We start from the raw sequence: 53,920 nt of genomic DNA, 5'->3' as shown, positions 1-53,920 counted from the left end.
CGAACGTATCGGGCCAAACCGCCTCCATCAGCGCATCCTTGGACGCGATCTCGCCCGGTCGCGCCGCGAGCACGGAGAGCACCTCGGCGGACTGGCTGCGGAGATCGACAGCCTTGCCTTCAACCGTTCGGAGTTCGTTGATTCTGGTCAGGAAAACAAAACCGCCGAACGTGATCGTTTCGGCAGATTTCGGGTCAATTTCAGGAGCCTTTCGGGACATTTCACCCTCATGGCGCGCTCCCTAGCCTAGCCCATTCGGTCGCAGCATCCAAGCGATCCCCGCGGCTCTGGATTGGACAGGAGGCTGACATGAAACGGACCAGGTTCATCATCGCTGTCGCCCTGCTTTTGACAGCGCAAACGGCTGCAAAAGCGGACTCCCAAATTATGAATGCAACCGCGCATGTTGTTTCTCTTGCATTTGCAAATGGCGGTATCGACGAACGGCGAGAACAGAAACCCTTCGATACATACGCGCTCTGTCTGGCATGGAAACATCAGAAGGATTTCCTTCCTCCCGATCCGCCCGCTTTTGTCTCTTTCGTATATTGTGCGCAAACAGAGGCGACGCCCGCATCATCCTGAGCGCGAATGACAGAGCCGGCGTCTCGCGGCGTGTCGCGAATGTTTGGTATGAGCTGAGGCGGCGCCCCGGCGAAGAACCAGACGAGAATAGACGGACTGGGCAACTGCGAACTGATGTGGGCTCGAAGGCTTCCCAGGGCAAATCAGTGAATTGCGAATGGCGCGCCCGAAGAGATTCGAACTCCTGACCCCCAGATTCGTAGTCTGGTGCTCTATCCAGCTGAGCTACGGGCGCGCAACAGGCCATGCTTGGCATAGCCCCGCAAACCGATCCTGACGACCGGCCGCGACAAGACGTGTTCCCTAGCGACTGAATTTCCGAAAAGCAAGCCGATCCGACAAAAGTTTTGTCGCAGGCAGATCGAGGTGTGTTGAGATTCAGCTCAAGCCGCGTCGAAAATGGCTGATACCGAGAACCGGAGCGGAGCGTACTTTTGGTACGTGAGCACCGGAAGCGCAGGTATCAGCCATTTGCAGGCCAGGCTCAGCTGAATATCAACACACCTTAGGCCGGGCGGCGCAGGCCGTTGCGGGCCTGGTCGAGGCGGACCGGCTGGTCGGGAATGGTGACGGCGAAGGTGGTGCTGCCGCCGATCGATTCGACAAGCTCGACCGTGCCGCCATGCGCGCGGATCAATTCATGGGCGATCGCCAGGCCAAGGCCGGTGCCGCCGCTGCGGGCCGAACCGCGAAACGCGGCGAACAGGTTTTCGCGCGCTTTCGGCGGCAGGCCGGGGCCGGTGTCGCTGACGGCGATGCGGCTGACGCTGCCCAGGCGCACCGCCGACACGGCGAGGCGCCGCACCAGGGCGCTTTCGGTGTCCGCCGCCATCGCCTGCACGGCGTTGCGGCAAAGGTTGGTCAGCACCCGGAACAACTGGTCGGAATCGGCGTCGACCTCGAAGGTCAGGTCGACGGCGTTGACGAATTCGATGCCGTCCTCGATGTCGAGCAGGCCGTGCACGTCCTCGACCAGCTGGCGCAGCCGCAGACGGCGGCGCGACGGCGGCGGCTCCTGGGTGCGGCCATAGGCCAGCACGCCTTCCGAATAGGAGACGGCGCGGTCGAGCGCACGCAGCAGTTTCGGCGCGAAGGACTGCACGGTCGGATCCTTGACCTGGCGCAAGCGGTCCGACATCAGCTGCGCCGAGGCCAGGATGTTGCGCATGTCGTGGTTGATCTTCGACACGGCGAGGCCAAGGTCGACCAGATGCTTCTGCTCCGACAGCATCTTCTGCAACCGCTCCTGCATCAGCGACAGCTCGCGTTCGGCGACGCCGATCTCGTCGGCGCGGGCGGCGGGGCGAATGATCCGCCCGGGGTCGTCGGGCGCCTCGGAGAAGGCCAGCATCGAGCGCGTCATCGTCCTGATCGGGCCGATCATGATCAGGTCGATCGCGGCATAGACCAGCATGGCGGTAAACAGCGAGATCAGCAGCGAGACGAAGGCGACGTTGCGCGAATAGACCAGCATGGCATCGCGTAGGCTGCGGTCGGGCATGATCAGCTCGAATTCCTTGTCGCTTTCGCCAACCGGCCCAAACACGCGCAGCATGCGCCTGCCGCCGAAAAACAGCGTGTCGAGGGCGCCGCTCATGCCCTTGATCATGCCGACACTGGCGATATCGATATGTTCATCGACCTGCGGCGGCATCTCGGCCACCACCAGAAGCCGCGAGACACCACCGTCGCGCACGGCGATCGCCTTGGCGCCGATCGCCATCAGCACGTCGTTCTGGGCGGCGCGGGAGAGCGAATTGGGTTCGCCCTGCACCAGCACGATCGACACCGCCGCCGCAGTGCTCAGCCGCTCCTTCAGCCAGCTCAGCCGGTAGCTGGCAATCCAGGGCAGGAAAATCAGCACTTCGGCCAACAGCACGAAGACGATGGTGAGCAGCAGCAGTTTCGTCGACAGTCCGCGCGACAAAGGCACCGTGCGGACGGCAGTGTTGGCCGGTCCGGTCCCCTCATCCACGGATGAAACTTCGCTCATTGAGACCTGTCTTCACGATCACTTGATCGCCCGAGACTAGGCGATCACGGCTTTTTTGCCAATTTCATCCTTCGTCGCACGGCGGCAGCGGCACAAAAACCGCGTCCATCCGCCCGACAGCGCCGCGACGAACTGCGAGTTCGCGCTGCGACGAACTGCTGGCTCGCGCTGGATTGACTCCCAAAAGCCTTCTTTCTATAAGCCGCTCACGCTCGGGCCATTCGTCCCGGCGCGGTTTCGATCGCGCCAAAACCGGCCCGGCAAAGCTCCTGTTACAAAGTGACAGAATCAAGAAGGGCCGCACCCCGCGGTATTAAAACAAATGAAGCGTACCTACCAACCGTCTAAACTCGTCCGCAAGCGCCGGCACGGTTTCCGTGCCCGCATGGCCACCAAGGGTGGTCGCGGCGTCGTCGCAGCCCGCCGCAACCGCGGTCGCAAGCGGCTGAGCGCCTGAACGGAAGACGAGATCGTTGCCCGCAACCGGCAAGCCAGTGGGACCACATCCCAAGCGGCTTCTGAAGCGCGCGGAATTTCTGGCCGTCCGCCGCGGTGAAAAGCGGCGCGGGCGGCTTTTTCTCGTTGAGGTTCTCGACCGCGGCGACGGCCTGTCGCCGCGCGTCGGCTACACCGTCACCAAGAAGGTCGGCAATGCTGTCGTGCGCAACCGCGTCCGGCGGCGGCTGAGAGAGGCCGTGCGCACGCATGCGGCCAGTGACATGGCGCCTGGCAATGACTATGTCATCGTCGGGCGCGAAGACGTGCTGACCATTCCGTTCGGCCAGTTGAAGGCCGAACTCTCCCGCCGTCTCAGCGGAACACGATAGGCCAAGGGCTTTCGATGGAAAACAACCGGAACTTCTTCATCACCATCGCACTGTCGGTGCTGATCCTGGGGCTGTGGCAGTATTTTTACGTGCTGCCGCGCGGCGAGCAGCAGCGCGAGGCAGCCCGCATCGAAGAGCAGCGGGTGGCGGAGCAGAAGAAGGCCGCCGAGGCCGCCAAGCCTGGCGACACCACAGCGCCCGCAGCGCCGGGCGCCATTCCCAACGCGCCGGGCACCGACGCCGTGACGCCGGCCGGCCGCGAGCAGGCGCTGGCGACCAGCAAGCGCGTCAAGATCGACACGCCGAGCCTGGAAGGTTCGATCAACCTGACCGGCGCGCGGCTCGATGACCTCAGGCTCAAGCACTACACCGAGACGGTCGACAAGAACTCGCCCGAGATCAGCCTGCTCAACCCGGCGGCGCTGCCCAATGGCTATTATGCCGAGATCGGCTTTGTCGGCAACGACAAGACCGGTGCGGTTCCGGGTCCCGAGACTGTGTGGGCCGTCGACGGCAATGCGACACTGACGCCGGCAACACCGGTCACGCTGACGTTCACCAACGACAAGGGCCTGACCTTCAAGCGCACCTTTTCGGTCGACGACAACTACCTGTTCACCGTTTCCGATACGGTGCAGAATTCGGGCGCGGCTTCGGTCTCGCTGTCCAACTACGGTCGCGTCACCCGTTTCGACAAGCCGGCCGTTGCCAGCACCTATGTGCTGCATGAAGGCCTGATCGGTTTCACCGGCACGGAAGGCCTGCAGGAACACAAATACGCGTCCATCGAAAAGGACAAGCAGTTCACGCCGGGCAAGTCGACCGATGGCTGGCTCGGCATCACCGACAAGTACTGGGCGGTGACGCTGGTGCCGACCGAGAAGCAGCCGTTCCAGCCGCGCTACGCCTATTTCGAAGACGGCCGTCATCGCTACCAGTCCGACTTCCTGACCGACCCGATCACGGTCGACGCCGGCCAGTCGGCGACGGTGGAGAGCGAAATCTTCGCCGGCGCCAAAGAGGTCGGCAAGATCAACGCCTACGCGGAAGACCGCCACATCAAGCGGTTCGATCTGTTGATCGACTGGGGCTGGTTCCACTTCATCACCAAGCCGATGTTCTGGCTGATCGACACGCTCTACAAATTCTTCGGCAATTTCGGCCTGGCCATCCTCGCCACCACCGTCATCGTCAAGGCCATCTTCTTCCCGCTCGCCAACAAATCCTACGCGTCGATGGCGAACATGAAGAAGGTGCAGCCCAAAATGCTCGAGATCCGCGAGAAATACGCGGACGACAAGATGGCGCAGCAAAAGGCGATGATGGAGCTCTACAAGACCGAGAAGATCAATCCGTTGGCCGGCTGCTGGCCGGTGGCGCTTCAGATCCCGGTCTTCTTCTCGCTCTACAAGGTGCTTTACATCACCATCGAGATGCGGCACGCGCCGTTCTTCGGCTGGATCCAGGATCTGGCCGCACCCGATCCGACGTCGCTGTTCAACCTGTTCGGCCTCATCCCGATCACGCTGCCGCATATGCTGATGATCGGCGTTTGGCCGCTGATCATGGGCGTCACCATGTTCCTGCAGATGCGCATGAACCCGACGCCGCCGGATCCGACGCAAGCCGCGATCTTCACCTGGATGCCGATCATCTTCACCTTCATGATGGCAAGCTTCCCGGCCGGCCTGGTCATCTACTGGGCCTGGAACAACTCGCTGTCGATCCTGCAGCAGGGCGTGATCATGAAGCGCCAGGGCGCCAAGATCGAATTGTGGGACAATCTGGTGGCATTGTTTCGGAAGAAACCGTCGCCGGCTGAATAGCCGGCGCCCCGCTCGCTAAATCAAAAAAGCCCCGGTCCGTCCGGGGGTTTTTTTTGGGGCGAGCGCTCGATCACGTTCCCGTGAGCCGCGAAACTAGCGCCGCCCGGCCGGCGTGACTGCCTCTGACTTTCCAGGGCGCTCGAAATCGCTCAGCCCCCATCCGGAGACCGCTTCGTTTGATCCTATAGCCTCGCGGCTTGCGTCGCGGGGACGCTGGCCGTGGGCCGGCGCAGTTCATATAACTATTTGTTTTTATTGTATTTTTTCTTCCGCTGACGGAAACTATCCTTTCGCCGCCGCGTAACTCTCTCCGACAATCGAATCAACAATTGTCGCATCAGAAGGGTTCTCCAATGGCAAAGTCCATCCTCAAGGCATTCTGCATTTCCGCTGGTCTCGCGCTGTCCGGCCTCGCTGCCACGACGGCCTATTCGCTCGCCAACCCCGCCGTCGGCGGCGCCGCGATGCTGACCTCGAAGAACATCGTCGAAAACGCCGTCAACTCGCCGATCCACAAGACCCTGGTCGCGGCCGTCAAGGCAGCCGGCCTGGTCGAAACGCTGGAGAGCGCCGGCCCCTTCACCGTATTCGCGCCGACGGATTCCGCCTTCAAGAAGCTGCCCGCCGGCACCGTCGCCACGCTGGTCAAGCCCGAGAACAAGGCCCAGCTCACCAAGATCCTGACCGCCCATGTCGTGGCCGGTAAGATCTCCGCCAAGGACATGATGACCAAGGCCAAGGCGATGGGCGGCAAATACGAGATGAAGACGGTGAGCGGCGACACGCTGACCGCCGAAGTCAAAGGCGGTTCGCTCTACATCGTCGACGAGTCCGGCGACACCGCCAAGGTTACGGTGGCCGACGTCAACCAGTCGAATGGCGTCATCCACGTCGTCAACAAGGTGCTCTTGCCGAAGTAACGGTTCCGACAATGGAAAAGGCAGCTGTCCCGTCGGCTTTCTGGGATCCTGCCTTTTCAACCTCATGAGAGGTCAAGTTTCGGAGCTCTCTCGGCACGGCCGGGGTCCTGCAGTCCCTCGCAGGGCCCCGGTTTTAGCTTCGAAGAGACCCCCGGTTCATTCGGAGTTTTTTGCCCGGCGACCCAGCCGGCGAAACTTTGGCCTGCCACGCGCCGTAACTGCGCCGTTGCCGCGGTGTGTTCGCGACGACGCCAAGATACCCTTGCCATAACGGCTTCCGGCGCACAGGCGCCGGTGTTTGGGAGGCCGTGGCGGCAGACCGGGGTCCTGAAGGTCCTTCTCAGGACCCCGGTTTATCTGCGAAACCGGCCGGCATTCGGCAATTTCGTGCGGCTTCAGGACAATGCCGACGGCGCGGTAGACGCAGCCGCGGCGCGCCCCTATAAGCGCCCTTTCGTTTCAGGAACGCTCCATCGATGAACAGCCAGGGTTGATCCGTTCCGCAGGCCGTTGGTGCCGCCGGGCGGATCGCGCTATTTTGACCTTGCCTGTTACCGGATTTGACGGAGCCAGACCATGATCGGACCCAATCCCAACATCAAGCATCCGATCCCGATGCATATGCGCGTCGGTTTCCTGAAGGGGCTGGTGACGGCGCCGAACATCGAGATCGGCGACTACACCTACTACGACGACCCCGATGGACCCGACAAATTCGCCGAGCGATGCGTGCTGCATCACTACCCGTTCATCGGCGACCGGCTGATCATCGGCAAGTTCTGCGCCATCGCCGAGGGCGCGCGCTTCATCATGAACGGCGCCAATCATGCGATGTCCGGTTTTTCGACCTATCCGTTCAACATCTTCGGCCATGGCTGGGAGGACGGTTTCGACCCGAAGAGCTGGTCGAAGGAATTGCGCGGCGACACGGTGCTCGGCAATGATGTATGGATCGGCATGGAAGCGGTTATCCTGCCCGGCGTGACAATCGGCGACGGCGCCATCATAGCTGCAAAATCGGTGGTGACGCATGACGTGCCGGCCTATGCGATCGTCGCCGGCAATGCGGCCAAGGTGGTGAAGATGCGCTTCGACGACAGGACGATCCGGCGGCTTTTGGCAGTGGCCTGGTGGGACTGGCCGGTGGAAAAGGTCAGCCGCAACCTCAATGCCATTCGTGGCGCCGACATTTCCCTTCTGGAGGCAGCGGTTTGAACGCGTTGAACAAGACTGTGATTGGCACCGAACTGTTTACCCGGGCCTGGATCTTCATCCGCGGCGTGCCGGCGATGAAGTTCCTGCCGCCGGAAGGGCCGCCGGAGATCGCCTTTGCCGGGCGCTCGAATGTCGGCAAGTCGTCGCTGATCAACGCGCTGGTCAATCAGAAAGGGCTGGCGCGCACCTCCAACACGCCGGGGCGCACGCAAGAGCTCAACTATTTCGTGCCGGATGGATTTTCGGGCGAAGGCGCCGACCTGCCGCCGATGGCGCTGGTCGACATGCCGGGCTACGGCTATGCCACCGCGCCCAAGGAGAAAGTCGACGAGTGGACCAAGCTGGTCTTCGACTATCTCAAGGGCCGGGTCACGCTGAAGCGCGTTTATGTGCTGATCGACGCCCGCCATGGCATCAAGGCCAAGGACGACGAGGTGCTGTCGCTACTCGACAAGGCGGCGGTGTCCTATCAGATCGTGCTGACCAAGACCGACAAGATCAAGGCGGCCGGCGTGCCGCGGCTGATCGAAGAGACGCTTTTGAAAATCAAGAAGCGGCCGGCCGCATTTCCGTTTGTGCTCGCCACCTCATCGGAAAAGAGCGAGGGCCTCGAGGAATTGAAGGCCGCGATCGTGCTCGCGGCCAATGGCGGCTAGGGCATACCTGCAGGCTCTAACCCCTTGCCTCCAGGGCAATCCTCTGGTGGCTTTCTTCCGTGGCAAGAGCTTCGGTGCCGTAGGCTTTCAGGAACATGCCGACGCCTGACCTGACGACGCTGTCGATTTCATCCTCGCCCGGGGCTTCCGTGCGGTAGGCGAAGATGCACTGGCGAAAAAGGCCGGCCAGGCACAGATCGGTGAACTGATAGGCGGCAAGGTCGACATCGTCGATCTTGAGCAGGCCGCGCTCGATGGCGGCATTGAGAAAGACCACGAACTTGTCATGGCCGCGCTTGGGGCCGCGTTCGTAAAAGCGCGCGCCCATGTCGGGTATCCTGTCGGACGCGCCGATCACCGTGCGCTGCGCCTGGATGACCTTGGCCGAGGTGATCTTGATGGACAGCACCTTGCCGAACTTCACCAGCGTCTCGCGCAAATCGTCGGCGCGGTCCAGCACATCGTACATGTTCTTGAAGATGGTGCCGCGCTCTTCCTCGATCAGCGCTTCGAACAGCTCTTCCTTGTTGGCGAAGTAGACATAGATCGTGCCCTTGGAGACACCGGCCTCGCGGGTGATGTCGTTCATCGACGCCGCTTCGAAGCCCTTGTCGATGAAGACACGACGGGCGCCGTCGATGATCTGGCTGCGTTTGAGCGGATCCTGTCCTGCTGCCGGGCGGCCACGACGCAGGCTGTCCAGCACATCGCACTGCTCCTCGCCGGCATCGGGTAATATTTCGACCATAAAAGTCACACCTCGCAAAATAATTCGAACCGATCGGTTCGATTGCCCTTGATATGGGCCTGTTTCCGCGCTAAGTCAATGTCCGCATCGAACCGAACGGTTCAGTATAACAGATTTTCCTCATATTAGACCTGCTGAGAGATACCATGTCCTCGAACGCGCCTGTCACCGCCGAAGTCCGTCCTTTTCCCAACGCCAAGGTCGCCCCCGCGACCGAAGCGCCGGGAGTCCCCGTCCAGCCCGCAGCCGCCACGCCCGTCGAAGCGCCGGCCAAGAAGAAGCGTTCTGTGCGCTCCTTTCTGCTGCCGATCATCGCAGCTGGCCTGCTCAGCGCCGGCGCCTGGTACGGCTACAATTACTGGACCGACGGCCGCTTCATGATCTCGACCGACGATGCCTATGTCCAGGCCGACATGGCGTTCATTTCGCCCAAGATTTCCGGTTATGTCGATCAGGTCAAGGTGATCGAGAACCAGCAGGTCAAGGCCGGCGACCCGCTGTTGGTCGTCGATGACGGCGACTACAGAATAGCCGTTGCCCAGGCCGAGGCGCAGATCGCCACCTTGAGCAAGACGCTCGACCGCATCGATGCCCAGACTGAAGCCGCGCGCGCCTCGTTCAGCCAGGCGCAGGCGCAGAAGACCGCCGACCAGGCCGCGGCCGACAACGCCGCCCGTGCGCAGTCGCGCGCCGCGCAATTGCTGAAGACCCATGTCGGCACGCAGGCGCAGCTGGACGATGCCCAGACCGCGGTCGATCAGGCCAATGCAGCCCTTGTCGGCGCCGACGCGCAGATCGCCGCGGCGCAGGCCAATATCGGCGTGCTGCAGGCGCAGCGCGCGGAATCGGCAAGCACGCTGGCCTCGCTGCAGCTGAGCCGGGACAAGGCCGTGCGCGACCTCTCCTTCACCGTGCTCAAGGCGCCTTATGACGGCGTCGTCGGCAACCGCTCGGTCGAGCAGGGCGACCTGATCAGCCCCGGACAGAAGCTCGCCGTCATCGTGCCCATGGACAAGCTCTATATCGTCGCCAATTTCAAGGAGACGCAGCTTGCCCGCCTGGTGCCCGGCGAGAAGGTCAGGATTTCGGTCGATGCGACCGACGGCCAGGATTTCGAGGGCACCGTGTCGTCGCTGGCGCCGGCTTCGGGTGCGGTGTTCTCGATGCTGCCGCCTGAAAACGCCACCGGCAACTTCACCAAGGTCGTGCAACGCGTTCCGGTTCGCATCGACGTTCCGGCTGACGTGCTGAAGACCGGCAGGCTGCGCGCGGGCTTGAGCGTCGTCGTCGCCGTCGACAGCCGTACGGCACCTTCGGCGTCGAAGTAAGCGCAAACCGGGAGCTAGGGTCATGGCGACCGCAACCCTGACAGCAGGATCGGCGCCGGCAATGCCGGCCATGCCAACCACCATTTCGACGCGGCGCGTCATCGCCTTCCTGGCGATGGTGTTCGGCATGTTCATGGCCATCCTCGACATCCAGATCGTCTCGGCCTCGCTGGCCGAGATCCAGGCCGGCCTGAGCGCCAGTTCCGACGAAATCCCGTGGGTGCAGACCGCCTATCTGATCGCCGAGGTGATCATGATTCCGCTGTCGGGCTTCCTCAGCCGGATGCTGTCGACACGCGTGCTGTTCACGATTTCGGCGGCAGGCTTCACGGCGGCGAGCGCGCTGGCCGCAACCGCCACCAACATCGACCAGATGATCGTCTACCGCGCCATCCAGGGTTTTATCGGCGGCGGCATGATCCCGAGCGTCTTTGCCGCTGCCTTCACCATCTTCCCGCCGTCGCGCCGGGCCGTGGTGTCGCCGATGATCGGCCTGGTGGCGACGCTGGCGCCGACCATCGGTCCGACCGTCGGCGGCTATATAAGCCATGCCATGTCCTGGCACTGGCTGTTCCTGGTCAACGTCGTGCCCGGCATCATGGTGACGGTGGCCGCCTGGTCGCTGATCGACTTCGACAAGCCAAACCTCAAACTGTTCAGCAAGTTCGACTGGTGGGGGCTTGCCGGCATGGCAGCCTTCCTCGGCTGCATGGAATATGTGCTCGAGGAAGGTCCCAACAATGACTGGCTGCAGGACCAGGCGGTGCTGATCTGCGCCATCATCATGACCGTTGGCGGGGTGCTGTTCTTCTGGCGTGTGTTCACCGCCGAGGAGCCGATCGTCGACCTGAGGGCGTTCAGCAATGTCAATTTCGCCTTCGGCTCGCTGTTCTCCTTCGTCATCGGCATCGGCCTCTACGGCTTGACCTATCTCTACCCGGTGTTCCTCGGACGCATCCGCGGCTACGATTCGATGATGATCGGCGAGGCGCTGTTCGTCAGCGGCCTGGCGATGTTCTTCACCGCGCCGATTTCCGGCATCCTGTCGGGCAAGATAGACCCGCGGCTGATGATGATGATCGGCTTCTTCGGTTTTGCCACGGGCACCTGGTGGATGACGCATCTCACCGCTGACTGGGATTTCTATGAGCTGCTCATCCCGCAGATCCTGCGCGGCTGTTCGATGATGCTGTGCATGGTGCCGATCAACAACATTGCGCTCGGCACATTGCCGCCTGATCGGCTGAAGAACGCGTCCGGCCTGTTCAACCTGACCCGCAACCTCGGCGGCGCCGTCGGCCTTGCCGTCATCAACACCGTGCTGATCGACCGCAATGCCTTCCACTACGCAAGGCTCTCCGAGCATGTGGAATGGGGCAGTGCAGCGGCACAGCAGAAGCTGCAGAACATGACGCTCAACTTCGAGCAGACTGCAGGCCTCGACGCCACAAGTGCTGCGATCTCCAAGCTGTCCGCCATGGTCCACCAGCAGGCGGCGCTGCTGTCCTTCATGGATGTGTTCTTCATGCTGACGGTGCTGTTTGCGACGCTGGGACTGTTCACCATGGTGATCCGCAAACCTGTCGCAGCCGGCGGTGGCGGCGGAGGCCATTGAGACGCGCCGGAACCCCCCCTGGCGCCCTCACGCATGACCCCGGAAATTGGAAACGATTTCCGGGGTCATGTTTTGTCAAGCCGCGACCATCCGTCATGACCGAAAAGGCGATGCCGGCTATGCCAAGGCAGGCGGTCCGAACCACCTGGTCAGCGCGTCGGCCAACCCCGCCGTTTCAGGGTCGCCGACCCAGGCGACGTAGCCGTCGGGCCGGACCAGCACGGCGGCGGGTGCCGTGACCGCGCCCAGCACCGGAAGCTCCCAGGCGCCATCGTATCTGGCGTCGACCGACCGAACCCGATCCGCCCAAGGGCCGATGTCGAATGCGCCAGACTGACGGAGGTTGAGCAACAGCGGGCGCGCGTCGTGCAGCAGGGTGAAGACCCGCAGCGGGTCGTCAGCGGTGACGAGGTCGAGGTCCGGCATGCGGCGGCCAAGCAGCGGATGGCCCTCACCGAAATCATAGTGGATGTCCAGGCCGGACAACATGCCGGCAAAGCGCTTGCGTGGCTCCGCCATGGCGAGAAGTTCGGACATCGTGTCTCGCAGCGCCTTGGTTCGCTCGTCTTCGCGACGGAGCGCGACCGACGCCATGGTGCTTTTCAACACACGCGCGGCAACCGGATGGCGCTCGGCCTGGTAGGTATCGAGCAGGCTTTCCGGCGATGTTTTCCGGACCACCTGGGCAAGCTTCCAGCCGAGATTGACGGCGTCCTGCACGCCGGTCTGCAGACCCTGTCCGCCGTCCGGCGGATGCACGTGCGCGGCGTCGCCGGCGAGCAGCACCCGCCCCTTGCGGTATGACGCCGCTTGCCTTGTCATATCGGTGAAGCGGGCCAGCGACGTCGGATTGTGAACGCCATAATCGGTGCCGTAGACGGCCATCAGCGCCTCGCTGAGTTCATGCAGCGTAGGCTCGCCGCCAGCCCCGACCTCGCGCTCGGTCACCAGCACCCGCACCGTCCCGTCATCCAGCTTGCCAAAGCCGTGAATGCCGATCGCATCGCGGTGGATGACACCCCATTGCGGCTCTCCCGATAGTTCGACCTCGGCGATCAAATTGCTGACGGTCGGCTCCGAGCCCGGGAACTCTATCCCGGTTGCCTTGCGCACGAGACTTCTGCCGCCGTCGCAGCCGACGAGATAGTCGGCACGAAACGACCCGCCGTCGCTGAGCGCGACATCGACGCCACTGTCATCTTGCACGAAGCCCGTCACCTCGCGGCCACGGTAGACAGTGACGCCGCGCTCATCGACCCAATCGGCAAGGATGCGCTCTATGTGCTTTTGCCAGAGCGCCAGCCCGTAATTGTGGCGGGTGGGAAAGTCGCTGATATCAAGCGTAACGCCGGCGAAGGATGCGACCTGGGCGGTCTTGCCTTGTGACAGGAACCGATCGGCGATGCCGCGCTGGTCGAAGACCTCGATGGTGCGTGCGTGCAGACCGCCCGCACGCGTGCCCGTGATTGCCTGGCTGTCGCGCCGTTCGACGACGGCGACATCGATGCCGGCCAATGAAAGCTCGCCGGCCAGCATCAGCCCCGTCGGGCCGCCTCCGGCGATCACCACTTGATGGGAGATCTGTGGCCGGTCGGCATCAACGCGGCCGGTCGACTTACGCCCGCCTTGGCGAGCGCGTTCTTCGGTTCTTTGCATAGGTTCTGGCCCTCTCGATCAGGGCTGCGGAATCTACGCATAAAAAGCTGTTTGCCAATTCTTGAACTTGACTGTTTCCGCCCCATTTTACGTGTAGGGCGGTGGTCAGGCCGTAGCCGAAATTCGCGATACGCCGATAACTTCAGTTTGCAGGCTCATAAGCTCCGAGCCGGAGGCGTATTGACGCTGATCGTATCATGGCGAAGAAATTATCGCCCAAGCCGCCGGAAACGACCCCTATTCCGCCGTTCAACCGTAGATCGGGCTCGCCTGTATGCCGTTGCTGGCAGGCAGCTGTTGATCCATGCCAAATCGCAAGATCGGTCGAGCGCAGCATATCCGGAATGGCGTAGCTGGTGTCGCCACGAAGGAAGAGACGATGAAGGCGGCATCTGAAAACTACCAAGCCCGAATGCAGCGGGTGCTGGATCACATAGACCAGCACCTGGACGACGATCTGGGCCTGGAAGCGTTGAGCGGCGTCGCGGCGTTCTCGAAATACCATTTCCACCGGCAGTTCACGTCAACCTTCGGCGTGTCGGTGCATCGCTATGTCCAGCTCGCCCGCATGAAGCGCGCTTCGTACAGGCTTGCCGAGAGCGACGCCCAAAGCGTCACCGACATAGCGATGGATGCCGGTTACGCACCGGATGCCTTCGCCCGCGCCTTTCGGCAACGGTTCGGACAATCGCCTTCGTCGTTCCGCAAGTCTCCCGACTGGGGGCCGTGGCTCATGGCATTCGGGCCTCTCGACAAAGCAAGGAACAAGCTCATGCAGATAATCTTCGAATCCGACGATGTGACGATCCGCGAGTGCCGCCGACGCCGGTGGCGATCATGGAGCATCGCGGAGACCGGGCGACGCTCCAGGATACCATCCAGCGGTTCATCGCCTGGCGCAAAGCTGCCGGCCTGTCGCCCGAGACAAGCCCGACCTTCAACGTCTTCCGTTCCGAAAGGGAGCCGGCGGTCCCGGCCGACTACAGCATGGACCTGTGTGCCGGGACCGACCAGCCGATCGAGGCGAATGACGCGCAGATGAAGGCTGGCGTGATCCCCGGCGGACGTTGCGCGGTGCTGCGCTATCCCGGCAACACCAACAATCTCGAGCCCGCCGCGCTATTCCTTTATCGTGAATGGCTTCCGGCCAGCGGCGAGGAAGCACGTGATTTTCCGAAATACTGCCAGCGACACTTTTCGTTCTCCCCGAACGTACAGGTGCATGAAGTGGTCCTTGAACTGTTTCTGCCTCTTAAATAGGACCGCTGGACGGCGCCGTCAGGCCGTCGCCGGCTTGAAGGTCAAGGCGACGCCGTTGATGCAATGGCGCAAGCCGGTCGGGGCCGGACCATCGTCGAAGACATGGCCGAGATGGCCGCCGCAACGGCGGCAGTGGACCTCGGTGCGGGTCATGCCGAGCGACCGGTCCGTGGTCTTGCCGATGCCATTGGCGATCTCCTGCCAGAAGCTCGGCCAGCCGGTGCCCGAGTCGAACTTGGTCTCCGAGGGATAGACCGGCAGGCCGCAGCCGGCGCAAGCAAAAATGCCCTTGCGATGCTCGTTGAGCAGCGGGCTGGTGCCTGGATATTCGGTGCCTTCCTTGCGCAGCACGTTGAAAGCTTCATCGGACAGGATGGCGTGCCACTCGGCGTCGGTTTTGGTGACCTCGAATTTTTCCGCTGCCCGCGCGTCCTGCGCTCCGCCCATGCGCAGCATGGTTGCCGTGCCCGCCAGCAATGCCACGGCAGCGGCACCGCTCCAAAGAAAGTCGCGACGGTTCATGACCATTCCTCCTGCTGTCCTTTGCCAAACTCAACCGTCACAAGGAAATCAAAACCCGGTGACGATCAGAGCTCTTTGTTTGGGCATGATCTTTTCCGAAAACCGGCTTCCACTTTTCGGGATCATGCCCCCTGAAAACGGACACTCCGCAACGGCTCCACGCTTAGGGCGGACGGTGCGGAGTGTACGCTTGTCGATTGCGCGGGTCACGAGGGGACGGTAGCCGCGCAATCTACTTGGAGCCTTGGCTATAGCTTCGCCGGCGGCGAAGCTTTTGTTACATCTTCGGCAGAAGAACCTTGTCGATGACGTGGATGACGCCGTTCGACTGCTCGACATCGGCGATCGTCACATTGGCGACGTTGCCGTTCTCGTCGGTCACGGTGACCTTGCCGCCGTCAGCCTTGAGCGACAGTTCGCAGCCGCCGACGGTCTTGACCTTGTGCGCGCCGCCATCGGCCTTGGCCATCGCGGCGACGTCCGCGCCCAGCGCCTTGGCGCCGATGACGTGGCAGGTGAGGATCTTGGTGAGCTTGTCCTTGTTCTCAGGCTTGAGCAGCGTCTCGACGGTGCCGGCCGGAAGGGCTGCAAAAGCCTCGTTGGTCGGTGCGAAGACGGTGAACGGACCGGCGCTCTGCAGCGTCTCGACCAGGCCGGCCGCCTGGACGGCGGCGACCAGCGTCGTGTGGTCCTTCGAATTGACGGCGTTTTCGACGATGTTCTTGGTGGCAAACATGGCGGCGCCGCCGACCATTGGGTTTTCAGCATAGGCGGCGGTGGCAAGCGCAGAAACAGCGATCGTACCGGCAAGCAAAAGGGTGGCGAATTTACGCATGATTTTGAACTCCTCGGGGTTATCGTTTCCCATATTTGGGACGCGAGGGAGTTACGGAATAGAAATGCGTTAGTTTCATCAAATCAGGAGATTTTTATTTTTTGCATGTCTGTGCGCAGTTTTTTCTGCATTGCCTTTGCCTGCTCATATGCTTTTTCGCATACGCGCACGACCAAGCAGTGATCCATAATATACTTTTTGCGGAAAACTGACGCCGGGAGCCTGTCAGATGCTCTTCAGATCGCCCGCCGCGACCACCGGTCCGGTTGGCTGACCGGTCGGAGAACCGCCGGTGGGCTCGACGCTGACCGCCAGCACGGCGCCTTGCGCAAGCTTTTCCTGCACGGCCGGCGTGATGGTCAGGTGCGTGGTCGTACCGGCCGGGATGACGCCCATCGAGACCGGATTGTTCTTGCCTTCGATCATCCACAGCTCGAAGTCCTTGCCGGCGGCGCGTTCGCCGGAGACATGGGACAGGCTGACATCGTGGTGGGCGGCGTCATAGACGACCAGATATTTCACGTCGCTGCCATCGGCACCCAGCGAGGCGACGAGGCGCGTCTGCGGCTGCTCGACCGGCGGGTTGATGTAGGGCACGGCAATGTAGATCGCCAGCGCCGCGACAGCCGCGGTGGCAAGGCCGCGCCAGAAGGCAAGGCTGGCCCAGAGGCCGGCGCTGGATTGCGTGGTCGTGGTGGAGCTTGTTGCGGTGGACGAGAACAGCCGGCGGTCGACCGCGACCTTGACGGTCGCCGGAGGCGCTACTTCCGGATAGGCGGACGCCAGCGGCGAAAAGTGCACTTCCCAGCCGTCGACAAGACGGGCGAAGCCGGTTTCCGCGTCGATACGGCTGGAGGCAATCTGGCGTTCGTCCGCTGCCAGCACGCCGAGAACGTATTCGGCGGCGAGCAGGTCGTCGCCTCCACGTTCCGGTCCGTTGTCTTGTGCCAGCGTCATCTTTCCAGACATTCTCTAAGTTTCAGCAGACTGCGCCGTAGCCAGGTCCGCATCGTGTTCAACGGAACGCTGTGGCGCTCCGCCAATTCGGCATAACTTTCGCCATTGAGATAGGCGCCCCGGACAGCCGCTGCCCGGTCCTTTTCCAACTCATCGAGACATTGATAGATGCGTTCGGATTCACCACCCGCCACAACCATAGCCTCAGGTCCCGGAGCCGGATCGGCCACGTCGAGCGCGGCATCGATATCGGCGGCAGGCTTGCGCCTCGCCCTGATGCGATCGATCGCGTGATTGCGCGCGATTGCCACCAGCCAGGAGATCGGACTCAGATCGGAAACAGCGAAACGGTCTGCCTTCGTCCATACTTTGACAAAGACCTCTTGCAGCGCTTCTTCCGCATCTCCCCGGTCATGCAATACACGAAGGCAGACACCGAAAAGTTTCGCACTGGTCTGCCGGTAGAGCAGATCGAACGCGGCCCGATCCTTCATCGAAGTCCGGACAATCAGGGTGGAGATGTCCTGCGGCGTCATGCCGATAAATTAGGCGATTGCCGTGTATTTGCAACGGTGGAAACGTTATTGTCCACGCAAACCGTTGTTGCGCCCGGCTCGCCAGTATTCGACCGCATCGATTGCCAAAGAAATCGCCGGCCGCTAGCCTTCCTGGAGGTGGAGGACTTCAGACATGTCGGCTGAACGGGTTCTGTGGGAACAAGATGCAACCGGCCTCGCCGCTCTCGTGCACAAGGCAGAGATCTCGCCACAGGAGCTTGTCGACGCCGCGATTGCGCGCGCCGAGGCGACCCGTCCCGACATCAACGCCATCGCCGAGCCACTCTACGACGCGGCGCGGACGCGCGCCAAAACCATCGACCGCAAGCTGCCGCTGGCCGGCGTGCCGTTTGCGCTGAAGGATCTCGGCATCGCCATCAAGGGCGTGCCGACGCATTCCGGCAGCCGCATTCCGGCTTTCACCGCCGATTTCAACTCGGTGATGACCGAGCGCTACCTCGCCGCCGGACTCGTTCCTATCGCCACCAGCACCTCGCCCGAACAAGGGCTGAGGCTGATGACCGAATCAGCTGCCTTCGGCGTCACCCGCAATCCATGGAATACGGCCCATACCAGCGGCGGTTCTTCCGGTGGCGCAGCCGCCCTCGTTGCTGCCGGCGTGGTGCCGGCGGCGCATGCCGCGGATGGCGGCGGCTCGATCAGGGTGCCGTCCGCCTGTAGCGGGCTGGTCGGCCTGAAAACCTCGCGCGGCCGCGTGCCGCAGACCCCGCAGATCAGCGAAGCCTGGTACGGCATGGTCGTTGATCATGCCGTCACCCGGTCGGTCCGCGATACGGCCCTGCTGCTCGACCTGACGCACGGCCCCGATCCGCTGGCGCCCTATGCCGCGCCAGCGCCGAAAGGCAGTTTCGTCGCCGCGGCAGGGCGCGATCCAGGCAAGCTCAAGCTCGCCGTCTACCGGGGATCGCCGCTTGGCCTGCCGATATCGGCAGAGACGCTTGTTGCGCTGGATACGGCGGTAGCACTGGCGCGCGAGGGCGGCCACACGGTCGAGGAGATCGACCTGCCCTATGTCGATCGCGATTTCATGGCCGATTTCGCCAGGTCGGTCGCGTCGGCGGTGGCCGGCACGATGCGCAGCGAGGCCTTGCGCGTCGGCCGCCCGGTCCTGGGCGACATCGAACGCGCCACGCGGATCATCGCGCGCTTCGGCGAAATCGTCTCGGCCGGCGACATCTATGCCGGCCTGCAGCGGCTCAATGCGACATCGCGCCGGCTGATCGCCGAGACCGCCCGGTATGACGCCGTGCTGATGCCGATCATTGCGCACCCGCCGCTCGCCTGCGGCGCCATGGATCCGAAGGGGGCCGACGAGCTGATTGAGAACGTGCTCGACAAACTGCACCTCACCCGGCTCTTGAGGCTCAAGCCATTGTTCGGGCAATTGATGGACAAGAGCCTGTGGTTCACCCACTGGCCGGCGATCCAGAACGTCACCGGCCAGCCATCGATCGCGCTGCCTGTGCATGTCACCGATGCCGGCCTGCCGCTCGGCATCCAGGCCGTCGGCCGGCCAGGCGATGAAGAGACGCTTTTGTCGCTGGCCGCGCAGATGGAAAAGATTTCGGGGTGGTTGGCGCGGCGGGCGCCGTTCAAGGTACCGGCTTAAACCGTGATCCCGAACTTGAGGCCGGATCTGGTCGAATGACGCGATAGGGCTGGCTTCATCAATTTGTGACAGCAAAGCCGTTTGCGGCTTGCCCCAATTCCCGCTAAGACGCCGCCGTCCTTTCCAGCAATCCGGGAACATACCGATGACGGAGATCACCGCCACCGCCGAAATGCAGGCCGCGCTGCTTTCGCGCGCGCTGCCCTACATGCAGCGCTACGAGAACAAGACGGTGGTGGTGAAGTATGGCGGCCACGCCATGGGCGACATCGAGCTCGGCAAGGCTTTTGCCCGCGACATCGCGCTGCTCAAACAGTCGGGCGTCAATCCGATCGTCGTGCATGGCGGCGGGCCGCAGATTGGCGCCATGCTGGCCAAGATGGGCATCGAATCGAAGTTCGAGGGCGGCCTGCGCGTCACCGACCAGAAGACGGTCGAGATCGTCGAGATGGTGCTGGCCGGCTCGATCAACAAGGAGATCGTGGCGCTGATCAACGCCGAGGGCGAATGGGCGATCGGCCTGTGCGGCAAGGACGGCAACATGGTTTTTGCCGAAAAGGCGCGCAAGACCATGATCGACCCGGACTCCAACATCGAGCGGGTGCTCGATCTCGGCTTCGTCGGCGAGCCGGTCGAGGTCGACCGCACGCTGCTCGACCTGCTGGCGCGTTCCGAAATGATCCCGGTGCTGGCGCCGGTGGCGCCCGGCCGCGACGGCCATACCTACAACATCAATGCCGACACCTTCGCCGGCGCCATTGCCGGCGCCTGCCAGGCGACACGGCTTTTGTTCCTGACCGACGTGCCCGGCGTGCTCGACAAGAACAAGAAGCTGATCGACGAGCTGACCGTGGCCGAGGCCAAGGCGCTGATCAAGGACGGCACGGTGTCGGGCGGCATGATCCCCAAGGTCGAGACCTGCATCGAGGCGATCGAGCGCGGCGTCGAAGGCGTCGTCATCCTCAACGGCAAGACGCCGCATGCAGTGCTGCTCGAGCTGTTCACCGAGCATGGCGCCGGCACGCTGATCGTGCCCTGAGCCGCGAAGGCCGAGCGCGCGCCTCAGGCGCTCGGCGAAATCCCGATAGCGGGCGCGGCCGGCTTGCGGGCCGGGCGCGCGAACACCATCGATTCCTCCTCCTGGTCCTGCGGCGCGCCCCAGAATTCGGCCAGCGTCGGGCCGTCTTTCACCCTGATGTCGCGCACCAGAAAACCCCAGACTTCGCGGAACCAGACGCGGCGACCCATTTGCGTGTACCAGCGCATCGAATGGCGCTGCTCCGGGTCCCTATGGAACAGGATGCGCGCCAGCGCCTTCGGCCGCGCTTGCACCGCCACCTCGATCAGCTTGACGCTGAAGAACAGCATCCACGGTTTCAACCGCGTCATCTGCAGCACCTGGTGCTTGTAGTCCCACAGGCGGGCGTCCTGCTGGATCACCTTGCGGTCGCGGGCGATGCGGAAGAACGGCGTCCAGCGATGCGGCGTGACATAGAGCGCCTGGATCTGGTCGGGGTCATAGGCGAGCAGCTGGCGGAAGCCGCGCCAGAGGTCGCGAAGGGTCTCGTCCTCAAACCCGGCCACCCAGGTCGCCATCGACAGGATGCCGTGCAGGCGCAGCAGCCGGATCGCCTCGCGATCGGATGAGGTGCTGCCGCCCTTGCGGATCAATGCAAGCGTCTGCTCGTCGGTGTTTTCCATGCCGAGCAGCCAGCGGATGACACCGGCCTTGCGGTAGAGGTGCAGAATGTCGGCATCGCGCACGATGTCGTCGGCGCGGGTGGAGCCGACGATAAGCACCGGCACGTTCTCGGCGATCAGCGCATCGAGGAAGGCACGCCAGGCCTTTTTCGAAACGGTCGGGTTTTCGTCGGCGAGATTGATCAGTTCGACGCTGTGCTCGCGGTGCAGCCAGGCAATCTCCCTGGCGAATTTGACGGGATCGCGATGGCGCCAGCGGGTCCAGAAACCGCGCTGGCCGCAATAATTGCACAGATGCGGGCAGCCGCGCGAAAACTGCATGACCACGGCGCGCTTGCCACCCCAATAGCTGTAGCGCCTGTGATCGATCAGTTCCCAGCCGACACGATAGTCATCGAGGGTGGCTATGGTGCCGGCCGGCCGCGTGGCGAAGGGACGGCGCAAATCGTCGCGAAAGGCGATGCCGGCGACTTCCGCCAGAGGCTGGCGTCTCGCCAGCGCCTCGACCAATGCGACGCTGGTCGCCTCGCCTTCGCCGCGGACGATGAAATCGAAGACATCCGTGGCGCAAAGAATGTCGCGCCAGTGATAGGTCGGAAACACGCCGCCATAGATCACCATCGTTGCCGGTTCACGCGCCTTGACCATCTGTGCGATCTGCAAGGCGGTCGGATGCGCCGAGGTCGAGCCGGAGTGGCCGATCAGGATGCAGTCGGGCTGGTCGCTCAAGGCGTCGCGGACAAGCGTGGCGAGCGGCATCGGCCCGAATTCGGCATCGACGAGCCGCACATCATGGCCGGCATCGATCAGCGGGCCGCCGAGCGCCAGCAGGCCGAGCGGCGGCAGATGGTCGTCGGGCACGCGGCTGCCAATGGCGGTGTGCGGCGGATTGATCAGGACGATTTTCATGACGGACCCTTCGCAATGGCGATCCGCATGTCGTAGCCGGCGATTCAAACTTGGAATTGGGCTCGCTTGAGCAGTTTGTGTGCAGCTTTTCGGCAGAAATGCCTAGCGGCGGAGATGCCCGAGCGGCACGTGGCCCGGCCCCTTGATGTTCTGCAGCACGAGCTGGGTGTGGACGTCGCGCACGCCGTCGAGCCGCATCAGCCGGTGCATGACGAAGGCGTTGAGCTCGTCGACCGACGGCACCATCACATGCAGCAGGAAATCGTGGTCGCCGGTCATCGTCCAGCACGACGACACTTCGTCCATGCGCTGCACGGCGGCGATGAAGGCTTCGGGCGAGCCGTCGCTGTGGCTGGTGAGCCGCACCTCGATGAACACCTCGACCATCAGCCCGACGGCGCGGCGGCTGAGCACGGCGGCAAATCCCTTGATGATGCCGGTATCCTGCAGCGCCTCGAAACGCCGCGCGCAAGGTGTCGTCGACAGGCCGATCTCCTGCGCCAGCTCGGACACCGGCTTGCGCCCATCGCGCTGCAGGATGTCGAGCATCTTGATCTCGAACTCGTCAAACTGAGGCATTTTCACTCTCCAGTGGCGCGTGTTGAGTGAATATTATCTCGAATATCCCGTTTGAGCCATCATCAAAACCGATTTGCCTCGGCAAATCCGGTTAGCCTTGCGGCAGAATTCGCCATTGATGATTTGCGAGGAGAACAGCCATGACGATGAGTGTTGCCGACTACGCCCGCGATTGCGCGGCACAGGGCCTGCGCGGCGACTATTCGGTCTGCCGTGCCGATTTCACCGTGGCGCAAGGCTACGACTACTCTGCCAGCGAACAGGCGGTGTGGCGCACGCTTTGCGACCGCCAGACGAAGCTGACGCAGCAACTGGCGCACCATTCCTATCTCGACGGCGTTGCCGCCCTTGGCCTGCTCGACAAGATCCCGGATTTCGGCGCGGTCAGCGAAAAACTGCGCAAGCTCACCGGCTGGGAAATCGTCGCCGTGCCGGGGCTTATTCCCGCCGCCCCTTTTTTCGACCATCTCGCCAACCGCCGCTTCCCGGTCACCAACTGGCTGCGCACCGAACAGGAGCTCGACTACATTGTCGAGCCGGACATGTTCCATGACTTCTTCGGCCACGTGCCGATCCTGACGCAGCCGGTGTTTGCCGATTTCATGCAGATGTATGGGCAGAAGGCCGAGAACGTGATCGCGCTGGGCGGCGACGAGATGATCACCCGCCTCTACTGGTACACCGCCGAATACGGGCTGATGCAGGAGCCTGGTCAGCCCCTGAAGGCGTTCGGCGCCGGGCTGATGTCGTCCTTCACCGAATTGCAGTTCGCCGTCGCCAGCAAGGATGCCCACCACGTTCCCTTCGACCTCGAAACGGTGATGCGCACCAGCTACGAGATCGACAAGTTCCAGCGTGCCTATTTCGTGCTGCCGTCCTTCGACGTGCTGCGCGACGCCTTCCAGACCGCCGACATGGCTGACATCGTCGGCCGCCGCAAAGGCCAGCCGGCGCTCGACCCGGCCACTGTGTAAAGGGTCAGTCGGTCTCGGCCTTCAGCCGCGCCAGCTGGTCGCGCTGCAGGTCGAGGGCCGTGGTGACGAAACGCGATATGGTGGCGAGCTCAGCATCGCTGAAGGTGGCGATGACTTTTTCGCCTTCCCGCGCAATGGCGCCGTAGTAGCGCGCCGACAGGTCTCGCGTCGCCTCGGTTGCCTCGATCACCACCTTGCGTCTGTCCTCCAGACTGCGCGTGCGCGTGAGCAGGCCGCGCGCCTCCAGCCTGTCGATCAGCGCCGTCACCGCGGCCGGCGTCAGCCCGGTTGCCGTGGCGATCGCACCAGCCGATTGCGGGCCGCCATAGAGCAGCCCGATGCAATGGCGTTCCGCCATGTTCAGCCCGAGCCTCACCCCCACGGCTTCGTCATAGGCCTGCGTCGCGTCCTGCCATTGCATGATGGCCAGGCCGATAGCCGTGGTCATTTCGTTGCGATTTTCGCTTGACGAATTTAGTTCGATCATCTAACTATCAATCTGTCTAACATTTAGACCGTAATAACAATATGCGGCGGCGACCCGGACATAGCAAGGGCCAACCGCAAACAAGGAGTGAAAAATGAGCTTGATCCAACAGCGTGCGCCCCTCTCCCACGAGGAAGAGTTCAAATACGCCAAGCTGGCGATGGAATGGTACGGCTGGGGTTCCCCCATCGGCCTCGGCATCCTGCTGGTATCGCTGGCTGCCGCCGCCGTGCTGGTGCGTATCGCCGTCTACGGTCTTTAGAGGCTGTCCCATCCCGATGGACCCGGGATGAGGCCCTGTGTTCCCGAAAACCGGTTTCGGGATCATGCTCTAGGCCAGATCAGAATCCACCCAAAGGCGCGCCAGGGCGGTGCCGGCAGCAATCACTGCTGCCGGCGCCGCCGGCTTTTGGCGGTCAGACGGGTGATGACCTGCGTCACACCGCGATGATTTTGCTGAGATGATCGCCGAGCCGGCAGGCCAGGGCGGTGATGGTCGTCGTTGGATTGCACTCGCCCGAGGTGCAGAACACCGAGGAGCCGCCGACATAGAGGTTCTCCATGCCGTGCACCTTGGAGTTGGCGTCGACGACGCTCTTGGCCACGTCGGTGCCCATGCGGGTGCCGCCCATGTGATGGTGGCCGGCCAGTTCCTCATTGGTCGGATAGTCCTCGCCTTTGGTGAGCCAGTCGGCGATGCGCACCCGGCCGAGATCCTTCTGCACCAATGTCGTGCCGAACAGCCGCAGTCCCTCAAGGATGGTGCGGCGTTCCAGCTCCGATTTCTTCCAATGCAGTTCGATGCGCGGCACACCGGCGTGGTCGACGTCGGTCTTCGACAGTTCGATCTGGTTCGAGGCCAGCGGCGCCTGTTCCCAAGCGACATAGAGCTGGGCGGCGCAGCGCAGGTTCTGGCTGAGCTGGTAGGCGACCCATTCGGCCGCGTCGGGCGCCGTGCAGGCGAGGTCGGCGATCAGACCCTTGACGCCGGCATAGGGCGTTTCGATCAGCCGGATACCGAAATTCATGATCTGCAGGCGCTCCATCGCGGCAAGCGTCGGCGAGAAGAAAGCCTCGTTGACGGCGTCGACCTGGAACTCGCCATAGTCGGCCAGGATGGCATTGCCGCCCTCGAAGGTCGGGTGCTCCATCCAGTAGCGGCCGAGTGCCGTCGCATTCGGCACCACGCCGCCGTTCGAGCGCTGGTTCGACCACAAAAGCAGCCGTGAATTCTCCAACCCGCCGGTGCAGGCGATGAAATAATCGGCAGTAAAGGAGCCGGCATCCTGGCCGTTCGACCAGAGTTTGGCGCCGGTTACCTTTTTGCCGTCACCGGCAAGCTCGGTGGCATAGGTGTTGAGCACGACGGCGATGTTCTTGCTCTTGTCGAGCTCGTCGGCGAATTTTTCGCCAAAGCGCACCGCCGGGCTCTTGATCAGCTGCACCCAGCGAATGTCGTCCGAAATTGGCACATCCGGCTGGAAAGCCGGCAGTTCCAGAATATCGTGCACTTCCGGCAGATAGGGCTCGATATCGGCGCGGCTGATCGGCCAGCCGGTATCGGGCGCCCAGGCCTTGGGCTCGAAGTCCTGCTTGTCCAGCACGCGGCACCATCCCGCCCAATGGTTCGAGCTGCCGCCCATGAAGCGCAGCCGGGTGATGTCGAGATCGAAATAGGGATCGCCGACCGTGGTGCCGCGGTAGAAATCCTGCGAATCGTCGCTGAATTCCCGCGAGCCCGCCTCCAGCACGACAACCGGAATGCCGGCGGCGCCAAGTTTCCTGGCGATTGTGGTGCCGGCAGGTCCCGAGCCGAGGATGCAAACCTTGGCGTCAAAATTCGCGGCTTTGAACGCCTCGTAACTGTCGAAGATCATGCCAGATCGCTCCGCTTCAGGATCCAGCCATTGACCTCGACGATCTCATTTGGGTCGACGAAAGGGGGGTCGGTATCGGTATCGGGCAGGCGGCGCAGCAGCGACAGCGCCGGCAGTGCCATCAGCGCCTGGACGATCGTGCGGCGTGATATTCTCTTGACGAAGAAACTCATGACACGTCTCTCGATGGAACTTCGATCCCGCATGGCGTTCTCTGAACGGCACACGAGCCCCGGGAGATGCCAATCTCGTGCCAACCTAGCCGGAACCTGATTTCAGGCGGGTAAACGGCATGGTTGAGTGAGAACAAGGTTAGCAATTGCCTAACAAGCGCGGCGGGCTTAAGCGGGACTTCAGGCGGCTTCAGAAATGTCCCGGTCGAGGATCGACAGATTGCGGCCGCGATGCTTGGCCTCGTAGAGCCGCCGGTCGGCGGCACGCATCAGGTCCGACACATTGACGTCTTCTGCGCAGGTGACGCCGCCAATGCTGACAGTCAGCGGAACCGTTCGCTCGTCAACCGGACGAAAGCGGATCAGTTCGACTTCGCGGCGGATGCGCTCGGCGACGCGTTTGGCTTCCTGTTCGGTGGCGCCGACCAGGAAGGCGCCGAATTCCTCGCCGCCGATGCGGCCGAGCACGTCGCCGCTGCGCACGCCGCGTTCGATGGCGCTGGCGATCAAAAGCAGCGCGTCATCGCCGGTCAGGTGGCCGAAACTGTCGTTGATCGCCTTGAAATGGTCGGCATCGATGATCAGCAGCGCACCGCGATCGGCTTTGCGCCGGGAGCCGTCGAGCGCGGCAAAGAAGCTCTCGCGATTGAGCATGCCGGTCATGTCGTCGCGGCTCGCTTTTTCCGACAGCCGCCGGTGGGCAGCGGCGAGTTGAGCGTGGGCGCGAGCGAGTTCGCGATGCGCGCTTTTCAACCTGTCGCTCTGCCAGAAGGTGCTGGCGGTGGCGAGCCAGGCGAGGGCCAGCGGACAGACCGTCGAGCTCAACCAGATGGTGCGGCTGACCGGGAATCCCATCGCGGGAACGATGATCAGCGTCAACAGAAGCGAGGTTGCAACTGAGGCGAAAGCGACGGTGGCGGACTTTAGAAATATGCGGTTCATCGCTGGCTCCCACTGAACCGTCTCTGTGCCAGCAAGCCCTGAAGGTCACCTTTCGGCGATGCCTAAAATTTGAATCTTGGCACCACTTTCGTCACGTTCGACGCGTATAAGTTGTGGATAAATCCCCCTGTCAGGGAAATCGTTTCGTGCCATAAGACGGGTATGACCACGCTCCCTGATCCCGCCCGCTTCGCCCACGTCACCGACTGGGTGTTCGACCTCGACAACACTCTCTATCCGCATCACTCGAACCTGTTTTCGCAGATCGACGTCAAGATGACCGCCTATGTCGGCGAGCTGCTGACGCTGCCGCGCGACGAGGCGCGCAAGCTGCAGAAGGAGCTCTACCAGGAGTACGGCACGACGCTGAACGGGCTGATGACGCGCCATGGCATCGACCCCGACGACTTTCTCGAGAAGGTCCACGACATCGATTATTCATGGCTTGTGCCCGATCCCGTGCTCGGCACCGCGATCCGCCAGCTTCCCGGCCGCAAGTTCATCTTCACCAATGGCGATCGCCGGCATGCCGAACGCACCGCGCGCCAGCTCGGCATACTCGAGCATTTCGACGACATCTTCGACATCGTCGCCGCCGGGCTGAACCCCAAGCCGGCGCGGCAGACCTATGAGAAATTCGCCGAACTGCACGCCGTCACCGGCCACAATGCGGTGATGTTCGAAGATCTGGCCCGCAATCTGGCCGTGCCTAAATCACTCGGCATGACCACGGTGCTCATCGTGCCGCGCAATTTCGAGCCGACCTTCGCCGAAATCTGGGAACGCGACCCGGCCAATGAGGACGACGTGGATTTCGTCACCGACGACCTCGCGACGTTTCTCACGGCGATTGTGGAGGGGGTAGAGGAATTAAAGAACTGAAGAACTGGGGAATTGATCCGGAACGCAGAGACCGCGATGCCCCTCATTCTTCAATTCTTCAATTCCCCAGTTCCCCGCCCTACTCCCCTAACTTGTAGAAGCGCCTGATGATCCCCCAGGCTTCGTCGGCGGTGTCGACGAAATCGATGATGTCCTGATCGCCGGGCGTAATCGTGCCTTGCTCGGCGAGGAAATCGAGATCGATCGCCCTCTTCCAGAACGATTTGCCGAACAGGATCACCGGAACGCGCTCCATGCGGCCGGTCTGGATCAGGGTCAGCGTCTCGAAGAATTCGTCCATGGTGCCAAAACCGCCCGGAAACACCGCCACGGCCTTGGCGCGCATGACGAAATGCATCTTGCGGATGGCGAAATAGTGGAAGTTGAAACACAGTTCCGGCGTCACATAGGCGTTCGGCGCCTGCTCGTGCGGCAGCACGATGTTGAGGCCGATCGACGGGGCGCCGACATCGTCGGCGCCGCGGTTGCCGGCTTCCATGACGCCCGGCCCGCCGCCGGTCACCACGACGAATTCGCGGTAGTAGGAGGCGGCCGACTGCTGCGAGCAGAGGCGGGCGAATTTGCGCGCCTCCTCGTAATATTTGCTGTTTTCCTCGAGATTCTTCTTCTGCGTCTCGTTCTTGGCCGCCCAGGCTTCGCCGCCCGGTTCTGGAATGCGCGCGCCGCCGAACAGGATCACCGTCGAGCGGATGCCGCGTTCGGCGAGGATCATCTCTGGCTTCAAGAGTTCGAGCTGCAGCCGCACCGCACGCAATTCGCGCCGCGTCATGAATTCCGGATCGTTCCAGGCCAGACGATAGGTTTCGGCGCGCGTCTGCGGCGTGTCGGGTACGCTTTTCGACCGCTCCAGATCCTCGTCCGAATGCGGCAGCGGCGTCCATCCCGCCTTTTCCATAGGTGTCATATCAGTTTACCCGTCCAAATAATTCACTTGCGCCGTCCCGTGACGCAGCCGCGATTGACCCTCCCCATGCCTTCACATAAGCAGGTTCCGCAAAAGTGTCCTGCGGTTTTGCGACAAGAACCTGCTACATGCAAAGACCTGAGCAGACGAAGCATGCCCAAGGCCCGCGCGACTTTCAAAACAGGTTAAGGCGCTGCCCCTTAACAGCTTGGTAATGGAGCGAATTCATGTCGAAGCCCGATCTGGCGAGCCTCGAAAAGACCATCGAGAAGGCCTTCGAGGAGCGTGATACGATTTCGACCGCAACCCGCGGCGAGACGCGCGACGCCATTCATGCGGCGCTCGACCTGCTCGACCACGGGGCCGTGCGCGTCGCCGAGCGCCAGGCCGACGGCAACTGGCACGTCAACCAGTGGCTGAAGAAGGCCGTTCTTTTGTCCTTCCGGCTCAACCCGATGGAGATCATCAAGGGTGGTCCCGGCGAAGCCGTGTGGTGGGACAAGGTGCCGTCGAAGTTCGACGGCTGGAGCGCGGTCGATTTCGAGAAGGCAGGCTTTCGCGCCGTGCCGTCGTCGATCGTGCGCCGCTCCGCCTATGTCGCGCCAGGCGCCGTGCTGATGCCGTCCTTCGTCAATGTCGGCGCCTATGTCGATAGCGGCACGATGGTCGACACATGGGCCTCGGTCGGCTCCTGCGCCCAGATCGGCAAGAACGTGCATCTGTCGGGCGGCGTCGGTATTGGCGGCGTACTGGAGCCGATGCAGGCCGGGCCGACCATCATCGAGGACAATTGCTTTATCGGTGCGCGCTCCGAAGTGGTCGAAGGCTGCATCGTACGCGAAGGCTCGGTGCTCGGCATGGGCGTCTTCATCGGCCAATCGACCAAGATCGTCGACCGCGCCACCGGCGAGGTCTTCTATGGCGAAGTGCCGCCGAATTCCGTCGTCGTCGCCGGCTCGATGCCAGGCAAGGCTTTTCCAAACAACGAGCCAGGCCCAGGCCTCTATTGCGCCGTCATCGTCAAGCGCGTCGACGCCAAGACGCGGTCCAAGACCTCGATCAACGAATTGCTGCGCGATTGACCGACAAGCCGCAACTTCCCTGGCTCTTCTTCAGCCTCTCGGGCCGCGTCAGCCCGAGCGCATACGTGCTGGCGGGTCTGCTGCTGCTGGTCGCCCAGTTTTTCCCGCTCTACCAGTTCGCCAGACTGGAGCCTGGCACCCCTAACAGTCAGATCTGGGCGGTTGTGTTCTGGTCCGTGCTGCTGATTTCGACGTGGTCGAGCTTCGCCGTGACCGCAAAGCGCTTCCATGATTTCGGCAAGCCGACCTACTATGCGTTGATCTCCCTTGTCATTGGCCCCATTCTTCTCATCATCCTGGCGTGCTTTAGGAGCGATCCTGGGCCCAACCGCTACGGCAAACGCACCAATGCGCCGGGTGAACCATGAGCGCCGATCGGACCTCTTGTCATGCGCTACCGCACGCTTGATCCGAAACTGATCATCGACACCGCCGAGCGGCTGGAAAGCCGCGTCGCCGAGCGTTTTCCCGATGCCGGCCTGCGTGGCGTCGCCGCCGAACTGGTGTCGCTGTCGCGCGACCTGACCAAGGCGGCAAAGGCGCTCGAAGCGCCGATCTGGTGGCTGCGCGGCATCATCGTCGCGGCCGTGGTCGCCGGTGCCCTGATCTTCCTGTTCGTCGGCACCATCCTGCCGCTCATTCACATCTCCCAGGCCGACGATGCGGTGCAGTCGGTGCAGGGCATCGAAGCCACGATCAACATGATGATCCTGGCCGTGCTCGGCTTCCTGGCGTTGATCCGCACCGAGGAGCGTATCAAGCGCAAGCAGGTGTTTCGCCAGCTGCATGGCCTGCGCTCGCTGATCCATGTCATCGACATGCATCAGCTGACCAAGGATCCGGCGACGCTTTCGGCCAATTTCAAGCCAACCGCTCACTCGCCGGCCCGCATCACCAACGCCGCCGACCTGGCGCGCTACCTCGACTATTGCTCGGAAATGCTGTCGATCACCGGCAAGATCGCGGCGCTGTTCGCGCAGTCGGTCAATGACGATGTGGTCATCGACGGCGTCAACGACATCGAGAATTTGAGCTCCAACCTGTCGCGCAAAATCTGGCAGAAGATCACGCTGATCGAGAGCCATCCGGCGGCGAAACCTGCTCAGGCGTCAGGCCCGGCGCGCCAAGCTGTGCCGCCTCCGCCGCGCGCACCAAAGCGGTAACGCTGGTCAGCAATGGCGCTGGCGTGCCGGCTTTTTCGGCAAGGCGCAGCGCCGCTCCTTGCAATTCACCGATCTCGGTCGGCCGGCCGCGCTGCAGATCGTCCCACATTGACGAGCGTGCTTGCGGATCGATGGCAAGCATGCGCCGCGCCAGCCGCCTGAACAGCCAGTCCGGCAGCCTCAGTACCTTTGGCAGCAGTGCGGGCCGCAGGCCTGCGATGCGCGCCGGCTTGATATCCAGCGCCTTCATGGCCGCCAATGCCTCGTCGATCTGACCAGCCAGGATCAGCCGCCAGCGGCGGTCGGCAAGCTCCGTCGCCAGCGGCAGGCCGGACAGTGCGGCAAGCGCGTTGTTCAGGTTCATTAGCAGCTTGCCCCACAGCACCGCCGTCATGTCGGCATGCGTTTCGACTTCAAGCCCCTCGACATCGAGGCGCTCGGCAAGGCCTGATATGCCCGCCTCGATGATCACCTTGCCCTCGCTGGCGCGGTGCACGCGCAACGGCAAATACCCGTCGGGTGACTGGACAACGTTGAACGGCACCATGCCGGCAAGCACAAGCCGCTGGCCAAGCCCGGCCCGCAAAATGCCGGCATTGTCGACGCCGTTCTGCAGGCTGACCACCACCGCGTCCGGGCCGGCATGGGCGGCAATCAGCGCGGCCACCTCTTGCGTCGCGCCGCTCTTGACCGTCACCAGGATCAAATCGGCGTTGCGCAAGGCGGCCACCGGATCGGCTGTCACCGAAATCCCGTTCGGCTCGATCAAGCGGTCGCGGCCGTCGAGGTCGGTGATGCGCAATCCGCCTTGCCGCAAAGCCGCGTCGATGCGCGGCCGCGCCAGCAGAATCACCGGCCGGCCAGCCAGCGTCAGGCACCCACCAACGTAGCAACCGATGCTGCCGGCGCCGGCAATGGCGATTGTTTTGGTCCCGTTGGACATCCGATATTCCTGCTGTGGCCTCAACTATACGACATGAAAACCATAATGTCGGCGGCATGGCCGGTCTTCATGTCTGGCCGTGACAGGCCTTTCGCTTTCGACTATCGCTTTGCCCATGACGCTGCCGACCGACCCCGCCGCAAACCTCGCCGCCCTCATCCGCTGCGCTTCCGTAACTCCCGCCGAGGGCGGTGCGTTGAGCGCGCTGGAGACCATGCTGAAGCCGCTCGGCTTTTCCGTCGAGCGGCCGGTGTTTTCTGAAGGCGGCACGCCGGACATCGAAAACCTCTACGCACGGCGCTCCGGCAACGGTCCGCATCTGATGTTTGCCGGCCACACCGATGTGGTACCGGTCGGCGACGAAGCCTCCTGGACCCACCCGCCCTTTGCCGCCGAGATCGCCAAGGGCGAGATGTTTGGCCGCGGCGCCGTCGACATGAAGGGCGGCATCGCCTGTTTCATTGCCGCGGTGGCGCGCCATGTCGAGCAAAAGGGCGGCCCCAAGGGTTCGGTCTCGCTGCTGATCACCGGCGACGAGGAAGGCCCGGCCATCAACGGCACGACGAAGCTGCTCGAATGGGCGGCCGGCAAGGGCGAAAAGTGGGATGCCGCGATCGTCGGCGAGCCGACCAACCCGGACGCGCTCGGCGACATGATCAAGATCGGCCGCCGCGGCTCGCTGTCCGGCAGCATCACCGTCAACGGCCGCCAGGGCCACGTCGCCTATCCGCAGCTTGCCGACAACCCGGTGCGCGGGCTGATGAGCCTGGTCGACGCCTTGCTGCACCCGGTCTTCGACAAGGGGACAAAAGACTTCCAGCCGACCAATCTGGAGGTGACCTCGATCGATGTCGGCAATCCGGCCACCAATGTGATCGCGGCGAAGGCGACGGCCACCTTCAACATCCGCTTCAACGACACATGGACCGCCGAGACCGTGCAGACGGAAATCCACAACCGCCTCGACCATGCGTCCAGGCGCAAGAAGTACCGGACGGCCAAGACGCCGCTCGACTATGAGCTTGTCTGGCGCGACCGGCCGAGCCATGTCTTCCTGACGCGCGACGACAAGCTCATCGACACGCTGCGTGGCTCGATCAAGTCGGCGGTCGGCAAGGACCCCGCGCTGTCCACTTCCGGCGGCACCTCGGACGCGCGTTTCATCAAGGACTATTGCCCGGTGGTCGAGTTCGGGCTGGTCGGCAAGACCATGCACATGGTCGACGAACGCGTCGCGCTTGCCGACCTCGAGACGCTGACGCAGATCTACCTGCGCTTCATCGAAGACTGGTTCGAGCGAGGCGTGGCGTAATCATGCTTTCGGCGGATGAAACCTACGCATCTCTAATCGGCGCCTGGCGGCTGATGCTCGGCAAGGCCGACGGATTGCGGCTGCTCGATCTTTCGGCGGACGGTTTCTGGAATTCCTTTTTCGCCATTGTCGTGGCGGCGCCGGCGCTGATCGTTGGCTGGGTCGGCATCGCCAATGTGATCGCCGATCCCGAGGCCATAGCGGGGCGCTTCGGCATGCTCACGCGTCTTGCGACCGTCGAGATCGGCGGCTGGGTACTGCCGCTTGTCGGGCTTGCCTTGGTCGCACCGCGCGTCGGCATTGGCGGGCGCTTCGTCCATTATGTCGTCGCCTACAATTGGGCGATGGCAATTGCTGCCTGGGTGTCGCTGCCGTCAGCGTTGCTCAGCCTCTTTGTGCCCTTCACCGACCAATTCGTCCTGCTGATGATGCTGGCGCTGTTTGTGTTCTCGCAGGTGCTGATCTGGCGGATGACCAATGCGGTCATCGGCAAGGGCGCGGCAGTTGGCAGCGCCGTCTTTTTGGGCATGTTTGTCGCGTCGCAGCTTGTGTCCTACGCGCTTCAGATGCTGCTCGGCATTTCCATGCCGGATGTGTCCGTCTCCGGATAATCGACACCGATGAGAAAAAGCCCGTCGGGCGGCGCCACCTGGCCGCAAGCGGCGCGATCGTGCGCTTCGAGCGCAGCCTTGAGATCGGCAATGGTCCAGCCCCCTTCGCCGACGCGTTTCAGCGAGCCGACCATCGAGCGCACCTGATTGTGCAGGAACGAGCGCGCGGAGGCCCTGACTTCGATCACGTCGTCGACCCGGCTGACATCCAGGCGGTCGAGTGTGCGGATCGGGCTGTCGGCCTGGCACTGGGTCGAACGGAAGGTGGTGAAATCATGCCGTCCGAGCAGCAGCTTTGCCGCTTCGTGCATGGCAGCGGCGTCGAGGCGCTTCGGTACCCACCACACCTTGCCCTTGTCGAGCGCCGCCGGCGCGCGGCGATTGACGATGCGGTAGAGATAGTGGCGAGCGACGGCCGAGAACCGTGCGTCGAAACCATCCGGCACGGCGGCTGCCCTGAGGATGGCAATGCGGGCACCGGCCATCTGCAGATGGGCGTTGAGGGCGTCGCGCACCTTGTCGTTCGGCCACGCCTTGACGAGGTCGACATGCGCCACCTGGCCGGTGGCGTGGACGCCGGCATCGGTGCGGCCGGCGCCGCGCAACGAGACCTGCTCGCCGCAGAAGCTCTCTATCGCCTGCTCTATCGCCTGCTGCACCGTGGGCTGGTCGGCCTGGCGCTGCCAGCCGGCAAAAAGACTGCCGTCATATTCGACGTCGAGGCGAAAACGCGGCATGCCCTGCGGTTGCTCTCGCCTAGGCGGCGAGAGCGGAGCTGAAGGCCGAGGCGTAGACCAGCCTGCCGGCCTCGGGCGCCTCGCCCCAGGTCAACGCCTGCAGCGCTTCGCCCTGATACTCGCTGTCGAACTTTTCGGCGCGCGCATGGGTGTAGCCGAAGCGGCCATAATAGGCGGGGTCGCCGAGCACCACGGCCAGCGTCTCGCCGGCATCCTTGAGGCGGATATGCGCCTCGCGGATCAGCGCGCCGCCAATGCCCGAGCCATGGAAAGACGGCTCGACCGCCAAAGGCGCCAGCGCCACGGCTGCAAACTGCTTGCCACCGTTCTGGACGAACAGCCTGGAAAACAGGATGTGGCCGACCACCTGGCCGTCTTCTTCCGCCACCAGTTCAACGACGGCATCGCCGCCGGTGACCAGCGCGTCGACCAGCCCGGCCTCCGCCTGCTGGCCGAATGCGTGTTCCTCGACGAGGCGGATCGCCTCGCGATCCCGCGGCATCGCCGCGCGTATCGACATCATGCTCATGAGAATTTCATTCCTTTTTCGAGCTTGGCTCCGCGCAGAAACTCCTGCACGGCAATGGGCCTTCCGCCCGCGCGTTGAACTTCGACCAACCTGATGGCGCCTGTCCCGCAGGCGACCGTCAGCCGGTCATCGAGAATTCCTCCCGACTCGCCCAAATCCCCAGAAAGCGACAGGCCATCCGAAAGCGTCGAGCGAAGCAGTTTCAGCCGTTCTGTGCGGCCACCAATTTCAGTTTCGCACCATGCGCCGGGAAAGGGCGACAGGCCGCGAATGTGATTGTGGACTTCGCCCGCAGGCCGCGTCCAGTCTATGCGCGTCTCCGATTTATCTATTTTTCGGGCGTAGGTCACCCCCACAGTCGCCTGTAGGGTAAATGTCAGACAATTTGTCGCCAACTGCGCCAGCGCTTCTACCATCAGCGCGGCGCCAATGCTCATCAAACTGTCGTGCAGCTCGCCGGCCGTCATATCGGGTTCGATGGCGCACTTTTCAACCATTGCCACCGGACCGGTGTCCAGACCCGCTTCCATTCGCATCACCATCATGCCGGTCTCGGTGTCGCCAGCCATGATGGCGCGCTGGATGGGGGCGGCACCCCGCCAGCGCGGCAACAGCGAGGCGTGGCCGTTCAGGCAAGCGAGCCGTGGCGCTTCGAGAATGGCGTTGGGCAACAGCAATCCATAGGCGACGACCACGGCGACATCAGCCTGCAAGGTGCTGAAGGCCTGCTGCTCAGCCTCGCCTTTCAGCGACACCGGCGTCCGCACCTCGATATCAAGCCGTTCCGCCTCGCGCTGCACCGGCGATGGTGTCAGCTCCAGCCCTCGGCGACCAGCGGCACGCGGCGGCTGGGTGTAGACGGCAACGATCGCGTGCCCGGCCTCGGCAATCGCCCGCAGCGTCGGCACGGAGAATTCAGGCGTACCCATGAAGACGACGCGAAGGGGCATTTTTCTTCCGGGACCTTGCTTTGTGCCTGCGCTGTTAAGTCGGCTCAGGCTTCAAACGGGTTTACCAGCTTCAGGTCAAGTCCGTCGAAGTCGCGAACATTGCGCGTGGCAAGCGTGGCGTCATGCACCATGCAGATTGCGGCGATCATGGCGTCCTTGGTTTCAACAGGTCTGCCAGCCAGCCGTCTTGCGGCGGTAATGCGGCCATACTGTTCCGCAGGGACATCCCCGAAAGGCAGAATTCGGCCAGAGAATTCGCCCCTGATCCTGGATATGCTCTGCAGAAGGCCATCCCGGCGTACGGCCTCCTGGACGAGGTACGCTCCGAAATAGAGCTCTGCAAAAACAATGGTGGAAAGAAAAAGTGTCGCCGGTTCTTGGTCATTCAACCAGGCGAGAACGTTTTGGCTTCGCTGCCGGGCCAGCACGTCCGAGATGACGTTTGTGTCCAGTACGATCATTCCGGTCAACGGAAATCAGGCGGTCCACGGTCGGCCTCGCTTCGCGACTTCGTTATCTCCTGAATTTCGTCGTCGGTGAAACTATCATCGCCAACGAGGGAATAGAGGCGATCCCCGGCTTTTTCAGTGCCGGCACGCTGTGTTGCAAAACCCTTCTGGATCAAAACGACCGCTTCCTCGGAAAGGCTGCGCCTGTTCAGCCGCGCACTTTCCTCAAGTCGCCGTTTCAATTCCGGATTGATCCCACGGATCAGCATGTCACCCATTGGCATCTCTCTGTTTGATATCATTGATATCACGGCAGGCCGACATTTTCAATCGAAGGTTTGTAGACCAGAGCAGCTGAGGCTGACGGCTAGTCGGCACACGGGCAAAGCCCTATCCCACCAGCTTGCCTGGCACCTTGTCCCTGGCGAGCTTCTTGAACTTCTTCACCACCATGTCGCGCTTCAGCTTCGAGATGTGGTCGATGAACAGCACGCCATTGAGGTGGTCGATCTCATGCTGCAGGCAGGTCGCCATCAGCCCTTCGGCTTCGAGTTCCTGCGACTTGCCGTCGCGGTCGAAATATTTCACCCGCACGGCCGCCGGCCGCTCGACCTCGGCATAATAGTCCGGGATCGACAGACAGCCTTCCTCATAGACCGAGCGCTGGTCGGCGCTTTCGAGGATTTCGGGATTGATGAAGACATGCGGCGCCGGTGTCTCGTCTTCCTTGGCAAGGTCGATCACCAGCATGCGCAGCGGTTCGCCGATCTGGATTGCCGCAAGGCCGATGCCGGGCGCGTCATACATGGTGTCCAGCATGTCGCCGGCCAGTTTGCGCAAGGCGCCGTCGACGCGCTCGACCGGCTTGGAAAGCTGGCGCAGGACGGGATCGGGAAGGATGATAAGCGGCTTGATCGACATGCTTTCTCACCTAAGACCTCGCGCGAAAAGCGTCAACCGGGGCGCTTGCGGTGTCGTTCACGTTTTGATCTGTGCCGGCGGGCCGAATCATCTATGCTGCCCAAATGAATGATCTGACATCAATCCTTTCCGAGCCTGTTGCCCGGCTCGGCGCCACGACGATCACGCTCGGTCATGCGCTGGCGTTCGGGGCGATGCTGTTTCTAGGCCTGTTTCTGGCACTGGTCGTTGCGCTGTGGCGGTCGGCCAAGGCGCGGACCATCGCCGCCGCGGAGGCAGCCGACCATGCCCGCGACGCCGAGGCGCGGATGGCCGGCATCCTGCAAAGCCAGAACGAGATGCAGGGCCGCATGGGCGCCATCGCCGACGTGTTCGGGGCAAGACAGGCCGAGCTCAACCAGTCGATCGGACAGCGCCTCGACGCGATGACCGGCCGCCTCGGCCAGACCATGACCGAGCAGACGAAATCGACGCATGAGAGCCTGGCCAAACTGCAGGAGCGGCTGGCGGTGATCGACACCGCGCAAGGCAACATCCAGTCGCTCGCCGGCCAGGTCGTGCAGTTGCAGGCGATCTTGTCCAACAAGCAGACGCGCGGCGCCTTCGGCCAGTCGCGCATGGAGGCGATCGTCGCCGACGGCCTGCCGATGGGCGCCTACGAGTTCCAGGCGACGCTGTCGAATGGCAGCCGGCCCGACTGCCTGGTGAAGATGCCGAACGGCGCGCCGTCGCTGGCCATCGACGCAAAATTTCCGCTGGAGGCCTGGAACGCCATCCGCGCCGCCGATGGCGCCGATCTACAGAAGGTGGCCGCGCAGGCCTTCCGCCGCGACATCGAGATCCATGTCCGCGATATCTCGGAAAAATACCTGATCCAGGGCGAGACGCAGGACACCGCCTTCATGTTCGTGCCGTCGGAATCGGTGTTCGCCGAAATCCACGAGAATTTCGATGCGCTTATCCAGAAGGCGCACCGCGCCCGCGTCATCATCGTTTCGCCGTCGCTTTTGATGCTGTCGATCCAGGTCATCCAGGCGATCCTCAAGGATGCCCGCATGCGCGAGCAGGCGCATCTGATCCAGGGCGAGGTGATCCGGCTGATGGAGGATGTCGCGCGCGTCGACGAGCGGGTGCGCCGGCTGCAGACGCATTTCACCCAGTCGGCCAAGGACATCGACGACATTCTGGTGTCGACGTCGAAGGTGACCAAGCGCGGCCAGAAGATCGAGGCGCTGGAGTTCGGCGTGCAGCCTGGCGAAGGTGATGCAGGCACGGCCCAGATTGCACGGCCGGCGGTAGCGAAAGCCGAAACGCGCGTCGCCGATTCCAAGACCGGGCAGCTCAGGCTACGGGTCGTCGAAGGCGACGACTGAGAAGATGCCGCGCGGGACTACTGCTCCTCCACGACGCTGATCCCCTCGAATTCCGGAAGCCAGTGCAGCGCCGACCGGTGCCACTTCTGTTGTGTCGGGACCAGATCCTCGCGCTGCCGCGCGGTCCCCGCTCTGATCCCATACACCTTCGGCCCGTCGCCAACCGACGTCGCGTAGAGATGCGAACCGCAGTCGCCGCAAAAGCCCTGCGCGCGCTTGGCGCCGCTCGACCCCGTCTTGATATAGACCTTGGGCGTGCCCCTGGTAATCCGGTACCGGCTCTCAGGCGCGGGAACGGTGACGCGAAAGGCCGTGCCGGTCAGTTGCTGGCAATCCGTGCAATGACAGATAGAGGTCTTTTGCGGGTCGACCTCCGCCTCATAAGTGATGGCGCCGCAATGGCAACCGCCGTCGATCTTCATCCTGGTTTCCTCCCGAAATCCGTCCTGTAATCTTAGCGCGGCGGGGTCGTCAGGCAATGGCCGGCGGCTAGTCCAGAGCCTCTCCGGCCGCTGCCTCAACCGCCTTGCGCCGCCGCTCCCAGGTTCCGGTCGTCTGCGGCTTGACGAACAGCCGGGTTATCTCGGGCATTTCCTTTTTCAGCCGGGCTTCGATGCGCTCGACGCAGGCCTCGATCTCGGGCGCCGCCAAATGATCCTCGAACTCGATGCTCAGGCCGGCGACGATTTCCCGGGGACCCATATGCAACGTCAGCACGCCGTTCGCCCGCTGCACCGCCGGGTCTTGCTGGGCGATGGCCAGCACTTGTTTCTGCACCTCGGGCGACGCCGGTTCGCCCAACAGCAGGCTCTTGCTTTCACGCGCCAGGAAGATCGCGGTGGCGCCGAGGATCAGAGCGATGCCGATCGAGGCCGCGCCGTCGAGTTGCGGCATCCCCAGCAGCTCCGCCGCCAGTATGCCGGCAAAAGCGACGATCAGGCCGAGAAGGGCCGCACTGTCCTCGAACAGCACGGTGTAGACGCTGGGGTCCTTGCTCGATTGCACCGCTCGCAGCCAGCCCTGCCTGCCCTTCTGCTTGCGGAACTCCTTCAGCGCCACCCACCAGGAACTGCCTTCGAAAAGGAACGACAGGCCAAGCACGATGTAGTTCACCATGGCATTGGCGACCGGCTCGGGCGCCAGCATGTGGATCACGCCTTCGTAGAACGACACGCCGGCGCCGAGCGCGAAGACCAGCAGTGCAACAATGAAACTCCAGAAGTAGAGCTCGCGACCATGACCGAGCGGATGCGTGCGGTCCGGCGGACGCGCGGCGCGGTGCATGCCGTAGAGCAGCAGGCCGCCATTGCCGGTGTCGACCAGCGAGTGCACGCCTTCCGACAGCATCGCCGAACTGCCGGTGAAGAAGGCGGCGGCGAATTTGGTCAGCGCGATCGCGAGATTGCCGGCGAGCGCCGCGTAGATGACCTTTTTCGACCCGCCATGCGCCGCCATGGTGTGTACTGTCCTGGTTGATGTCTTGAGCTTAGCGGAGCACCCGCCCAAGCTCCACAGCCATTCACAAGGCGGGCTTGCAGATGCGCCTACTCGACGATTTCGTCGGTCCACACCTTGAAGCCGGTGAGCAGGCCCGGGCCGAAAATATGGGTCAGCGGCACGTCGGCTGCGTCGCGGCCGGAGGCGATCAGGATGCGGCCGATGCGCGGTGCGTTGTTGCGCGGATCGAAGACATGCCAGCGACCGCCGAGATAGACCTCCATCCAGGCGGCGAAGTCCATACTCGCCCAGGGTTTGGGCAGGCCGATGTCGCTGATGTAGCCGGTGCAGTAGCGCGTCGGGATGTTGAGCGCGCGGCAGAAAGTGACGGCAAGATGCGCGAAGTCGCGGCAGACGCCGCTTTGCTCGCGATAGGCTTCGGCGGCGGTGCGCGTCGGCCGCGCATTGCCGTAACTGAAGACGATGTGGTTGTGGACGAAATCGCAGACCGCCTGCACGCGTGCAATGCCGAGCGGTGTGTGACCGAACAGCCGCCAGGCTTCGCTGGCCAGCAGGTCGCTCTCGCAAAAGCGGCTGGGCAACAGGAACAAAAGCGTGTCCGACGGCAGGTCGCGCACCTCATGCTGCCAGGCCATCAGGTCGCCCATTTCGAACGTGCCGGGGTCGCGGATCACCGCATCGGTGCCGAAGGTGAAGCGGCCGGGCGGGGCGACAAAACGGTTGCACCAATTGCCGAAACTGTCGCGGTAGCTCTGGATCGGCACCGGCGGATTGGAGGTCAGGAAATCCGGGCGCTCGAGATCGGATGCTCTGCTATAGTGGACGTTGAGCATCGCGATCAGCGGCGTTTCCTGCGGAAAGTCGAAGCTCATCTCGCAGCCGATGTGGATTCGCATCTTTGTCCTGACCGGCCTGCCTGATCATCACCCGGCGAAGGCACGGGCCGATGCTGCAGTGCGAAGACAACCATGACACGGACCGACATGGTTTACGAGCAAATTAGAAACCGGTTGAAAGCGGCCGGCTGGCGGTGGCGACAGGGGCTAGCCTCTTGCAGTCGGGCGTTTCTCTTGTTTCACTTGCCTTCTCACAATTGGAGGAACGAATCATGGCTAAAGGTGCGATGAAAGCGGGCAAGGAAGCCCGCAAGCCGAAGAAGGACGCCAAGAAGCCCGCCGCGGCCCCGGCCCTGAAGGCGCCGCCGGTCAAGGCGATGAAGCTGAAGGAGCGGTAGGCCTCGGCCATCCGTTTCGGTAAAGGTTTTACCGGCGGTGCTCAGGTGCCGCCGGCGCTGCTGTTGATTGACCCCACGCAAGTTTCTATATCCAGCCCGACGAAGACGACTTCGCGCTTTCCCCAAAACGGCCGGGACGACCCGCCAATCTTTGCTTGAGCATCGGATTTTCGGTTCCGATGCCCCGATGGAGCGCTCCGATGTCGTGGATACTTCTTTTCTTTGCCGGCCTGTTCGAGATCGGCTGGGCGATCGGCCTCAAATACACCGACGGATTCTCAAGACCGCTGCCGACCGTGCTGACCGTCGCCTCGATGATCGTCAGCCTGACCTTGCTCGGCCTGGCGCTGAAGACGCTGCCGGTCGGCACGGCCTATGCGGTGTGGACCGGCATCGGCACCGTCGGCACGGCGCTGCTCGGCATCTGGTTGCTGGGCGAGCCGGCGACGGCGATCAGGCTGGGCTGCATCGGGCTGATCGTCTGCGGCATCATGGGGCTGAAGCTGGCGGCCTGACCATACCGACAGACAAACACATTCAGGGCCGCTCAAAAGCGACCCCGATCCTCGAAGCAGATGCTTCGTTAGCCTTGAGGCTAGCGGGCGGAGAAGCCCGGAGGCGTCCTGCCGGTACGCTGCTTGCGCGCCGCATAACGCGCGTCGCGCTTGGCCTTGCGTTCGGCCTCGTCGGCGAGCAGGCGAGCAATACGCTCGTTCTCGTCGGCTTCCCGGATCTTTGCTTCCGCCTGTGCCGCTTCTTCGGCGGCGATACGCGCCGCTTCGGCTGCTGCCTCGCGCTCGGCCTTCTCGACCGCCTCGCGTGCCAGCTTTTCCTGCTTCAGCCGGGCCTTTTCAGCCTCGCGGATTTCGCGGGCCTCGAGGATCGCCTTGCGTTCGGCCTGTCGCGCCAGCACCGCTGGATCGTCTGCCGCCGGCTTTGACTTGAAGCGCTCCAGAAGCGCCTTCTTTGCCTCGTTTGCGGCGTTGCGCCGCTCGAAAACGTCTTTTTCCCTGTAAATAGCCAAGTCCACTTCCCTGAAGTCAATTCGCGACGCTTACATACGCGCGAAAACCGAGAGTTCAAGCGCCAAAACGGCATGGCAGCCATGAAATTGCTGGCTGTTGCAGCCGGGAGACGCCTTTTCGAGGCGAAACCGACATGCACTGTTCACCGTCCGCCCCTCTGGCGGCGAGGCGGACGCATCGCTACCTCTAGGGCAACAATCAAAACATTGGATGACACGTCATGGAACTCGGTCTCTATACTTTTGCCGACGTCAGCCCCGAACCCGGTCCCGGCGCCATTGGACCGCACCCGCGGCTGCGCAATCTGATAGAGGAGATCGAGCTCGCCGACGAGGTCGGGCTCGATGTGTTCGGACTGGGCGAGCATCACCGCCCCGACTATGCGGCCTCGGCGCCGGTCGTGGCGCTGGCCGCGGCGGCCGAGCGCACAAAGCGCATCAAGCTGACCAGCGCCGTCACCGTGCTGTCGTCCGACGATCCGGTGCGCGTGTTTCAGCAGTTTGCGACACTCGACCTGTTGTCGGGCGGGCGGGCCGAGATCATGGCCGGGCGCGGCTCGTTCATCGAATCCTTCCCGCTGTTCGGCTACAATCTCGAAGACTATGACGAGCTCTTTGCCGAAAAGCTCGATCTGCTGCTCGCCATTCGCGACAGCGTCAAGGTGAGCTGGTCCGGCAATCTGCGGGCAGCGATCAACGATCGCGGCGTCTATCCGCGTCCCTTCCAGGACAAATTGCCGATCTGGATCGCCATTGGCGGCACGCCGCAATCGGCGGCACGAGCCGGCGTGCTCGGCCTGCCGCTGGCGCTAGCCATCATCGGCGGCGAGCCGGCGCGGTTCGCGCCGCTGTTCGATATCTACCGCGACGCCGCCAAACGGGCTGGCACCGACCCGGCCAATCTCGCCACCAGCATCAACGTCCACGGCTTCATTGCCGAGACCACTGAGCAGGCGGCCGACGATTTCTACGGACCGCAGGCCGAAGTGATGAACCGCATCGGCCGCGAACGTGGCTGGGGTCCGACATCGCGGGCGCATTTCGACCACGCGCGGGGTCCAAGTGGTGCCTTGTTCGTCGGCAATCCCGAGCAGGTGGCCGAGAAGATCGTCGCCCAGCACCGGATCTTCAACAATGACCGCTTCCTGCTGCAGATGGCGATCGGCACCATGCCGCACGCCAAGATCATGAAGGCGATCGAACTCTACGGCACCAAAGTTGCGCCGATCGTGCGCAAGGAAACGGCGAAGGCCGTTCCCGTCATCGCGGCATCGGTCGCCTGATCCACGGTAGAGGCTTCCTGGACAAGGCCCACACGAGCCTTGTCGCTGCCGGCTAAAGGAACTTTGAGGCGGCACCGGCGTTTTCGCCGATCGGCTGCACCAATTGCGGTGCGCGATCGAGGGAACCAGAATGAAAGTCGAACCCGTCGCTTTGGGCGCAGCCGAAAGCCCGGATCCGCGCGTCGAGGCGCGCGCGGACACACGGCTGATGCGCTCGCTGCTCATCGGCATCTTCATCCTGATGGCCATCTACGCGCTGTATTTCGCCCGCGCCTTCTTCATGCCGGTCATCCTCGCCTTCCTGCTGACCCTGACGTTGACGCCGATCGTGCGCTATTTGCGCAAGCATGGCGTGCCCGACGTGGTGTCGGCGACGCTGCTGGTGCTGTTGTCGGTCTGCCTGTTTGCCAGCGCCGGCTACCTGCTCAGCGGCCCGGTCATCGACCTCGTCAACAACAGCTCGTCGATCGGTCAGCAATTGACCGAGCGCCTGGCGCAATTGCGTCGCCCTTTCGAAAAGATCATGCAGATCTCGCATGAGTTGGAAGGGCTGACCAACACCGGCCAGGAGCCCGGCATACAGAAGGTCGTGGTGTCGCAGTCCGGTATCCTGTCGCAGGCCGCCGGCAACATACTGTCCGCGGGAACCAGCCTGACCATCATCTTCGTGCTGTCGCTGTTCCTGCTGGCGTCAGGCACGATGTTTTATGAAAAGATAATCCAGTCATTTGCCAGCCTCAGCGAAAAGAAGCGGGCATTGCGCGTCGTCTACGACGTCGAGAGCGAAATCTCGCACTATCTGCTCACCGTCGCCCTCATCAACGCCGGCCTCGGCACGGTGATCGCGCTCGGCCTGTGGGGGCTCGGCGTGCCCAACCCGCTGGTCTGGGGCGCAGCGGCGGCACTGCTCAACTTCCTGCCCTATGTCGGGGCGTTCATGACCATCCTGCTGGTCAGCGTTATCGCGCTGATCAGCTTCGATAGCATCTCGTATGCGCTGCTGGCGCCGGCCTTCGTGCTTTTGTGCGACATCGTCGAAGGCCAGTTCGTGACGCCGATGGTGGTTGGCCGCCGGCTCGAGATCAACGCGGTGGCGATCTTCATCGCCATCGCTTTCTGGTCCTGGCTGTGGGGTTTCGTCGGCGCGCTGATGGCGGTGCCGCTGCTGGTCGTCATCAAGGTGTTCTGCGATCATTTCGACGGCCTCAGCCATGTCGGCAATTTTCTCGCCGCGCAACAGACCGTTGTCGTCGAGGAAGAACCCGTCGAGACTGTTGACAAGGCGTCGGCATAGATCGGCGCACAGTTTGCGGCTTCCGATCGGAGTGCCTATATCGAGCCGGTCAAGCCGGACTTCCTTTCCATGACCGATGCCTCATTCGATCTCGATGCCTATTTCGCCCGCATCGGCTACAGCGGTGCGAGGGAAGCTTCGCTCAAAACGCTGAAGGCATTGCATCTCAAGCACCCGCAAGCGATCGCGTTTGAAAATCTCGATACGCTGCTGGGCACTCCCGTTCGCCTCGATCTTGCCTCGCTGCAGGACAAGATCGTCGCCCGGGATCGCGGCGGCTACTGCTTCGAGCACAATCTGCTCCTCATGCAGGCGCTGAAGGCGCTGGGCTTTGCCGTCAGCGGCCTTGCCGCGCGGGTTCTGTGGGGCCAGGCAGAAAACGCCATCACCGCGCGCAGCCATATGCTGTTGCGTGTAGAACTCGACGGCCGAACCTACATCGCCGATGTCGGCTTTGGTGGCCTGACGCTGACGGCGCCGCTGCTGCTCGAGCCCGGTCTCGAACAAACGACCCCGCATGAAAGTTTCCGCATCGTTGAAACCGGCGACCACTTCCGCATGCAAGCCAATCTCGGCGGCGACTGGCGCACACTCCACCGCTTCGACATGCAGGAGGCCTACGAGATCGACTATGCGGTCGCCAACCATTTCGTGTCGACCCACCCGACCTCGCATTTCCTCTATTCCGTCATTGCCGCCCGCGCCTTGCCGGACCGGCGCTACGCGCTGCGCAACAACAGGTTGTCGATCCATCATCAGGGAGGCCGCACCGAGCAGCGCGAGATAGCGACAGCCACCGAGCTCGCCGACGTGCTGGAAGGCGTGCTCGACATCACCATTCCCGACCGTGCCGCCTTCGAGGCCAAGGTGCGGCAGAAGAATATCGTAGGAAGCTGACCATGACCGCTCTGTCCGTTCTCGACCTGTCGCCGATCATCGAAGGCAGCAATGCTTCGCAGTCGCTGGCCAATTCGCTCGACCTTGCCCGCCATGCCGAGCGACTCGGCTACAAGCGCTATTGGCTGGCCGAGCATCACAACATGCCGGGCATCGCCAGTGCGGCCACCGCGGTCGTCATCGCCCATGTCGCCGGCGGCACCAAGACGATCCGCGTCGGCGCCGGCGGCATCATGCTGCCCAACCATGCACCGCTGGTCATTGCCGAGCAGTTCGGCACGCTGGCGGCGCTGCACCCCGGCCGCATCGACCTCGGCCTCGGCCGCGCACCCGGCACTGACATGGGTACGGCACGGGCGCTGCGCCGCAATCTCGAGGCCTCAGACAATTTCCCGCAGGATGTCGTCGAGCTGATGGGCTATTTCCAGCCGGCCGAGGACGGCCAGCGCATTCGCGCCGTGCCCGGCGAGGGCCAGCAGGTGCCGGTGTGGATTCTCGGTTCCAGCCTCTATGGCGCGCAGCTTGCCGCCATGCTTGGCCTGCCCTACGCCTTTGCCTCGCATTTCGCGCCGGCCGAACTCGACCACGCGCTGGAGATCTATCGCTCGCGCTTCCAGCCGTCGGAACAGCTGGACAAGCCTTATGTCATGCTCGGCCTCAACGTCTTTGCGGCGCCCACCGACGCCGAGGCGCGGCTGCTGTTCACCTCGCTGCAACAGGCGTTCGTCAATCTGCGCTCCGGCCGGCCCGGCCGGTTGCCGGCTCCAGTCGAGAATTATGAGCGCGACCTCGACCCGATGGCCAGAACCATGCTGAGCCAGGCGCTGTCCTGCGCCGTCGTCGGCTCGCCGGAAACGGTGCGGCAGGGCGTCGACGCGTTCCTTAGCCGCACCGGCGCCGACGAATTGATGGTCACCGCGCAGATGTACGATCATGCGGCTCGGGTGCGGTCGTTCGAGATCCTGGCCGAGGCGCACAAATCGCTGTCGCAAGCCGCTTGAGGGTTGGCTTTTGCCTGACATGTGCGTCTGCTAAGGGCAGGCGCATTCCTCAGCCAAGAGCCCTCCCGTGACCCATGATCTCGACCAGCACGTGCGCTTTGCCATCGACCTGGCGCGCCGCGCCGGCGACCTCGGGCTGAAATACTTCCGCGACCTCGACAGCCTGACCATCGAGAGCAAGGGGCATCAGGACCTGGTCTCGGAAGCAGACCGCGAGGTGGAGTTGTTCATCCGCGCGGCTATCGCCGCCGCCTATCCGCAAGACGGCATCGTCGGCGAGGAACATGCCTCGGTGGCCGGGACGACCGGATATGTCTGGGTGATCGACCCTATCGACGGCACGGCGAATTTCGTCCACGGCATTCCGGCCTGGTGCGTGGTGATCGCTTGCGCCAGGGACGGGGAGACCGTCGTTGGCGTCATCCACGAGCCATCGACCGGCGAGACCTTTCATGGCCGGCGCGGCGGCGGCGCCTTCCTCAACCGCAAGCCGATCAGGACCAGTGCCGCTGCCAGCCTGGAGGAGGGCTCGGTCGGAACCGGACTTTCAAACCGCGCCAGAACCGAAAATGTCGCCGTGCTGGTCGGCCTCATCCTGGCGGAAGGCGGCGTGTTCTTTCGCAATGCATCAGGCGCCCTGATGCTGGCCTATGTCGCCGCCGGCCGGCTGCTTGGCTATGTCGAAGAGCACATGAACGCCTGGGACTGCCTGGCCGGCATGCTTCTGGTGGAAGAAGCTGGCGGCAGGATCGTGAAACCCGACCCGAAGACCGTGCTGCGGGACGGGACGCTGGTGATCGCGGCCGGAAAGGCTATTTTTCCTGAATTGCACACGCTTTGTTCAAAAGCGTTCAGGTTCTGATCCGGCGCGTGACAACTGGTCCGTTCCCTACCGACCGGCAAGGCGGTGGACGCCTTGCGTAGAATGCTTGCGCGTCGAGCAGCCTGTTCTTATATACGCGCCAAGCCGTTCGGTGCCGGAATGCCGGTTGCCGGAGCGGAATTTCTTGTGAACAGGGGCTTTCGTCGGAACGCCTGTAACGGGTCCTGAGAGCCTGCTTAGCGGAGAGACTAGAAAAATGGCAAAAGTAATCGGTATCGATCTGGGAACCACCAACTCCTGTATCGCCATCATGGATGGCAAGGAGCCGAAGGTTATCGAGAATGCGGAAGGCGCGCGCACGACCCCTTCCATTGTCGCCATCTCGGGCGACGGCGAGCGCCTCGTCGGCCAGCCGGCCAAGCGTCAGGCGGTCACCAATCCTGAAAACACCATCTTCGCGGTCAAGCGCCTGATCGGCCGCCGCTATGACGATCCGGTGACGGAGAAGGACAAGAAGCTTGTCCCCTACAAGATCGTCAAGGGCGACAATGGCGATGCCTGGGTCGAGGCCGGCGGCAAGAAGCAGTCGCCCAGCCAGATCTCGGCGATGATCCTGCAGAAGATGAAGGAAACGGCCGAAGCCTATCTCGGCGAGAAGGTCGAGAAGGCGGTCATCACCGTTCCGGCCTATTTCAACGACGCCCAGCGCCAGGCGACCAAGGATGCCGGCAAGATCGCCGGTCTGGAAGTGCTCCGCATCATCAACGAGCCGACCGCGGCAGCGCTTGCCTACGGCCTCGACAAGAAGGAAGGCAAGACCATTGCCGTCTATGACCTTGGCGGCGGCACGTTCGACATTTCGGTGCTCGAAATCGGCGACGGCGTGTTCGAGGTCAAGTCGACCAACGGCGACACCTTCCTCGGCGGCGAGGATTTCGACATGCGCCTGGTCGAATATCTGGCGGCCGAGTTCAAGAAGGAACAGGGCATCGACCTGAAGAACGACAAGCTGGCCCTGCAGCGTCTGAAAGAGGCGGCTGAAAAGGCCAAGATCGAGCTGTCGTCGACGACGCAGACCGAAATCAACCTGCCCTTCATCACCGCCGACGCGACCGGCCCGAAGCACCTGACGCTGAAGCTCACGCGCGCCAAGTTCGAGCAGTTGGTCGACGACCTCGTCCAGCGCACCATCGACCCTTGCAAGGCGGCGCTCAAGGATGCCGGCCTGAAGGCTGGCGAGATCGACGAAGTGGTCCTGGTCGGCGGCATGACCCGCATGCCCAAGATCCAGGAGATCGTGAAGCAGTTCTTCGGCAAGGAGCCGCACAAGGGCGTCAACCCCGATGAGGTCGTCGCGCTGGGCGCTGCCATCCAGGCCGGCGTGCTGCAGGGCGACGTCAAGGACGTTCTGCTGCTCGACGTGACACCGCTGTCGCTCGGCATCGAGACGCTGGGTGGCGTGTTCACCCGCCTGATCGAACGCAACACGACGATCCCGACCAAGAAGAGCCAGGTGTTCTCGACGGCCGAAGACAGCCAGTCGGCGGTGACCATCCGCGTCTTCCAGGGCGAGCGTGAAATGGCCGCCGACAACAAGGCGCTTGGCCAGTTCGACCTGGTCGGCATTCCGCCGGCGCCGCGTGGTGTGCCGCAGATCGAGGTCACTTTCGACATCGACGCCAACGGCATCGTCAACGTCTCGGCCAAGGACAAGGGCACCGGCAAGGAGCACCAGATCCGCATCCAGGCCTCGGGTGGCCTTTCGGACGCCGACATCGAGAAGATGGTCAAGGACGCCGAGGCCAATGCCGAGAGCGACAAGAAGCGGCGTGCCGTGGTCGAGGCCCGCAACCAGGCCGAAGCGCTGGTGCATTCGTCCGAGAAGTCGCTGAAGGAATATGGCGACAAGGTCTCGGAAGCCGAGCGCACGGCGATTTCCGATGCGATCGCGGCCCTGAAGACGGCTGCCGAGGGGGACGACGCGGCCGACATCGAGGCCAAGAGCCAGGTGCTCGCCGAAGCTTCGATGAAGCTTGGCCAGGCCATGTACGAAGCTTCGCAGAAGGAAGCCGCGGAAGCCGATGCCAAGGCGGACGCCGCCAAGGACTCTGACGTGGTCGATGCCGATTTCGAGGAAATCGACGAGGACGACGACAAGAAGAAGTCGGCCTGACCGTCTGACGGCAGAATAAGCGAAAAGCCCGGCGCAAAGCCGGGCTTTTTTGCAACCCTTGGCCAAAAAAAGTGCGAGCCTGGCCGAAAAAACACGGACAAACCGGCGTCGACACTGGCATCCCGGCCCCATCGCACCTAAATCGACACAACGTGCCGGCAAGCGACGCACAAAGCTTTAAGACGTTGAGCATCCGGACTGCGGGAAAAGATGAAAGCTGATTTCTACGAAACGCTGGGCGTGCAAAAGGGCGCCGACGAGAAGGAGCTCAAGAGCGCTTTCCGCAAGCTCGCCATGCAGTTCCATCCTGACCGCAACCCCGGCGATCATTCCTGCGAGCACAAGTTCAAGGAAATCAACGAAGCCTACGAGACGCTGAAGGACCCGCAGAAGCGCGCGGCCTATGACCGTTTCGGCCACGCCGCCTTCGAGCAGGGCGGCATGAATGGCGGCGCGCAAGGCTTTGGCGGCGGTGGCTTCGCCGATATCTTCGAGGACATTTTCGGCGACATGATGGGCGGGCGCCAGCGCCGCTCCTCGGGCGGCCGCGAGCGCGGCGCCGATCTGCGCTACAATATGGAAATCTCGCTGGAGGAAGCGTTTTCCGGCAAGACCGCGCAGATCCGCGTGCCGGCCTCGATCTCTTGCACGGAATGCTCCGGCAGCGGCGCCAAGCCGGGCACCCAGCCCGTCACCTGCGCGATGTGCAACGGCCACGGCAAGGTGCGGGCCACGCAAGGTTTCTTCTCGATCGAGCGCACCTGCCCGCAGTGCCAGGGCCGCGGCCAGACGATCAAGGATCCGTGCCCGAAATGCGCTGGCCAAGGCCGCGTCATCGAGGAGCGCTCGCTGTCGGTCAATATTCCGGCCGGTATCGAGGACGGCACTCGCATCCGGCTTGCCAATGAAGGCGAGGCCGGTCTACGCGGTGGCCCGTCGGGCGATCTCTATATTTTCCTGGCGGTCAAGCCACACGAATTCTTCCAGCGCGACGGCGCCGATCTCTACTGCAAGGTGCCGATCTCGATGACGACGGCAGCCCTTGGCGGCTCGTTCGAGGTGGCGACGCTGGACGGCACCCAGACCAAGGTGAAGGTGCCGGAAGGCACCCAGAACGGCCGCCAGTTCCGCCTCAAGGGCAAGGGTATGCCGGTGCTGCGCCAGCCCAATGTCGGCGACCTCTATATCCAGACCGCGGTCGAGACGCCGCAAAGCCTGTCGCGCCGCCAGCGCGAATTGCTGGAAGAGTTCGAGCAGCTGTCGTCACAAGACAATTCGCCCCAGTCGAGCGGCTTTTTCGCCCGCATGAAGGATTTTTTCGAGTCCTTCGGCGAGCATTGACGGCCTTGCACGCTTTTGAGCGACATGCATGGCGAGCAGCTTCCCAAACGTCATCAACATCTTATCCCGGGCTTTCGCCTTGCCTTGAACCTCGTAGCTGCTAAGTAGCTTCGGGGAGCGCTGAGGAGAACTTGCATGGCACGTGGTCCGGGATTGCGGAAAGCACTGGCGGAAAAGTTCGACGACGAGCTGAAGTTCTTCAAGGGCTGGATCGACAAGCCGAAGACGGTGGGATCGATCGTCCCGACCAGCTCCATCACCGCCCGCAAGATGGCCTCGATCGTCAATCCCAAGTCCGGCCTGCCGGTGCTCGAAGTCGGGCCTGGCACCGGTGTCATTACCCGCGCCATCCTTGCGCTCGGCGTGAAGCCTGAAAATCTCTACGCGGTCGAATATTCCACCGACTTCGTCCGCCATCTGCGCCGCATCTACCCGGGCGTCCATGTAATCGAGGGCGACGCCTTCAATCTCAACGCCACGCTCGGCGACAAGAGCGAGATGGTCTTCGATTCGGTGGTGTCGGGCGTGCCGTTGCTCAACTTCCCGGTGGCACAGCGCATCGCCTATATCGAAAGCCTGCTCGACCGCATCCCTGAGGGACGGCCGATCGTGCAGCTGACCTACGGTCCGCTGTCGCCGATCCCGCCCGGCCGCGGCGACTACACGGTCGAGCATTTCCACTTCGTCATCCGCAACATCCCGCCCACACAGCTGTGGATCTACCGCCGCAAGGCGCATTAGGGTATGCCGATATTCAGGTGAGGCCGGCCTGCAAATGGCAGCTTCCTGCGCTTCCGGTGCTCACGTACTTCAAGTACGCTCCGCTCCGGTTCTCGGAACCCACCATTTCGACTCGGCCTGACCTGAATCTCAACACACCCCGAAGCAGTCCGCTTCCTCCGGATGCCAATGGCAGTAACTCCGAAAATCCTCGTCTTCGCCGGCTCGATCCGCACCGGCGCCTTCAGCGGCAGGACCGCCGATGTGGCGCAGAAGGAGCTGGCCATGCAGGGCGCCGAGGTGACCCGCATCTCGCTCGCCGACTATCCGCTGCCGATCCTCGACGAGGACCTTGAAAAGGAAAAGGGCGTCCCCGACAACGCCGTCAGACTCGCCCGGCTGATCGCTGCCCATGACGGGCTGCTGATCGCCACCCCCGAATATAACGGCTCCATCCCGCCGCTGCTCAAGAACAGCATCGACTGGGCAAGCCGGGTGCGCAAGGATGGCGGCCGCTCGCTCCGGCCGCTTGCCGGCAAGGTCGCCGGCCTCTGTTCGTCTTCCAATGGACATTTCGCCGGGATACGCTGCATCAACCATCTGCGCGCGGTGCTGGTGCGCTGCCAAATGGTGGTGGTGACGCCGGAGTGCTCGGTGCCGGAGGGCGGCGACGCCTTCGACGAGGGCGGCAATTTCAGGGACGAAAGACTGCATAAATCGATGGAGCATCTATGCCGCACGCTGATCGAAACCTCGCGCATGCTGTCGACCCGGATCGAGACATGATCCGGGCGCAAGAGACGATGCGCGACAGGCTGATCGTCGGCCTCGACGTGCCGACGCTGAAGCAGGCCGAGGAAGCGGTGCGCGAGCTCGAAGGCGTCGTCTCCTTCTACAAGATCGGCTATCAGCTGGCCTTCGCCGGCGGGTTGGACTTCGCCAGAGAATTGGCCAGCGGCGGCATAAAAGTCTTTCTCGACATGAAGCTGCTCGACATCGACCACACGGTGGCCAAGGGCGTCGAAAACATCGTCAAGATGGGCGTCAGCATGCTGACCATCCACGCCTATCCCAAGGCGATGCGGGCGGCGGTGGAAGCCGCCAGGGGCAGCGAGCTGTGCCTGCTTGCCGTCAGTGTGCTGACCTCGATGGACGAACAGGACATGATCGATGTCGGCTATGAGTATGACCCGCACACGCTGGTGTTGCGGCGCTCGGAACAGGCGCTGCATGCCGGCATGGGCGGCATCGTCTGCTCGGCCGAGGAAGCGGAGGCGGTGCGCCGCATCGTCGGACCGAACATGGCCGTGGTAACGCCGGGCATCCGGCCCAAGGGCAGCGACCATGGCGACCAGAAACGTGTGGTGACGCCGGCGCAAGCGATCCGCAACGGCTCCAGCCACCTCGTCGTCGCCCGCCCCATCGTCGCGGCAAGCGACCGGCGCGCGGCGGCGGAAGCCATTCTCGACGAGATGCGCTCGGCATAACCCAGCAACAATTTCCGGAGAAAAAGAATGCCCAAGGGATACTGGATTGCCCGCGTCGAAGTGCGCGACACCGAAGGCTACAAGGAGTATGTCGCCGCCGCCAAACTGGCCTTCGACAAATTCGACATGAAATTCCTGGCGCGCGGCGGACCCTACGAATTCGCCGAGGGCGCCGGCCGCGCCCGCAACGTCATCATCGAGTTTCCGTCGCTTGCCGCGGCGCATGAGTGCTACCACTCGCCGGAGTATCAGCGCGCCGCCGCCATTCGCCAGAAGGTGGCCGACGGCGAAATCGTGCTGGTCGAGGGGGTCTGAGATTTCTCGGAGCTAGAGCGGGATGAATCTAGGTTGGCGCATAGCCTGCCTCTGTGAAGTAATTTCTGCATTCGGTTGAAGAGACGGTGCCGAGGATTTGGCCGATGGCGTCACAGACGGTTTCGACGGTACGCTTGGCAGCCTTACGGAGCCAATGCTTTAGCTTTGCAAAGAGCTTCTCGATGGGGTTCAGGTCAGGCGGATGGGGTTCAGGTCAGGCG

At 63.0% G+C, this 53,920-nt stretch carries 60 protein-coding genes, 1 tRNA gene and 2 pseudogenes (1 of these 63 cut by a window edge); 34 read left to right on the top strand and 29 right to left on the bottom strand.

Going from position 1 to position 53,920, the window contains the following annotated elements:
• Nucleotides 1-220: the beginning of a winged helix-turn-helix domain-containing tetratricopeptide repeat protein gene (locus AC1DVW_RS05260; protein WP_477321671.1), read on the bottom strand. 1,451 nt of this gene lie to the left of the window's left edge; the window shows 220 of its 1,671 coding nt (coding positions 1-220); it begins with the start codon at nt 218-220; its stop codon lies off the left edge, out of view.
• An 89-nt stretch (nt 221-309) separates the two neighbouring features.
• Here AC1DVW_RS05260 and AC1DVW_RS05255 point away from each other — a divergent pair, with 89 nt between their 5' ends.
• Nucleotides 310-585 (top strand): hypothetical protein, encoded by a 276-nt coding sequence (locus AC1DVW_RS05255; RefSeq protein ID WP_477321669.1) that lies wholly within the window; start codon nt 310-312, stop codon nt 583-585.
• Nucleotides 586-743: 158 nt separating this feature from the next.
• Here the strand turns inward: AC1DVW_RS05255 and AC1DVW_RS05250 are convergent.
• Both AC1DVW_RS05250 and AC1DVW_RS05245 read right to left on the bottom strand, forming a co-directional pair.
• A tRNA-Arg gene (locus tag AC1DVW_RS05250) sits at nt 744-820 on the bottom strand.
• Between the two features lie 270 nt (nt 821-1,090).
• Entirely contained in the window at nt 1,091-2,578 is a 1,488-nt protein-coding gene (locus AC1DVW_RS05245) for a sensor histidine kinase (protein ID WP_477321667.1), read from the bottom strand.
• A gap of 322 nt (nt 2,579-2,900) precedes the next feature.
• Between AC1DVW_RS05245 and rpmH the strand changes: the two genes are divergently transcribed.
• The 6 genes from rpmH to yihA all read left to right on the top strand — a co-directional run bounded on the left by rpmH (nt 2,901) and on the right by yihA (nt 8,022).
• Nucleotides 2,901-3,035: a 50S ribosomal protein L34 gene (rpmH, locus tag AC1DVW_RS05240; RefSeq protein ID WP_008833937.1), complete on the top strand. Its 135-nt coding sequence runs from the start codon at nt 2,901-2,903 to the stop codon at nt 3,033-3,035.
• A 16-nt stretch (nt 3,036-3,051) separates the two neighbouring features.
• Nucleotides 3,052-3,405 (top strand): ribonuclease P protein component, encoded by a 354-nt coding sequence (gene rnpA / locus AC1DVW_RS05235; protein ID WP_477321665.1) that lies wholly within the window; start codon nt 3,052-3,054, stop codon nt 3,403-3,405.
• A gap of 14 nt (nt 3,406-3,419) precedes the next feature.
• Entirely contained in the window at nt 3,420-5,231 is a 1,812-nt protein-coding gene (yidC, locus tag AC1DVW_RS05230) for a membrane protein insertase YidC (RefSeq protein WP_477321663.1), read from the top strand.
• 353 nt (nt 5,232-5,584) lie between these two features.
• Nucleotides 5,585-6,151: a fasciclin domain-containing protein gene (locus tag AC1DVW_RS05225; RefSeq protein ID WP_477240514.1), complete on the top strand. Its 567-nt coding sequence runs from the start codon at nt 5,585-5,587 to the stop codon at nt 6,149-6,151.
• Between the two features lie 576 nt (nt 6,152-6,727).
• On the top strand, nt 6,728-7,366 hold the full coding sequence (locus tag AC1DVW_RS05220) for a CatB-related O-acetyltransferase (protein ID WP_477321661.1): 639 nt from the start codon (nt 6,728-6,730) through the stop codon (nt 7,364-7,366).
• The gene (gene yihA, locus AC1DVW_RS05215) at nt 7,363-8,022 is read left to right on the top strand and encodes a ribosome biogenesis GTP-binding protein YihA/YsxC (protein ID WP_477240510.1); all 660 of its coding nucleotides are present in this window, start codon (nt 7,363-7,365) and stop codon (nt 8,020-8,022) included. Before AC1DVW_RS05220 ends, yihA begins: the two co-directional genes overlap by 4 nt.
• A gap of 16 nt (nt 8,023-8,038) precedes the next feature.
• Here the strand turns inward: yihA and AC1DVW_RS05210 are convergent, their stop codons facing one another.
• The gene (locus AC1DVW_RS05210; protein ID WP_477274161.1) at nt 8,039-8,770 is read right to left on the bottom strand and encodes a TetR/AcrR family transcriptional regulator; all 732 of its coding nucleotides are present in this window, start codon (nt 8,768-8,770) and stop codon (nt 8,039-8,041) included.
• A gap of 146 nt (nt 8,771-8,916) precedes the next feature.
• On the opposite strand from AC1DVW_RS05210, the gene AC1DVW_RS05205 reads away from it, so the two are divergent.
• Together AC1DVW_RS05205 and AC1DVW_RS05200 are read left to right on the top strand one after the other, a co-directional pair.
• Entirely contained in the window at nt 8,917-10,098 is a 1,182-nt protein-coding gene (locus tag AC1DVW_RS05205) for an HlyD family secretion protein (RefSeq protein ID WP_477321659.1), read from the top strand.
• 61 nt (nt 10,099-10,159) lie between these two features.
• On the top strand, nt 10,160-11,713 hold the full coding sequence (locus AC1DVW_RS05200; protein ID WP_477322620.1) for a DHA2 family efflux MFS transporter permease subunit: 1,554 nt from the start codon (nt 10,160-10,162) through the stop codon (nt 11,711-11,713).
• Between the two features lie 117 nt (nt 11,714-11,830).
• Here the strand turns inward: AC1DVW_RS05200 and AC1DVW_RS05195 are convergent, their stop codons facing one another.
• Both AC1DVW_RS05195 and AC1DVW_RS05190 read right to left on the bottom strand, forming a co-directional pair.
• Nucleotides 11,831-13,369: an FAD-dependent monooxygenase gene (locus AC1DVW_RS05195; RefSeq protein WP_477321657.1), complete on the bottom strand. Its 1,539-nt coding sequence runs from the start codon at nt 13,367-13,369 to the stop codon at nt 11,831-11,833.
• 142 nt (nt 13,370-13,511) lie between these two features.
• Nucleotides 13,512-13,880 (bottom strand): hypothetical protein, encoded by a 369-nt coding sequence (locus AC1DVW_RS05190; RefSeq protein ID WP_477322670.1) that lies wholly within the window; start codon nt 13,878-13,880, stop codon nt 13,512-13,514.
• Between AC1DVW_RS05190 and AC1DVW_RS05185 the strand changes: the two are divergent.
• Nucleotides 13,782-14,629: pseudogene (locus AC1DVW_RS05185) on the top strand (AraC family transcriptional regulator). The gene AC1DVW_RS05190 and the pseudogene AC1DVW_RS05185 overlap by 99 nt on opposite strands.
• An 18-nt stretch (nt 14,630-14,647) precedes the next feature.
• On the opposite strand, the gene msrB reads toward AC1DVW_RS05185, so the two are convergent.
• The 4 genes from msrB to AC1DVW_RS05165 all read right to left on the bottom strand — a co-directional run bounded on the left by msrB (nt 14,648) and on the right by AC1DVW_RS05165 (nt 17,479).
• Nucleotides 14,648-15,151 carry a peptide-methionine (R)-S-oxide reductase MsrB gene (msrB, locus tag AC1DVW_RS05180; protein ID WP_477321655.1) on the bottom strand — a complete coding sequence of 168 codons (504 nt, stop codon included), beginning with the start codon at nt 15,149-15,151 and terminating at the stop codon, nt 14,648-14,650.
• Between the two features lie 277 nt (nt 15,152-15,428).
• Complete coding sequence (locus AC1DVW_RS05175) at nt 15,429-15,986, bottom strand: fasciclin domain-containing protein (protein WP_477274152.1); 558 nt, start codon at nt 15,984-15,986, stop codon at nt 15,429-15,431.
• Between the two features lie 225 nt (nt 15,987-16,211).
• Nucleotides 16,212-16,943, bottom strand: coding sequence for an anti-sigma factor (locus tag AC1DVW_RS05170; RefSeq protein WP_477322618.1), 732 nt, complete (start codon nt 16,941-16,943; stop codon nt 16,212-16,214).
• Nucleotides 16,940-17,479: a sigma-70 family RNA polymerase sigma factor gene (locus AC1DVW_RS05165; protein WP_477274151.1), complete on the bottom strand. Its 540-nt coding sequence runs from the start codon at nt 17,477-17,479 to the stop codon at nt 16,940-16,942. Before AC1DVW_RS05165 ends, AC1DVW_RS05170 begins: the two co-directional genes overlap by 4 nt.
• 154 nt (nt 17,480-17,633) lie before the next feature.
• Here AC1DVW_RS05165 and AC1DVW_RS05160 point away from each other — a divergent pair, with 154 nt between their 5' ends.
• Both AC1DVW_RS05160 and argB read left to right on the top strand, forming a co-directional pair.
• On the top strand, nt 17,634-19,130 hold the full coding sequence (locus tag AC1DVW_RS05160) for an amidase (protein ID WP_477321653.1): 1,497 nt from the start codon (nt 17,634-17,636) through the stop codon (nt 19,128-19,130).
• A 145-nt stretch (nt 19,131-19,275) separates the two neighbouring features.
• Nucleotides 19,276-20,169 carry an acetylglutamate kinase gene (gene argB / locus AC1DVW_RS05155; protein WP_109667770.1) on the top strand — a complete coding sequence of 298 codons (894 nt, stop codon included), beginning with the start codon at nt 19,276-19,278 and terminating at the stop codon, nt 20,167-20,169.
• 23 nt (nt 20,170-20,192) lie between these two features.
• Here argB and bchE read toward each other — a convergent pair whose 3' ends face one another.
• Nucleotides 20,193-21,740, bottom strand: a complete 1,548-nt coding sequence (gene bchE, locus AC1DVW_RS05150) for a magnesium-protoporphyrin IX monomethyl ester anaerobic oxidative cyclase (RefSeq protein WP_477321651.1) — start codon at nt 21,738-21,740, stop codon at nt 20,193-20,195.
• 102 nt (nt 21,741-21,842) lie between these two features.
• The gene (locus tag AC1DVW_RS05145) at nt 21,843-22,319 is read right to left on the bottom strand and encodes an Lrp/AsnC family transcriptional regulator (RefSeq protein WP_477321649.1); all 477 of its coding nucleotides are present in this window, start codon (nt 22,317-22,319) and stop codon (nt 21,843-21,845) included.
• A 140-nt stretch (nt 22,320-22,459) separates the two neighbouring features.
• Here AC1DVW_RS05145 and phhA point away from each other — a divergent pair, with 140 nt between their 5' ends.
• Complete coding sequence (gene phhA, locus AC1DVW_RS05140) at nt 22,460-23,293, top strand: phenylalanine 4-monooxygenase (RefSeq protein WP_477240488.1); 834 nt, start codon at nt 22,460-22,462, stop codon at nt 23,291-23,293.
• A gap of 4 nt (nt 23,294-23,297) precedes the next feature.
• Here the strand turns inward: phhA and AC1DVW_RS05135 are convergent, their stop codons facing one another.
• Complete coding sequence (locus AC1DVW_RS05135; RefSeq protein WP_477240486.1) at nt 23,298-23,780, bottom strand: MarR family winged helix-turn-helix transcriptional regulator; 483 nt, start codon at nt 23,778-23,780, stop codon at nt 23,298-23,300.
• A gap of 94 nt (nt 23,781-23,874) precedes the next feature.
• Between AC1DVW_RS05135 and AC1DVW_RS05130 the strand changes: the two genes are divergently transcribed.
• Nucleotides 23,875-24,042 (top strand): hypothetical protein, encoded by a 168-nt coding sequence (locus AC1DVW_RS05130; RefSeq protein WP_352635611.1) that lies wholly within the window; start codon nt 23,875-23,877, stop codon nt 24,040-24,042.
• Nucleotides 24,043-24,217: 175 nt separating this feature from the next.
• On the opposite strand, the gene AC1DVW_RS05125 is transcribed toward AC1DVW_RS05130, so the two are convergent.
• The 3 genes from AC1DVW_RS05125 to AC1DVW_RS05115 form a co-directional block, all read right to left on the bottom strand.
• Nucleotides 24,218-25,657 carry a GMC oxidoreductase gene (locus AC1DVW_RS05125; RefSeq protein WP_477321647.1) on the bottom strand — a complete coding sequence of 480 codons (1,440 nt, stop codon included), beginning with the start codon at nt 25,655-25,657 and terminating at the stop codon, nt 24,218-24,220.
• Entirely contained in the window at nt 25,654-25,830 is a 177-nt protein-coding gene (locus AC1DVW_RS05120) for a hypothetical protein (protein WP_477321645.1), read from the bottom strand. The genes AC1DVW_RS05125 and AC1DVW_RS05120 overlap by 4 nt, the downstream gene beginning before the upstream one ends.
• A gap of 180 nt (nt 25,831-26,010) precedes the next feature.
• Nucleotides 26,011-26,772 carry a GGDEF domain-containing protein gene (locus AC1DVW_RS05115; RefSeq protein WP_477274140.1) on the bottom strand — a complete coding sequence of 254 codons (762 nt, stop codon included), beginning with the start codon at nt 26,770-26,772 and terminating at the stop codon, nt 26,011-26,013.
• 162 nt (nt 26,773-26,934) lie between these two features.
• On the opposite strand from AC1DVW_RS05115, the gene AC1DVW_RS05110 reads away from it, so the two are divergent.
• Entirely contained in the window at nt 26,935-27,654 is a 720-nt protein-coding gene (locus tag AC1DVW_RS05110; RefSeq protein ID WP_477321644.1) for a pyrimidine 5'-nucleotidase, read from the top strand.
• A gap of 79 nt (nt 27,655-27,733) precedes the next feature.
• Here AC1DVW_RS05110 and AC1DVW_RS05105 read toward each other — a convergent pair whose 3' ends face one another.
• Nucleotides 27,734-28,579 (bottom strand): LOG family protein, encoded by an 846-nt coding sequence (locus tag AC1DVW_RS05105; protein WP_477240476.1) that lies wholly within the window; start codon nt 28,577-28,579, stop codon nt 27,734-27,736.
• A gap of 227 nt (nt 28,580-28,806) precedes the next feature.
• Between AC1DVW_RS05105 and dapD the strand changes: the two genes are divergently transcribed.
• From dapD to AC1DVW_RS05090, 3 genes are read left to right on the top strand one after another with little or no spacing between them, the layout of a single operon-like run.
• Entirely contained in the window at nt 28,807-29,661 is an 855-nt protein-coding gene (gene dapD, locus AC1DVW_RS05100; RefSeq protein WP_477240474.1) for a 2,3,4,5-tetrahydropyridine-2,6-dicarboxylate N-succinyltransferase, read from the top strand.
• Nucleotides 29,658-30,029: a DUF805 domain-containing protein gene (locus tag AC1DVW_RS05095; RefSeq protein ID WP_477240472.1), complete on the top strand. Its 372-nt coding sequence runs from the start codon at nt 29,658-29,660 to the stop codon at nt 30,027-30,029. The genes dapD and AC1DVW_RS05095 overlap by 4 nt, the downstream gene beginning before the upstream one ends.
• A 21-nt stretch (nt 30,030-30,050) precedes the next feature.
• Complete coding sequence (locus AC1DVW_RS05090; RefSeq protein ID WP_477274136.1) at nt 30,051-30,824, top strand: hypothetical protein; 774 nt, start codon at nt 30,051-30,053, stop codon at nt 30,822-30,824.
• Here the strand turns inward: AC1DVW_RS05090 and AC1DVW_RS05085 are convergent.
• Nucleotides 30,727-31,767 carry a 2-dehydropantoate 2-reductase gene (locus AC1DVW_RS05085; protein WP_477321643.1) on the bottom strand — a complete coding sequence of 347 codons (1,041 nt, stop codon included), beginning with the start codon at nt 31,765-31,767 and terminating at the stop codon, nt 30,727-30,729. The two genes, AC1DVW_RS05090 and AC1DVW_RS05085, sit on opposite strands and share 98 nt — an antisense overlap.
• 115 nt (nt 31,768-31,882) lie before the next feature.
• On the opposite strand from AC1DVW_RS05085, the gene dapE reads away from it, so the two are divergent.
• Together dapE and AC1DVW_RS05075 are read left to right on the top strand one after the other, a co-directional pair.
• Nucleotides 31,883-33,079: a succinyl-diaminopimelate desuccinylase gene (gene dapE / locus AC1DVW_RS05080; RefSeq protein ID WP_477274132.1), complete on the top strand. Its 1,197-nt coding sequence runs from the start codon at nt 31,883-31,885 to the stop codon at nt 33,077-33,079.
• Between the two features lie 2 nt (nt 33,080-33,081).
• Complete coding sequence (locus tag AC1DVW_RS05075; protein WP_477321642.1) at nt 33,082-33,690, top strand: transporter; 609 nt, start codon at nt 33,082-33,084, stop codon at nt 33,688-33,690.
• On the opposite strand, the gene truA is transcribed toward AC1DVW_RS05075, so the two are convergent.
• From truA to def, 6 genes are all read right to left on the bottom strand, one after another.
• On the bottom strand, nt 33,642-34,427 hold the full coding sequence (gene truA / locus AC1DVW_RS05070; protein WP_477321640.1) for a tRNA pseudouridine(38-40) synthase TruA: 786 nt from the start codon (nt 34,425-34,427) through the stop codon (nt 33,642-33,644). The genes AC1DVW_RS05075 and truA overlap by 49 nt on opposite strands.
• 19 nt (nt 34,428-34,446) lie before the next feature.
• Nucleotides 34,447-34,956: a GNAT family N-acetyltransferase gene (locus tag AC1DVW_RS05065; protein WP_477321638.1), complete on the bottom strand. Its 510-nt coding sequence runs from the start codon at nt 34,954-34,956 to the stop codon at nt 34,447-34,449.
• Nucleotides 34,953-35,906: a methionyl-tRNA formyltransferase gene (gene fmt / locus AC1DVW_RS05060; protein WP_477321636.1), complete on the bottom strand. Its 954-nt coding sequence runs from the start codon at nt 35,904-35,906 to the stop codon at nt 34,953-34,955. The genes AC1DVW_RS05065 and fmt overlap by 4 nt, the downstream gene beginning before the upstream one ends.
• 44 nt (nt 35,907-35,950) lie before the next feature.
• The gene (locus tag AC1DVW_RS05055; protein ID WP_477322616.1) at nt 35,951-36,367 is read right to left on the bottom strand and encodes a PIN domain-containing protein; all 417 of its coding nucleotides are present in this window, start codon (nt 36,365-36,367) and stop codon (nt 35,951-35,953) included.
• A gap of 5 nt (nt 36,368-36,372) precedes the next feature.
• Nucleotides 36,373-36,633, bottom strand: a complete 261-nt coding sequence (locus AC1DVW_RS05050; protein WP_477321634.1) for a FitA-like ribbon-helix-helix domain-containing protein — start codon at nt 36,631-36,633, stop codon at nt 36,373-36,375.
• 112 nt (nt 36,634-36,745) lie between these two features.
• Nucleotides 36,746-37,276: a peptide deformylase gene (def, locus tag AC1DVW_RS05045; RefSeq protein WP_477321632.1), complete on the bottom strand. Its 531-nt coding sequence runs from the start codon at nt 37,274-37,276 to the stop codon at nt 36,746-36,748.
• A 104-nt stretch (nt 37,277-37,380) separates the two neighbouring features.
• On the opposite strand from def, the gene AC1DVW_RS05040 reads away from it, so the two are divergent.
• Complete coding sequence (locus AC1DVW_RS05040) at nt 37,381-38,649, top strand: DNA recombination protein RmuC (protein WP_477321630.1); 1,269 nt, start codon at nt 37,381-37,383, stop codon at nt 38,647-38,649.
• A gap of 17 nt (nt 38,650-38,666) precedes the next feature.
• Here AC1DVW_RS05040 and AC1DVW_RS05035 read toward each other — a convergent pair whose 3' ends face one another.
• From AC1DVW_RS05035 to AC1DVW_RS05025, 3 genes are all read right to left on the bottom strand, one after another.
• On the bottom strand, nt 38,667-39,071 hold the full coding sequence (locus AC1DVW_RS05035; RefSeq protein WP_477321629.1) for a GFA family protein: 405 nt from the start codon (nt 39,069-39,071) through the stop codon (nt 38,667-38,669).
• A gap of 67 nt (nt 39,072-39,138) precedes the next feature.
• Nucleotides 39,139-40,104 (bottom strand): cation diffusion facilitator family transporter, encoded by a 966-nt coding sequence (locus tag AC1DVW_RS05030; protein ID WP_477321627.1) that lies wholly within the window; start codon nt 40,102-40,104, stop codon nt 39,139-39,141.
• A gap of 89 nt (nt 40,105-40,193) precedes the next feature.
• Nucleotides 40,194-41,003: a transglutaminase-like domain-containing protein gene (locus tag AC1DVW_RS05025; protein WP_477274114.1), complete on the bottom strand. Its 810-nt coding sequence runs from the start codon at nt 41,001-41,003 to the stop codon at nt 40,194-40,196.
• 212 nt (nt 41,004-41,215) lie between these two features.
• Here AC1DVW_RS05025 and AC1DVW_RS05020 point away from each other — a divergent pair, with 212 nt between their 5' ends.
• Both AC1DVW_RS05020 and sugE read left to right on the top strand, forming a co-directional pair.
• A complete protein-coding gene (locus AC1DVW_RS05020; protein WP_477274112.1) occupies nt 41,216-41,341 on the top strand; it encodes a hypothetical protein in 126 nt (41 codons plus the stop codon).
• Nucleotides 41,342-41,541: 200 nt separating this feature from the next.
• Nucleotides 41,542-41,856, top strand: coding sequence for a quaternary ammonium compound efflux SMR transporter SugE (gene sugE, locus AC1DVW_RS05015; protein ID WP_477274110.1), 315 nt, complete (start codon nt 41,542-41,544; stop codon nt 41,854-41,856).
• Nucleotides 41,857-41,936: 80 nt separating this feature from the next.
• On the opposite strand, the gene AC1DVW_RS05010 is transcribed toward sugE, so the two are convergent.
• Nucleotides 41,937-42,365, bottom strand: a complete 429-nt coding sequence (locus tag AC1DVW_RS05010) for a DUF6481 family protein (RefSeq protein WP_477240439.1) — start codon at nt 42,363-42,365, stop codon at nt 41,937-41,939.
• A gap of 221 nt (nt 42,366-42,586) precedes the next feature.
• Here AC1DVW_RS05010 and AC1DVW_RS05005 point away from each other — a divergent pair, with 221 nt between their 5' ends.
• The 11 genes from AC1DVW_RS05005 (at nt 42,587) to AC1DVW_RS04955 (ending at nt 53,699) form a co-directional block, all read left to right on the top strand.
• Nucleotides 42,587-43,648: an LLM class flavin-dependent oxidoreductase gene (locus AC1DVW_RS05005; RefSeq protein WP_477321625.1), complete on the top strand. Its 1,062-nt coding sequence runs from the start codon at nt 42,587-42,589 to the stop codon at nt 43,646-43,648.
• A gap of 130 nt (nt 43,649-43,778) precedes the next feature.
• Nucleotides 43,779-44,942, top strand: coding sequence for an AI-2E family transporter (locus AC1DVW_RS05000; RefSeq protein WP_477240435.1), 1,164 nt, complete (start codon nt 43,779-43,781; stop codon nt 44,940-44,942).
• Between the two features lie 69 nt (nt 44,943-45,011).
• A complete protein-coding gene (locus AC1DVW_RS04995; RefSeq protein WP_477240433.1) occupies nt 45,012-45,839 on the top strand; it encodes an arylamine N-acetyltransferase family protein in 828 nt (275 codons plus the stop codon).
• 2 nt (nt 45,840-45,841) lie between these two features.
• Nucleotides 45,842-46,840: an LLM class flavin-dependent oxidoreductase gene (locus AC1DVW_RS04990; protein WP_477274106.1), complete on the top strand. Its 999-nt coding sequence runs from the start codon at nt 45,842-45,844 to the stop codon at nt 46,838-46,840.
• Nucleotides 46,841-46,907: 67 nt separating this feature from the next.
• The gene (locus tag AC1DVW_RS04985; protein ID WP_477274104.1) at nt 46,908-47,702 is read left to right on the top strand and encodes an inositol monophosphatase family protein; all 795 of its coding nucleotides are present in this window, start codon (nt 46,908-46,910) and stop codon (nt 47,700-47,702) included.
• 217 nt (nt 47,703-47,919) lie between these two features.
• Nucleotides 47,920-49,836 carry a molecular chaperone DnaK gene (gene dnaK / locus AC1DVW_RS04980; protein WP_477240427.1) on the top strand — a complete coding sequence of 639 codons (1,917 nt, stop codon included), beginning with the start codon at nt 47,920-47,922 and terminating at the stop codon, nt 49,834-49,836.
• A 210-nt stretch (nt 49,837-50,046) separates the two neighbouring features.
• Nucleotides 50,047-51,177, top strand: a complete 1,131-nt coding sequence (dnaJ, locus tag AC1DVW_RS04975) for a molecular chaperone DnaJ (RefSeq protein WP_477240425.1) — start codon at nt 50,047-50,049, stop codon at nt 51,175-51,177.
• 135 nt (nt 51,178-51,312) lie between these two features.
• On the top strand, nt 51,313-51,918 hold the full coding sequence (gene pmtA / locus AC1DVW_RS04970; protein ID WP_477240424.1) for a phospholipid N-methyltransferase PmtA: 606 nt from the start codon (nt 51,313-51,315) through the stop codon (nt 51,916-51,918).
• Nucleotides 51,919-52,086: 168 nt separating this feature from the next.
• Entirely contained in the window at nt 52,087-52,683 is a 597-nt protein-coding gene (locus tag AC1DVW_RS04965; protein ID WP_477321623.1) for an NADPH-dependent FMN reductase, read from the top strand.
• The gene (pyrF, locus tag AC1DVW_RS04960) at nt 52,680-53,384 is read left to right on the top strand and encodes an orotidine-5'-phosphate decarboxylase (protein ID WP_477274100.1); all 705 of its coding nucleotides are present in this window, start codon (nt 52,680-52,682) and stop codon (nt 53,382-53,384) included. The genes AC1DVW_RS04965 and pyrF overlap by 4 nt, the downstream gene beginning before the upstream one ends.
• Before the next feature lie 27 nt (nt 53,385-53,411).
• Nucleotides 53,412-53,699, top strand: a complete 288-nt coding sequence (locus tag AC1DVW_RS04955) for a DUF1330 domain-containing protein (RefSeq protein WP_477274098.1) — start codon at nt 53,412-53,414, stop codon at nt 53,697-53,699.
• A gap of 28 nt (nt 53,700-53,727) precedes the next feature.
• Here AC1DVW_RS04955 and AC1DVW_RS04950 read toward each other — a convergent pair.
• Nucleotides 53,728-53,904 (bottom strand): annotated as a pseudogene (locus AC1DVW_RS04950) (IS630 family transposase); the annotation flags it as partial.
• Between the last annotated feature and the right edge of the window lie 16 nt (nt 53,905-53,920).

Source organism: Mesorhizobium sp. P3_B5 (assembly GCF_056402815.1).
This window is presented reverse-complemented; position numbering and strand designations above follow the sequence as displayed.

Coding starts and splice junctions, on each gene's coding strand:
- AC1DVW_RS05035 (WP_477321629.1), bottom strand. CDS start 39,071: ATGAAGATCGACGGCGGTTGCCATTGCGGCGCCATCACTTATGAGGCG.
- sugE (WP_477274110.1), top strand. CDS start 41,542: ATGTCGTGGATACTTCTTTTCTTTGCCGGCCTGTTCGAGATCGGCTGG.
- AC1DVW_RS05055 (WP_477322616.1), bottom strand. CDS start 36,367: ATGATCGTACTGGACACAAACGTCATCTCGGACGTGCTGGCCCGGCAG.
- AC1DVW_RS05085 (WP_477321643.1), bottom strand. CDS start 31,767: ATGTCCAACGGGACCAAAACAATCGCCATTGCCGGCGCCGGCAGCATC.
- AC1DVW_RS05255 (WP_477321669.1), top strand. CDS start 310: ATGAAACGGACCAGGTTCATCATCGCTGTCGCCCTGCTTTTGACAGCG.
- pyrF (WP_477274100.1), top strand. CDS start 52,680: ATGATCCGGGCGCAAGAGACGATGCGCGACAGGCTGATCGTCGGCCTC.
- AC1DVW_RS05245 (WP_477321667.1), bottom strand. CDS start 2,578: ATGAGCGAAGTTTCATCCGTGGATGAGGGGACCGGACCGGCCAACACT.
- AC1DVW_RS05065 (WP_477321638.1), bottom strand. CDS start 34,956: ATGAGCATGATGTCGATACGCGCGGCGATGCCGCGGGATCGCGAGGCG.
- AC1DVW_RS05005 (WP_477321625.1), top strand. CDS start 42,587: ATGGAACTCGGTCTCTATACTTTTGCCGACGTCAGCCCCGAACCCGGT.
- yidC (WP_477321663.1), top strand. CDS start 3,420: ATGGAAAACAACCGGAACTTCTTCATCACCATCGCACTGTCGGTGCTG.
- AC1DVW_RS05020 (WP_477274112.1), top strand. CDS start 41,216: ATGGCTAAAGGTGCGATGAAAGCGGGCAAGGAAGCCCGCAAGCCGAAG.
- AC1DVW_RS05135 (WP_477240486.1), bottom strand. CDS start 23,780: ATGATCGAACTAAATTCGTCAAGCGAAAATCGCAACGAAATGACCACG.
- AC1DVW_RS05165 (WP_477274151.1), bottom strand. CDS start 17,479: ATGACGCCGCAGGACATCTCCACCCTGATTGTCCGGACTTCGATGAAG.
- AC1DVW_RS05030 (WP_477321627.1), bottom strand. CDS start 40,104: ATGGCGGCGCATGGCGGGTCGAAAAAGGTCATCTACGCGGCGCTCGCC.
- AC1DVW_RS05205 (WP_477321659.1), top strand. CDS start 8,917: ATGTCCTCGAACGCGCCTGTCACCGCCGAAGTCCGTCCTTTTCCCAAC.
- AC1DVW_RS05090 (WP_477274136.1), top strand. CDS start 30,051: ATGCGCTACCGCACGCTTGATCCGAAACTGATCATCGACACCGCCGAG.
- bchE (WP_477321651.1), bottom strand. CDS start 21,740: ATGAAAATCGTCCTGATCAATCCGCCGCACACCGCCATTGGCAGCCGC.
- AC1DVW_RS05110 (WP_477321644.1), top strand. CDS start 26,935: ATGACCACGCTCCCTGATCCCGCCCGCTTCGCCCACGTCACCGACTGG.
- AC1DVW_RS05130 (WP_352635611.1), top strand. CDS start 23,875: ATGAGCTTGATCCAACAGCGTGCGCCCCTCTCCCACGAGGAAGAGTTC.
- AC1DVW_RS05220 (WP_477321661.1), top strand. CDS start 6,728: ATGATCGGACCCAATCCCAACATCAAGCATCCGATCCCGATGCATATG.
- msrB (WP_477321655.1), bottom strand. CDS start 15,151: ATGAACCGTCGCGACTTTCTTTGGAGCGGTGCCGCTGCCGTGGCATTG.
- AC1DVW_RS05115 (WP_477274140.1), bottom strand. CDS start 26,772: ATGAACCGCATATTTCTAAAGTCCGCCACCGTCGCTTTCGCCTCAGTT.
- dnaK (WP_477240427.1), top strand. CDS start 47,920: ATGGCAAAAGTAATCGGTATCGATCTGGGAACCACCAACTCCTGTATC.
- fmt (WP_477321636.1), bottom strand. CDS start 35,906: ATGCCCCTTCGCGTCGTCTTCATGGGTACGCCTGAATTCTCCGTGCCG.
- AC1DVW_RS05040 (WP_477321630.1), top strand. CDS start 37,381: ATGAATGATCTGACATCAATCCTTTCCGAGCCTGTTGCCCGGCTCGGC.
- AC1DVW_RS04995 (WP_477240433.1), top strand. CDS start 45,012: ATGACCGATGCCTCATTCGATCTCGATGCCTATTTCGCCCGCATCGGC.
- AC1DVW_RS04990 (WP_477274106.1), top strand. CDS start 45,842: ATGACCGCTCTGTCCGTTCTCGACCTGTCGCCGATCATCGAAGGCAGC.
- AC1DVW_RS05145 (WP_477321649.1), bottom strand. CDS start 22,319: ATGCCTCAGTTTGACGAGTTCGAGATCAAGATGCTCGACATCCTGCAG.
- AC1DVW_RS05075 (WP_477321642.1), top strand. CDS start 33,082: ATGCTTTCGGCGGATGAAACCTACGCATCTCTAATCGGCGCCTGGCGG.
- AC1DVW_RS05170 (WP_477322618.1), bottom strand. CDS start 16,943: ATGACGCTGGCACAAGACAACGGACCGGAACGTGGAGGCGACGACCTG.
- AC1DVW_RS05025 (WP_477274114.1), bottom strand. CDS start 41,003: ATGCGAATCCACATCGGCTGCGAGATGAGCTTCGACTTTCCGCAGGAA.
- def (WP_477321632.1), bottom strand. CDS start 37,276: ATGTCGATCAAGCCGCTTATCATCCTTCCCGATCCCGTCCTGCGCCAG.
- dapD (WP_477240474.1), top strand. CDS start 28,807: ATGTCGAAGCCCGATCTGGCGAGCCTCGAAAAGACCATCGAGAAGGCC.
- AC1DVW_RS05195 (WP_477321657.1), bottom strand. CDS start 13,369: ATGCAAAGAACCGAAGAACGCGCTCGCCAAGGCGGGCGTAAGTCGACC.
- AC1DVW_RS05210 (WP_477274161.1), bottom strand. CDS start 8,770: ATGGTCGAAATATTACCCGATGCCGGCGAGGAGCAGTGCGATGTGCTG.
- AC1DVW_RS05105 (WP_477240476.1), bottom strand. CDS start 28,579: ATGACACCTATGGAAAAGGCGGGATGGACGCCGCTGCCGCATTCGGAC.
- AC1DVW_RS05125 (WP_477321647.1), bottom strand. CDS start 25,657: ATGATCTTCGACAGTTACGAGGCGTTCAAAGCCGCGAATTTTGACGCC.
- truA (WP_477321640.1), bottom strand. CDS start 34,427: ATGCCGCGTTTTCGCCTCGACGTCGAATATGACGGCAGTCTTTTTGCC.
- argB (WP_109667770.1), top strand. CDS start 19,276: ATGACGGAGATCACCGCCACCGCCGAAATGCAGGCCGCGCTGCTTTCG.
- AC1DVW_RS05120 (WP_477321645.1), bottom strand. CDS start 25,830: ATGAGTTTCTTCGTCAAGAGAATATCACGCCGCACGATCGTCCAGGCG.
- pmtA (WP_477240424.1), top strand. CDS start 51,313: ATGGCACGTGGTCCGGGATTGCGGAAAGCACTGGCGGAAAAGTTCGAC.
- AC1DVW_RS04965 (WP_477321623.1), top strand. CDS start 52,087: ATGGCAGTAACTCCGAAAATCCTCGTCTTCGCCGGCTCGATCCGCACC.
- rpmH (WP_008833937.1), top strand. CDS start 2,901: ATGAAGCGTACCTACCAACCGTCTAAACTCGTCCGCAAGCGCCGGCAC.
- AC1DVW_RS05000 (WP_477240435.1), top strand. CDS start 43,779: ATGAAAGTCGAACCCGTCGCTTTGGGCGCAGCCGAAAGCCCGGATCCG.
- phhA (WP_477240488.1), top strand. CDS start 22,460: ATGACGATGAGTGTTGCCGACTACGCCCGCGATTGCGCGGCACAGGGC.
- AC1DVW_RS05050 (WP_477321634.1), bottom strand. CDS start 36,633: ATGGGTGACATGCTGATCCGTGGGATCAATCCGGAATTGAAACGGCGA.
- AC1DVW_RS05200 (WP_477322620.1), top strand. CDS start 10,160: ATGCCGGCCATGCCAACCACCATTTCGACGCGGCGCGTCATCGCCTTC.
- dnaJ (WP_477240425.1), top strand. CDS start 50,047: ATGAAAGCTGATTTCTACGAAACGCTGGGCGTGCAAAAGGGCGCCGAC.
- AC1DVW_RS05175 (WP_477274152.1), bottom strand. CDS start 15,986: ATGCGTAAATTCGCCACCCTTTTGCTTGCCGGTACGATCGCTGTTTCT.
- AC1DVW_RS05225 (WP_477240514.1), top strand. CDS start 5,585: ATGGCAAAGTCCATCCTCAAGGCATTCTGCATTTCCGCTGGTCTCGCG.
- dapE (WP_477274132.1), top strand. CDS start 31,883: ATGACGCTGCCGACCGACCCCGCCGCAAACCTCGCCGCCCTCATCCGC.
- AC1DVW_RS04955 (WP_477274098.1), top strand. CDS start 53,412: ATGCCCAAGGGATACTGGATTGCCCGCGTCGAAGTGCGCGACACCGAA.
- AC1DVW_RS05160 (WP_477321653.1), top strand. CDS start 17,634: ATGTCGGCTGAACGGGTTCTGTGGGAACAAGATGCAACCGGCCTCGCC.